Below are 56,174 nucleotides of genomic sequence, written 5' to 3'. Positions count from 1 at the left end.
CGAGGGCGACAGGCGGCTGTTCAACCAGTACGGCGTCATGCTCGTCAATCCGCAGAAGCATCCGAGCGTGAAGGCCGAGCCCGGCCAGCGCTTCATCGATTGGCTGATCTCGCGGGAAGGGCAGGAGGCTATCGGCCAGTACAAGATCGACGGAGAGCAGCTTTTCTTCCCCAACGCCACGCAAGAACGCTCCTGACCGCCCGCGCAACGCGGCTGTTGCAAACGGAAGCGCATCTGGCCCATCATGCGGGCATGAACGGAACATCGCCCGCGAAAGGCGCGCTGACCAGCCTCGAATCGGCTCTCACCGCACTGCTGGACGGGCTGGCGCCCGTCGCTCCGATCCATTTGCCGCTCTCAGAGGCTGTTCGCTGCATCGCAGCGGAGATGGAGCCGCTGCGCGAGGCGCTGCCGCCGCGCAGCCTCGCCGTCATGGACGGCTGGGCCTTTCGCGCGCTCGATCTCGCCGGAGCGTCCGCCTATTCGCCGGTCCCCCTCAGGGCGTCGCCTGTCTGGGTCGAAGCGGGCGATGCGATGCCCGAAGGGTGCGACTGCGTTCTGGAGGCCGATCTGGTGGATTGCAGCGGCCCTGTGCCGCAAGCTTTCGCCGAGGCCATTCCCGGAAAGGGCATCCGCCGCGCCGGTGAAGACATGGCTGCCGGATCTCCCGCCACGCAGCCGGGCCGCCGGATATCGGCGCTGGATCTCCTGGTCTTGCGCAGCGCCGGGCTCGACAAGGTCGCGGTGCGGGTCCCCCGTCTACGCGTGATAGACGTCGCCGCCACAAACGGCGACAGGCTGACGGCCCGATTTGTCGATGAAAGCGCGAGGGCTGCGGGTGCAGGGCTCACAGAGGTCGAGACCGTCAGCCGGGACGCCAAATCGATTGCCGCCACGTTGGATGGAGGACCGTGCGACCTCGTCCTCCTCGTTGGCGGCACCGGCGCGGGCCGCACAGATGCGACCGCTGAAGCGCTTGCCGCGCGTGGCGCGTTGATCGCCCATGACATCGCGCTTCAGCCCGGTCAAACGGCGGCGGTCGGCCGGGTCGGTGACGTGCCGATCGTCGCCCTGCCCGGCGCCCCCGATCAGGCCTTCGCGGCTTTTCTCGCTCTGGTTCAGCCGGCGCTCGACCGCCTCGCCGGCCGGGCGGCGCGGCGCGGCATGGTTCTGCCGCTGGCGCGCAAGATTTCGTCGGCGGTTGGCATTGCCGAAGTGGCTCTGGTGAAGCAGGAAAAGGGCGAGTGGATGCCGATTGCCACCGGCGGCTTTTCACTGGATCACATGCGGTTGGCCGACGCATGGCTCCTCGTCCCCGGCGACAGCGAAGGGCATGCCGCCGGAACGCAAGTCGAGGCGTTTCCGCTTCGCGATTTGACATGAGCCTGCCGTAATGACCGATACGCCCAATTTCTCCAATGCCTCTGGCCAGGACCAGTTCCTCACGATCCTGTCGCGGGAGGAGGCGCTTGCCCGCTTCGAGGCAGCGCTGTTTCCGCGCGCGGTCGGTGTGGAGAAGCGGCCATTGGCCGAAGCGCTTGGCCTGGCACTTGCCGAAAACGTTGTCGCGCCAATCGACGTGCCGCCGTTCGACCGTGCGAATGTCGACGGTTTCGCCGTGCGCTCGGCGGACATTGCCGCGGCATCGGAGAGACACCCTGTCCAACTCACGCTCAACGGAGAATCCATTGCTTGCGGCGTCACGCCGAAACTGACTGTGAGCACCGGAACCGCGACCTCCATCTCGACGGGCGGCCCGGTGCCGCGCGGCGCGGACGCCATCGTCATGGTCGAGCACACCCATCCTACCGAGGGCGACGCCATCGAGATCTGGCGCAGCGCCTCGCCCGGCCAGTTCGTCTCTTACGCAGGTTCCGACATCGCGCGGGGCGAGGTCGTTCTGCGCGCGGGGACGGTGATCGGCTCCCGAGAGGTCGGCATGTTCGCGGCCTGCGGCATCGCCTCGGTCCCCGTGGCGCGGAAACCGCGCGTTGCCGTCCTGTCGACCGGCGATGAACTCGTTCAACCGGGGGAGGCGCTGCCTTCCGCCGGCATCTACGATACCAACGGCGCCATCGTCACGGCCGCCATTGCCGAAAATGGCGGCCAGGCTGAGTTCCTCGGCAGTCTGCCCGATGACGAGGCACGGCTGGAAGCGGCGATGCGGCAGGCGCTGGCGGAGCATGACATGCTGATCCTGTCCGGCGGCACGTCAAAGGGCGCGGGCGATGTCAGCCACCGCATCGTCGCCCGGCTCGGTGAACCGGGGATCGTTGCGCACGGGGTCGCGCTGAAACCGGGCAAGCCGCTGTGCCTCGCGGTCTGCGGCGGCAAGCCGGTCGTCATCCTTCCGGGATTCCCGACCTCGGCCATGTTCACCTTTCACGACATGGTCGTGCCAGTCCTGCGCCGCATGGCCGGCCTTCCGCCGCGAACCGACACGCAGGTGACCGCGCGTATCCCGCTCCGCATCGCCTCCGAGCTTGGCCGCACCGAGTTCGTCATGGTGTCGCTGGTCAAGGGGCAGGAGGGTCTCGTGGCCTATCCGACCGGCAAGGGCTCGGGCGCCATAACCTCCTTCGCCCAGGCCGACGGCTTCATCCGCATCGAGGCCTTGGCCGATCACATGCCACCCGGCAGCGAGGCCGAGGTGACGCTGTTCACGCCACAGGTGCGGGTGCCGGACCTGGTCATCATCGGCAGCCACTGCACCGGCCTCGACCGCGTGGTGGCGCCTCTTGCGCGAGGCGGATCTTCCGTGCGTGTGCTTTCCGTCGGCAGCCTCGGCGGGCTGGCCGCCGCGCGCCGCGGCGAATGCGATCTGGCTCCCATCCATCTCCTGGACGAGAAGACTGGGCGCTACAACGAGCCCTTCCTGGAGCCTGGTCTGGAACTCGTGCCGGGCTGGCGGCGCATGCAGGGCATCGTCTATCGCCCCGGCGACGCGCGGTTCGAGGCGCTGGAAGCGCAGGATGCCCTGCGCGCAGCCCTTGCCGACCCGACCTGCCTCATGGTCAATCGCAACCAGGGCGCGGGAACGCGCATCCTGATCGATTCTCTCCTCGGTTCGGCCCGGCCGGACGGCTACTGGAACCAGCCGCGCTCGCACAATGCGGTCTCCGCGGCGGTGGCGCAGAAGCGTGCGGACTGGGGCGTCACCATCGCTCCAGTTGCCCATGCAGCGGGGCTCGGGTTCATTCCACTGGCGGAAGAGCACTATGATTTCGCGCTGGTGGCGGCAAGAAGGGACCGGCCCGCCGTGAAGGCCTTTCTCACCGCGCTGCAGTCGGACGAATGCCGGGAGGCATTGGAACAGGCGGGGTTCCGCCGGGCCTGACCATCACGCCTCCATAAGCTGGGCGAGGCGTTCGGCCTCGGCAAGATCGTCCAGCGTATTGGCGTTGAAGAACGGGTCCACCGGGTCCACCGGCCAGGAGACGGTCGCGAGCCGGTGGTTGGCGGTCCAGCGGTCGATCTTGCGCATTCCATTCATGAGCGCCTGGCGCAAATCCTCCCGCAGACCGACGCTCCAAAGGCCGATCACCGGGTGCGTGCGGCCCGCCGATGCCGCGACGCAAAGCTGCGCGTCCTCCGCCCTCCGCGCCGTGTGGAAGCGCTCGACAAGGTCGCTCGGCAGGAATGGACAGTCGCCGGCAACGCTGACGACCCATTGCGCTTCCGGCCGGTTCCCGGCTGCCCAGTCGAGCGCGGCAAGCACGCCGGCGAGCGGGCCCGGATAGTCCTCCACCGTATCGGCGATCACCGGCAGGCCGAAGCGCGCGAAGCGGGCGGGGTCGCCATTGGCGTTCAGCAGAAGCCCGTCGCATTGCGGCGCCAGCCGGCTGATGACGTGATCGAGGATGGCGCGCCCGCCGATCGTACGCATCGGCTTGTCGCCGCCGCCCATGCGCCGCGCCAGGCCGCCCGCAAGGATAACGCCTATCGTGGCCGGGCGCTCAATCGTCATTTCTGCTGCCCTTGCGTTGAATACGCGCCGGTTCCTCCTCGACGGCGGCCAGATCCTCGTCGAAGACGATCCGCTCCTCGCCCGACAGGACCACGAACCTCTTGCCGCGCGCCCGGCCGACCAGCGTCAAACCGGCCTGCCTTGCCAGGTCCACACCCCAGGCGGTGAAACCGGAGCGCGAGGCGAGGATCGGGATACCCATCCGCACCGTCTTGATCGTCATTTCGGATGTCAGCCGGCCGGTCGTATAGAGGATCTTATCGCCCGCCTCGACGCCGTTCTGGTACATCCAGCCGGCGATCTTGTCGACGGCGTTATGGCGCCCGACATCCTCCATGTAGCAGATCGGCGTCCCTTCCTTGCAAAGCACGCAGCCATGGATGGCCCCCGCCGCCAGATAGAGCGAGGGCGTGGTGTTGATGGCGCGGGTCAACTGGTAAAGCCAGGAGGTGCGCAATTCCGCCGCAGGCAGAGTGATGGTTTCGAGCGCCTCCATGAGATCGCCGAAAGCGGTGCCTTGCGCGCAGCCCGAGGTTAGCGTCTTCTTCTTCAGTTTCTGCTCGAAGTTCGTCCCGTTCTCGGTGCGCACGACCACAACTTGAAGGTCGTCGTCATAGTCGATCCCGGTCACGGCATCGTCGGGCTTGAGCATGTTCTGGTTGAGCAGATAGCCGACCGCCAGATACTCGGGATAGTCGTTGATCGTCATCATGGTGACGATTTCCTGCGAATTCAGATAGAGGGTCAACGCGCGCTCGACCGGAACGCTCACGTCCACCGGGTTTCCCGTGTGGTCGATGCCGCTGACACGTTCCGTCAGCCGCGGGTTCTCCGGGTCAGGCATGATTACGCTGACGCGGCTCTTGATGTCATGCATGATGCTCTCGCAAAATTGCCATTCGTCGCCGCAGCAACCGGGACATGATCCCAAATTCGCATGAAAACGCTCGCGCGTCTGCATTTCGTTCTATTATAGTAGGGCGCGAACACGCGTCGATCGGGTGAAACGGTAGATCAGGATGGCGCAACTTTCTGACGACTGTTTTGCGTTCGGCGGCCCGTTGAGGTCCATCGACGAAACCGTCGCCCTCATCACCTCGCGTCTGACCGCCGTGGAGGGGACCGAGACCGTCTCGCTCGGCTCTGCCGATGGGCGCATCCTCGCCGCAGATGTCATAGCCCCGCTCCCATTGCCCCCCTTCACCAATTCCGCGGTGGACGGCTATGCGCTGTCCGGTGCGGACCTGCCGGAAACCGGCGAACAGGCTTATCCCATCGTGGGCCGGATAGAAGCCGGTATGTCGCCGGGCCTGCCCATCCCGGAGGGCCGCGCCGTGCGCATCTTCACCGGTGCGCCAATGGCCGAAGGGACCGATACCGTCTTCATGCAGGAAGATGTCCGCCTGGACGACGCCGACAGGGTGATCCTTCCGCCCGGCCTCAAGCGGGGGGCGAATGTGCGCCCGGCAGGCGAGGATATCGCTGCCGGAAAGACTGTCTTGAAAGCCGGCCATCGCATGCGCCCGCAGGATGTCGCCCTCGCCGCCGCATTGGGCCTGACCGAAGTCACCGTCCGCCGGCGGATCCGTGTTGCGGTCTTTTCGACGGGAAACGAGATCGTTGCGCCGGGCCGGCCGCGCAGCCCGGCGCAGCTTTTCGATTCCAATCGCTTCATGCTGATTGCCATGCTTGGGCGCCTCGGCTGCCAAATCACCGATCTCGGCATCCTCCGCGATGACCCCGATGCGATCTCCGACAGCCTGCGGACGGCGGCCATGGCGCATGACCTGATCCTGACCTCCGGCGGGGTCTCCACCGGCGAGGCCGACTACGTCAGGAAAAGCGTGGAGAGCGTCGGCTCGCTGGTTTTCTGGCGCGTCGCCATCAAGCCCGGCCGCCCGGTTGCGATGGGCGTGATCCGTGGAGCGGCGTTTATCGGGCTGCCGGGAAACCCGGTGGCAAGCTTCGTCACCTTCGCCCACATCGCGCGTCCCGCCATTCTCGCGCTTGCCGGAGCGGATCTGCCGCCGCAGCTTTCAGCACCCGTGCGCGCCGCCTTCTCCTACCGGAAGAAGAAAGGCCGACGCGAGTATGTCCGGGCCAGCCTGCGCAAGGCCGAAGACGGTTCATACGAAGTGGTGAAGTTCCCGCGTGAAGGTGCGGGTCTTCTGTCGTCGCTGGTGGAAACGGATGGGCTTGTCGAACTTGGCGAGGAAAGCATCGGGGTCGAGCCGGGCCAAACCGTCAATTTCCTTGGCTATTCAAGCCTTATCTAGTCGATTTCTGGGCCGGCAGCCTCGATTGACGAAGCGCGCGCGCCTCGTCATCCTGACGCGCATGACCACGATCCAGCTGGACTTGACGGGATTGAAGTGTCCCTTACCTGCGTTAAAAACGCGCAGGGCGCTGGGCAGGATCGAGCCGGGAGATCGGCTCGAGGTCCACTGCACGGATCCGCTCGCCGCCATCGATATCCCTAATCTCATTAGCGAAACGGGTGATCGCATTGAGAACATCGCGCGCGACGGAGACAAGATAACCTTCCTGATCGAAAGGCGAGCGGACCCATAGGACTGTTCCGCAACGACTTCCGGTTCTGCTAATTATTTCAGGCAGTATACGGTTCGTACGCGCGAGGAAGACCGAACCGGTTCGCAGTGGTGAGGGAGGAAGGTGTTTGCACGATAGTGGGAGTTCTGATGTGCCTGCCGATTTGACGGGAAGCAATGCGTCCCGCAACGGACGGGCAATGGGCGCTAAAGATCGGCGTGGCCGCGACCGTGGACCCAAGGGACGCGCGCTCGACGATGCGGCGTTGCACGACATCCAGGTACTTCTTGGAAGCCGCCCCCGCCGCCGCGACCTGCTGATCGAGTTCCTGCACCTGATCCAGGATCGATACGGATGCCTGTCCGCCCCGCATCTGCGGGCGCTGGCCGAGGAAATGCGTCTGTCGCAGGCCGAGGTGTACGAGGTCGCCTCGTTCTACGATCACTTCGATATCGTCAAGGAAGGCGAGGCGCAGCCCGCGCCTCTGACGATCCGCGTCTGCGATTCCATAAGTTGCATGCTGGCGGGAGCCGAGGGGCTGCTGGACGAACTCTCCGCAACCGTCGACCCCCAGGCCATCCGCGTGGTGCGTGCGCCCTGCATGGGCCGTTGCGCTGCCGCGCCCGCCGCTCGCATCGGCGACCGTGAAGTCGATCACGCCGATAGCCGTGCCCTTATCGATCTGGCGCGTTCGGGGAACGTCGACGTCGCGGTTCCCGACTATATCGGGCTCAAGGCCTACACCGCTTCCGGCGGCTACCAGCTTCTGGGCAAGGTGAGGGCAGGGAAGACCCGCACCGACGACATCATCGAGACGATGCAGAATGCCGGCCTTCGCGGCCTCGGCGGCGCCGGGTTCCCGGCCGGCAGGAAATGGAGCATCGTGCGCTCTTTTCCCGGCCCGCGGCTGATGTCGATCAACGGCGACGAGGGCGAGCCCGGCACTTTCAAGGATCGCATCTATCTGGAACGAGACCCGCACCGCACTTTGGAGGGCGCCTTGATCGCCGCCCACGCGGTCGAGGCCGAACGCATCTATTTCTACATGCGGGACGAATATCCCGCGGTCCTCCAGATCCTGCGCACCGAAATCGCCGCCCTTGAGGAAGCCGGCCTCATCACGCCCGGTTTCGTCGAGCTGCGCCGCGGCGCCGGCGCCTATATCTGCGGCGAGGAAAGCGCGATGCTGGAGAGCATCGAGGGCAAGCGCGGCCTGCCGCGCCATCGCCCGCCCTATATCGCCGAGGTCGGCCTGTTCGGCCGCCCGACGCTCAACCACAATGTCGAGACGCTGTGGTGGATCCGCGACATCGTCGAGAAGGGAGCGGAGTGGTTTGCTGAACAGGGCAGGCCGGGCCATCCGGGTGTCCGTTCCTGGTCGGTTTCGGGCCGGGTACGGGAGCCGGGCATGAAGCTGGCGCCGGCCGGCATCACCGTCCGCGAGCTGATCGATGAGTATTGCGGCGGAATGGCCGAGGGCCACGCGTTCAAGGCCTATCTGCCGGGCGGCGCATCCGGCGGCGTCCTGCCCGCGTCGATGGGCGACATTCCGCTCGATTTCGGCGGCGAGCTCGCCGAGCAAGGCGCCTTCGTCGGCTCGCACGCGGTCGTCGTCTTCTCGCAGGCGGACAACATCAAGGACGTGACGCTCAACCTCTTGAAGTTCTTCAAGCACGAAAGCTGCGGCCAGTGCACGCCCTGCCGCGAGGGCACCGAGAAGATGGTCACCCTGCTCAAGAAGCACGACACGCCCGACGAGGCTGCCATCCGCGACCTCGAAATGGTGATGCGCGATGCCTCCATCTGCGGCTTGGGCCAGGCTGCGCCCAATCCCGTCAACCACCTTCTGACTCATTTCCGGGACGATCTTTGAGATGACCAGCAAGATCACCTTCACGCTCGACGGAAAGCCGGTCACCGCCGCCGAAGGCGAGACCATCTGGGACGTGGCCAAGCGCGCCGGCACGCGCATTCCGCATCTGTGTCATGTCGACCTTCCGGGCTACCGGCCGGACGGCAACTGCCGCGCCTGCATGGTCGATATCGAGGGCGAGCGCGTGCTCGCCGCCTCCTGTATCCGCAAGCCGACCGAAGGCATGGTCGTGCACACCGACACCGAGCGTGCTGAGAAATCGCGCGCCATGGTGTTCGAGCTTCTGGCCAGCAACATGCGCCCCGCCGAGGAAGGTCCGGACAACCAGTCCGCCTTCTGGCAATGGGCCTCATCTATGGGCATTTCCGGAAGCGATCGCTTCGATTCCAAATTCGGAGCCGACGATGTCGCCCCGGAGTTCGACATCACCAACCCGGCGATCGCCGTCAATCTCGATGCCTGCATCGCCTGCGGCGCCTGCGTGCGCGCCTGCCGCGAAGTGCAGGTCAACGATGTGATCGGCATGGCCGGCCGCGGCGATCATTCCGTGCCGGTCTTCGACATCCATGACCCGATGGGCCTTTCCACCTGCGTTACCTGCGGCGAATGCGTTCAGGCCTGCCCCACCGGCGCGCTCTACGAAAAGTCGCTGATGGACAAGGCGGGCAAGACCCGCGCCGTTCAGTCCTTCGACAAGGTGGTGGACACGCTCTGCCCGTTCTGCGGCGTCGGTTGCCAGACAAAGGTGGCGGTGAAGGACAACAGAATTGTCCAGGTGGACGGTCGCAACGGCTACGCCAACGAAAATCGCCTTTGCGTCAAGGGCCGCTTCGGCTTCGACTACGTCATGTCGCCCGAGCGCCTCACAAAGCCGCTCATCCGCCGCGACGATGCGCCGAAATCCGCCGACATCGACGTGCGCGGTGCCGATCCGCTCACCGTTTTCCGCGAGGCCACCTGGGAAGAAGCGCTCGCCCGCGCCGCCGGCGGTTTGACCTCGCTCTTGAAGACCCATGGCGGCAAGGCGCTGGCCGGTTTTGGCTCGGCCAAGGGCTCAAACGAGGAGGCCTACCTGTTCCAGAAGTTGGTGCGGCAGGGTTTCGGCACCAACAATGTCGACCACTGCACCCGGCTTTGCCACGCATCCTCGGTGGCCGCTCTCATGGAGGGCGTCGGATCCGGTGCCGTTTCGGCGCCTTTCAACGATGCGCTCAAGGCGGACTGCATCATCGTCATCGGCGCGCGCCCGACCGTCAACCATCCGGTGGCGGCAACCTATTTCAAGCAGGCGGCCAAGCAGGGCAAGAAGCTGATCGTCATCGATCCGCGCCGCCAGGACCTGATGCGCCATGCCAGCCACGCAATTCAGTTCAAGCCCGGAACGGATGTCGCTCTTCTGAATGCTCTGATCCATACGATCATCGAGGAGAAGCTCTACGACGAGCAGTATATCCAGGCCAATGTCTCGGGCTTCGAGGCACTGAAGGACAAGGTGAAGGATTTCTCGCCCGAGGCGATGGCGGAGGTCTGCGGCATCGACGCCGCCACGCTCCGCGATGTCGCGCGAACCTATGCCAAGTCCGAACGCTCGATCATCTTCTGGGGTATGGGCATCTCCCAGCATACGCACGGGACCGACAATTCCCGCTGCCTGATCGCGCTTGCGCTGATCACCGGCCATGTCGGTAGGCCCGGCACCGGGCTCCACCCCCTGCGTGGCCAGAACAACGTCCAGGGCGCCTCCGACGCCGGCCTTATCCCGATGTATTTCCCCGACTACAAGTCGGTCGAGAATATCGACATCCGCGGCCAGTACGAGAATTTCTGGGGCCAGACGCTGGATCCCAAACGCGGTCTCACCGTGGTGGAGATCGTCGACGCCATCCACGAAGGCGAGATCAAGGGCATGTATATCATGGGCGAGAACCCGGCCATGTCGGACCCCGACCAGACCCATGCCCGCCAGGCACTGGCCATGCTCGAGCATCTGGTGGTGCAGGATATCTTCCTGACCGAGACCGCTTGGTATGCCGATGTGGTGCTGCCCGCTTCCGCCCACGCCGAGAAGATCGGCACCTATACCAATACAAACCGTCAGGTGCAGATCGGCCGACCCGTGCTCGATCCGCCCGGCGAGGCCAGGCAGGACTGGGAATTGATCGTCGAACTGGCCAGGCGCATCGGGCTCGACTGGAAGTACGAGCACGTGTCGGACGTCTACACCGAGATGGCGAGCGTCATGCCCTCCCTCCGCAACATCTCCTGGGAGCGCGTGGAGCGGGAGGGGTCGGTCATCTATCCGGCCGACGCCGAGGACAAACCCGGCAACGAGATCATCTTCACCGATGGCTTTCCGACGTCTGACGGCCGCGGCCGCATCACGCCGGCCGACCTGCTGCCGCCGGCCGAGGTGCCCGACGAGCAGTATCCGCTCATCCTCACCACGGGCCGTCTTCTTGAGCATTGGCACACCGGTGCGATGACGCGTCGCGCCGGCGTCCTGGACGCGCTGGAGCCTTACGGTATAGCCGCGATGAACCCGCGCGAAATTGCCAGGCAAGGCCTGACGCAGGGCGAGGTTATCGAGGTGCAAACCCGGCGGGGAACGGTCGAGGCGATCCTGCGCGCCGACCGGGAAGTAGCCGATGGCATGGTATTCATGCCTTTCTGCTTCAACGAAAGCCCGGCCAACGAGCTGACCAACCCCATGCTAGACCCCTACGGCAAGATTCCGGAGTTCAAATACTGTGCCGCTCGCGTGGCGTCGCTGTAATATCGCGGCGCGCTCGCATTAATCAACCACGCTTCCCGATGTCCCAGAACAGCCCCGTCATGAGCTCCAGCGCCTCCTTCGTCATCGTAAGAAGGGCATGCTCGTTCGGCGCGTGCTGGGAACAGCCGGGATAGGAGTGGGGAACCCAGACCGTGGGAAGGCCCAGAATCTCGGCGAAGGTGTCGTTGGGCAGCGAGCCGGCGAGGTTGGGCAGCACCGCCGGCTTCTTACCGGTGGTTGCCGCTATGGACTCCTTCACCCGCGCCACCCACGGGTGGTCCGGATCGAGGCGCGTGGCGCGGAAGAAGCCGCGGTCGGCGGGGATGATCTCGACCTCTGAAAAGCCGTGCCTGTCGAGATGGCGGCGCAGTGCCGGCAGGATGTCGTCCGGGTTCGTGCCCACGACATAGCGAAGCTGGCAATGGGCGTTGGCTTTCGCCGATATGGCGTTGACCGGCGCTTCCGGCACGCCGCTCGTCTGGGCAAGGACGGCAAAGCTGTTCCAGCCGAACACCCGCTCGGAGGGCGTGAGGGCCTCTTCGCCCCAGTCCAGGTCGATCGTCGGGCCTTCATAGCCGCCGACGGGGCAGTCCGCGAGCGCCTCGCGGACCGCCGGCGTCAGGCTGTCCGGCCGCCATTCCGGCACCTTGATCTGCCCGAGCCGGTCGACGATCGTCGCAATCGCATGCGCGAGCACGATCGCCGGATCCTTGAGGAGACCGCCCCAATTGCCCGAGTGATGCGCCCCCTCGCGCAAGTTCACGCGCAGGTCGAAATTGACGCCGCCGCGTGAGCCCATGAAGAGCGTCGGCCGCTCGGGGTGGAGGCGTGGGCCGTCCGAGGCGATGAGCACGTCGGCGGCGAAAAGGGCCTTGTTCCGCCGGAACAGTTCGGCAAGGCCGGGCGAGCCGCATTCCTCGCCCATCTCGATGACGATCTTGCAGTTGAAGCCGAGCTGGCCGCGCTCCGCGAGAACGGCGCGAAGCGCGGCGATGTTGATGCAGTGCTGGCCCTTGTTGTCGGCGGTGCCACGCCCATAGACGCGATCGCCCTCGAGAACGAGCTTGAACGGATGAAGCCCTTCCCGCCACTGCGCCGTCTGGGCGCGGATGACGTCGCCATGGCCGTAGACGAGCACCGTCTCGTAGGAGGGGTCCTCGATGCGTTCGGCGAAGAGGAACGGCACACCCGCCGCGACCGGATTGTCCATGATGCGATGGGTGAAGCCCAGCGCTTCGATTTTGGGAGCCATTTCCTCCGTGAGGTAGCGCAGCAGCTCCGGCCGCTGCTCCGGCGCCTGGCTTTCGGTCTCGTAGGCGACCATGCGCCCCAGCTCCTCGACAAAGCCGCCCGAAGCCAGATAGTCGTCGATGCGCGCGATCGCGCTTTCCCGTGTGGTCATGTCAGGCGTCCTCTTTCTCGGCCACGGCGTCGCCCCATGGCGACATGATCTCGGTGCAGCCCATGTTCGTTCCGTTCTCCCGCACCACGCCCGCCGGACAGGCGAAGGCGTAGGGGAAGACCGTGCGCTTGGCGGTGACGGTCGGGTGAACTTCTTCGAGCGCCCGGACGATCTCCTGCGAAAGCGCTTCGTCGGCGACGATCGTGCTGCCGCCGCTGTTGTCGATGCGCGGATGATGGAAGGCGTCTTCCAGCGACATACCGAAGTCCATCATGAAGGACGTGAGGTTGAGCACGGCCGGCAGGATCTTGCGCCCGCCGGAGGCGCCGATGGCGAAGCGGCGGCCGTCCTTCTCGCCAATCGTCGGGCAGACATTCATCAGGCAGCCCTTGTCGGGCGCCAGCGAGTTCGGCTTGCCGGGCTCCGGGTCGAACCACATGATGCCGTTGTTCATCAGAAGCCCGGTCGAGGGCGAGACGACACGCGAGCCGAAGATGGAAAGCAGCGTCTGCGTCACCGCGCACATATTGCCGTTGCGGTCGACAACGCTGAAATGCGTGGTGCAGGACGGCGCGTGCGGGGCGTCGAGGTCGCCCATCTCGGCGAGCCTGCGGCGGTAGGTCATGCCGAGCGCGCGGCCTATCGCGGCGAAGCTTTCCCCGTCGGGGGAGGCGCCTGGCGTGAACGCCTCCTCCATCATGGCGAGGCACTCGGCAAGGTTCGCCCCCGCCGTCAGGCCTTCGGAAGCATGGACGATGCCGCCGCGATAGGGCACGTCGATGGCCGGCGTCAGGCGGGCGCGATAAGCGGCAAGGTCTTCGTGGGCAAGACACCCGCCCTTTGCCCGAATGTCGGCGGCAAGGCTCGCTGCGATGTCGCCTTCATAAAAGTCGCGGGCGCCGGCTTCGGCGAGGCGTGCCAGGGTATCGGCCATGCGGGACTGGTCCAGCCGCCGCTCGGAAAGGGCCGTCCAGCCGGCGATGATCGGCCATTGCCCCTCGTCGAGGAAGATGGCCGCCGCGTCCGCGTCCTTCGCCAGCTCCCGCGCCGTGGAGGCGATCAGGAGGGAGGCATACCAGTCGACCAGCATCCCCTCTTTCGCAAGACCGACAGCCGGCCCGAGAAGCTCCCGCCATTCCAACGTGCCGTATTGCCGGTGCGCAAGCTCCATGCCGGCCACGGTGCCGGGCACGGCGATCGCTGTTGCGCCCTGGACGTTGCGGTCGTCCTTGACCGCCGGCCAGGGAAAGAGATCGGACGACTTTCCGTAGCCCGCCAGGGGATAGTCCGCCGGGTCGAGACCCTTCGGCGAGCGCATGCCGAACTGGATGGTGTAAGCCTTCTGCTCGTCTTCACGCCAGATGACCATGGCTCCGCCGCCGACGGGGCCGCTCATCCACGGCTCGACCACGCCGATGGCGAAGGAGGTGGCGACCGCCGCGTCGACCGCATCGCCGCCCGCTTCGAGTACGGCAGCGCCCGTCTCGGCGGCGCGCCGGTGCTGGGCTGCCACGACACCGGCCCTGGTCGCGGCAACGTGTTTGCGTACGGATTGCGAACGCGAGAAATTGCTCATCTTCCTGCCTTGGGTGTTTCCTGCCGGTTAGAGCAATTCCAGGAAAAGTGGAAACCGGTTTTCCGTCCGGAATTGCGCCAAAACAATGAGTTAGACCAGTTCATCGATTCCGGGAAACGATGAAATGGTCTAGGCGGCCTGTGTCCGTTCCGCATAAAGATGGCAGTCGACATGGCCCTTCGTATCCGAAACATGCGGCGGCGGCACCGTCTTGCAGATGTCGCGGACCGCCGCACAGCGCGGGTGGAAGTGACAGCCGCTCGGCGGCGCTATGGGGTTCGGATAGGAGGCGCCGAGATGCGTGTCGGGGACGGACATCGACGGGTCGGGCGTCAGTACCGACGCCAACAGCGCCTTGGTATAGGGATGTCGCGGCTCGGCGAAAAGATCAGCCGCCGGTGCCTCCTCGACGATCCTGCCCAGATACATCACCGCCACTCGCGTCGCCAGATGCTCGACCACCGCCAGGTTGTGGCTGATGAAGAGATAGGTAAGTGACAGCTCCTCACGCAGATCGCCAAGAAGATTGAGGATCTGCGACTGCACCGAGACGTCGAGCGCGGAGGTCGGCTCGTCGCAGATGACGATCTCCGGCTTCATCACCAGCGCGCGGGCGATGGCGACACGCTGGCGCTGGCCGCCGGAAAGCTGGTTCGGATAGCCCCGGCGCACGCGTTGCGGCAGGCCGACCAGATCGAGCATCTTGGAGACCGCCTGCGCGCGGCCGGCGCTGTCGCCCACCTTGTGGACCACGAGCGGCAGGGCGATGATGTCCTCGATGCTCTTGCGCGGGTTGAGCGAGGAATAGGGGTCCTGGAAGATGGGCTGGATGCGCCGGGCGAGAAGCGTGCGATCCTGACCGGCGGCCTCGATGCCGTCCACCATCACCCGGCCGGATGTCGGCGCTTCCAGGCCGAGGAGAATTTTCGCCAGCGTGGACTTGCCGCATCCCGATTCGCCGACAAGGCCGAGCACGTCCTTTTTGCGGATGCGCAGGTCGACGCCGCCCACGGCCTGAAGCGGCTTCGGCCTGGAGAACAGACCCTGCTTGACGCGGTAGGTCTTGGTGACGCCGGCAAGCTCCAGCACCGGCGGGGAAGAGCCAGCGGCGCTCATGCGGGCACCCTTTCCGTATCAGAATGAATGCAGCGCCACGCATGGCCGCCTTGCGTCCGGTGGATCGGGACCGGCTTCGCGCAGGCACTTTCGGCAAGATCGCAGCGCGTGCGGAAGGCGCAGCCCTCCACCTTGCCGATGAGCGAGGGGACGATGCCGGGGATGGAGCCCAGATGCTCGCCTGGCTTCGTTCGGCCAGGCACGGGGATGCAGCGCAGGAGGCCTTGCGTATAGGGGTGGCTGGGATGTTCGAAAATCTCCTTGGCCGTCCCCTGCTCGACCACCTCGCCCGCATACATCACCGCCACCTTGTCGGCCACGCGGGCGACGACGCCGAGGTCGTGCGTGACGAGGATCATCGCCATGTTCATCTCCCGCTGCAGATCGACAAGCAGGCGCAGGATCTGCGCCTGGATGGTGACGTCGAGCGCCGTGGTCGGCTCGTCCGCGATGACCAGCTCCGGCTCGCACATGAGCGCCATGGCGATCATCACGCGCTGGCGCAAGCCGCCCGAAAGCTGGTGCGGATATTGGGAGAGGCGGCTTTCCGCGGCGGTAATGCCCACCTTGCCCAGAAGCTCCACCGCCCGAGCGCGGGCCTCGGCCTTGCTGACCCGCCGGTGCAGAAGCAAAGCCTCCGCCAGCTGGTCGCCGATCGTATAGGCCGGGTTCAGCGAGGTCATCGGCTCCTGGAAGATCATCGCCATGCGGTTGCCGCGCAGCTGGCGCATCGCGCTCGCCGGCTGGCCCTGCAGTTCCGTGCCGCGGAAGGCGAGCTTGCGGGCCGCGCATTCGAGCCGCTTGGGAAGCAGGCCCATGACCGCAAGTGAGGTAAGCGACTTGCCGCTGCCCGACTCGCCGACAATGCACAGCGTTTCGCCGCGATTGAGCTCGAAATCGATCCCGCGCACGGCGTGGAGCGTGCCCTGCGCCAAGGGGATGTCGATCGTCAGGCCCTCGACGGCGAGAATCGGTTCTTCGCTCACCCCGCCCTCCTAACTTCTGTTTTCCGGCGCGGTGATGTCGCGCAGCCCGTCGCCCAGGAGATTGATGGCAAGGACGAGGATGAAGAGGGCAACGCCCGGAATGGCGATCACCCACGGTTCGAAGAGCATCATCTGCTTGCCTTCCGAGATCATCAGCCCCCAGGAGGGCGTCGGCGGCTGGACGCCGAGGCCCAGGAAGGAGAGGGCGGCCTCGAGCAGGATCGCATGCGCCATCTCCAGCGTCATGACCACGATCAGGTTGTTGAGGATGTTGGGCATGATCTCGGAAAGGATGATGCGCCGCGTCGAGCAGCCGATGGCCTTCGCCGCATTCACGTATTCAAGGCCGCGGACCTGCAGCGTCGAGGAGCGCATGACGACGGCGAAGCGATCCCACAGGAGAAAGCCCAAGACGACGATCACCACCTGCAGCGAGCCGCCCAGCACGGCAACGACGGCGAGCGCCACGAGCACGACAGGCATCGCAAGCCGGACATTGACGAGGAAGGTGACGACGAGATCGACCCGGCCGCCGAAATAACCCGCCGCCACGCCCATCGTGGTGCCGATGAGGCCGGAAATGAAAGCCGCGATCAGGCCGATGGCGAGCGAGATGCGCGCGCCGTAGAGCAGGCGGGCGAGGTAGTCGCGCCCCAGGTGATCGGTTCCCAGGAGATGGTTGGGATCGCTGCCTTCCATCCAGAATGGAGGCTTCATCCGCGCCACCAGGCTCTGGGCATAGGGATCGTGACCGGCGAGCAGCGGCGCCAGGATGGCGAGCGCGACGATGATGAGAAGGGCCGTCACGCCGAAGAGCAGGCCGTAATGGCCGAAGACGCGCCGGCGCAGGATGGCGGCGGGGCTCGGCCCCTGGATCTCCTCTGCCAATGTATCGATGTCGCGGGCCATCTCAGCCAACCCTTATGCGCGGGTCGAGCCAGGCGTTGGCAAGGTCCGACAGGAAGGTGAAGACGATGTAGAAACCGGCGAAGACGAGGATCAGGGCCTGCACGGTGGGCAGGTCGTTCCTGCCGATGGATTCCCATGCCAGGTAGCCGGCGCCGTGCAGCGCGAAGATCGATTCCACCACGATGGACCCGCCCAGCATGAAGCCCATCTGGACGGCGGCAAGGCTCACCACCGGAACCACCGCGTTGCGCAGCGCATGCTTGAACATCACGCGCCATTCTCCGGCGCCCTTGGCGCGCGCCGTGCGGATATAGTCGGCGTTGAGCACCTCCAGCATGCCGGCGCGCGTAAGCCGCATGATCGCCGGCATCGCATAATAGCCGAGCACGACCGTGGGCATGATGAAGTTCCTCCAGCTGCCGGAGCCGGAAGGCGGCAGCCAGTTGAGCTGGATCGAAAAGATGACGATCAGCACCAGGCCGAACCAGAAGCTCGGCAGCGCCTGCCCCATGACCGAGATGAAGAGCGCCGTCCGGTCGATGAAGGAGTTGGGGCGCACGGCCGCGGCGACACCGAGCGGAATCGCCGTCACAAGCGCGAAGGATATGCCGCAGACGCCGAGCAGCATGGTGATGGAGAGCCTGTCGGCGATGAGCTGCGAGACCGGCAGCTTGAAGTAGTAGCTCTGGCCGAAGTCGCCTTGAAGGGCATTGAACAGCCAATCCCCATATTGCACCAGGAAAGGCCGATCGAAGCCGTAGAGCCTGCGGAGCGCCTCGATATCGGCCGATGTCGCCGATTCGCCCGCCATCGCGGAGGCCGGATCGCCGGACAGATAAAGAAGGCTGAAGCTGACGGCCGAGACGGTCAGCGCCACGAGCACGGCAAGCCCCAGCCTTTTCAACGCGAAAGTCAGCATCATCGCTCCCCGGAAAGGAACGGCGGGCCGGACGTTGCTGTCCGGCCCGCCCTCGATCCTATCGCCAGCTTACCTGGAAGAAGCGGACAACCTCATCGGCGGAGGGGGTGAAGTCCACCTCTTCCGTGGAGACGTAGTTCACGTTGTAGGAGAAGAGCGGAGCCCAGTAGGCCTCGTCGGCGATTTTCTTCAGCGCCTTCGCGTAGAATTCCTTGCGCACCTCGAGATCGACCGAGGTGTCGGCCGTCTCGAGCCAGTCCCGCAACTCCTCGTCGCGGGCGAAATCCTCGCCGCCGAACTTGAAGAACTGGCTGGTGATGGCCGAGACGTCGTTGATCGAATAGGAGCCCCAGGTCTGGAAGGAGAGGCTGGTCTGGCCGTTGGTGCGCAGGTCGCGCAGCGCGGAGTATTGGAGGAACTTGAGATTTGCCTTAATGCCCACTTCCGCAAGATAAGCGAGCATCGCCTCGGCATATTCGCGCTCGCGGTAGGCGTAGAAGTCGACCGAGAAGCCGTCGGGGTAACCCGCTTCCGCCAGCAGCGCCCTCGCTTTTTCGGGGTCGTAATCGTAGGTCGCAACGTCCTGCGCGCAGCCGAACTGGCTTGGGAAGCAGGCGGAGTTCACGATCTTGGATTTGCCCTTCAGAAGGTTGTCGACGATGGCCTGGCGGTCGATCGCATGGTTGATCGCCTGCCGCACGGCGCGCTTCGTCATCGGGTTGTCGGCGCCGCTGCGGCCGGCCGCGTCCATCTCCAGATAGCCGATGCGCATGGTGCTTTCGTTGACGACGTTGAAGCGCCCCATGGCCTCCAGCTTCTCCGCCTGGTCCGACGGGACGCCCCAGACGAAATCGAGGCCGCCGCTGAACAGCTCCGCGAGCTGCGTGTTCACATCCGGTATGGTGCGGATGTCGACGGTGCCGATCGTGGCCTCGCCCTTGGGACTGTCGTGATAGTCCTCGTATTTCTTGAGCACGAAATGCTTGCCGGGCTCGACGCTTTCCACCCTGTAGGGGCCCGTGCCGACGGGCTTGAGGCCCATGCCGGCGGGGCCGACCTCGGCATAATACTCGTTCGGGTAGATGGAAACGGGACCGGCCAGATATTCGAGCGCGGCCGGGAAGGGGCCGTTGGTGACGATCTGCACCGTGTACTTGTCGACCTTCAGCGCTTCCTTCATCCAGTTGACGTTGCGCTGGGTAACAACGCCGTTCGCCGGATCGGCAACGAAATTGACCGTGTAGACGACGTCATCCGCGTCGAACTCTTCGCCATTGTGGAACTTGACGCCTTCGCGCAGCTTCAGTTCCAGCGTGGTGTCGTCCACCCACTCCCAGGACGTGGCGAGGTTCCCCTTGTACTCCCCGGTCTCCGGGTCGCTGAAGAGAAGCCCGTCCCAAATGGAGCGCTGCAGGATGACGCCCTCGCGGGCGGAATTGAAATAGCTGTCGACCGATTCCAGCTCCTTCGTAAAGGGAACACTCAAGGTGTCGCTGGCCTTGTCGGCTATCGCGCTGCCGCTCGCCATCGATGCGGCCAGGGCGACTGAGCTCAGAAGAAGAAATGGTTTCATTTGTTCCAAACCGGCGCGCATGCAGCCGGCCCCTCTGTTTGATCCCCAACTCTTATTATATATTAATACGGAAAACCGTATTATGGTTGATCGTATTGGGGTGATTTATGCTTGTCAAGAAACGTGCCGCCTGCGACTGGCTGAAGCGGCAGGCTCTGGGGGAGAGGAGCGGGGATGTCTAAAGGAAAACAGGATACGCTGTTCGTCGGCTCGCTCGAGAAGGGGATGCGCATCCTGGGCGTTTTCGACGAGCGGCGCACCGAGTTGGGCCTGACCGAGATCGCCGAGGCGGCCGGCCTCGACAAGAGCGCCGCGCAAAGGCTGACCAACACGCTGCACAAGGTCGGCTACCTGAACAAGGACCCGGAAACCAGGCGCTACAGCCCGTCCCTGAAATATCTGGAGCTGGCCAACGCCTATCTGTGGTCGGACCCGCTGGTGCAGCTCGCCATGCCGAAGATGATCGAACTCGGCCGCAAGCTCGGCGAGCGGGTGAACGCGGCGCGGCTCGACGGCAGCGAGATCGTCTATGTGATCCGCATCCCCACGCAGCTTACCAGCTTCGGCGCAATGGTCGTCGGGCGCCGGCTGCCGGCGCTGACCACCTCCAGCGGCCGCGCGATGATCGCCTGCTTCAGCGCCGATGCCCGCAAGCGGGCGGTCGAGACATGGCCGATCGTCCAGGCGACGCCGCGCACGACGCTCGACCGGTCGAAGGTCGCCGCGGCCATCGAGCAGGCCGCCAGAGACGGGTACGGACTGACGGAAAGCGAGAACATCATGAACGAGATCGGCATTGCCGCGCCGATCCTTTCCGGCGATGGCCGACCGGTGGCCGCCGTGCAATGCTCCATTTCCGCGCTTCGGTGGGACATCGCGAGGGTGCGGGGCGAGATCGCGCCGCATCTGATCGAGGTGGCGAATTCCATCCACCTGCCGAAGCAGCGATGACCTCCAAGAGCAATTCCTGAAAACTGAACCCCATTTTCCGTCAGGAATTGCGACAAATCAAAGGATAGGATCGGCAAGTGGGACAGAGATTAGGTCGAGGCAATATCGTCTCGATCTGGTACTCTCTATGGCAGAGGTGCCATTCTGGAACAGGCATCGGCCAGTATGGGTGGCATTACACTTGCACAGGTCTTTCGGTGACTGGTTCACATCGAAAGGCGGAACGATGAAGATGACCGTGCAACCAGGAAAGCGTCCCGGCCTGCCGAAGGCTCTGTTCAACCGCGATCTCCGTACGAGCGATATCGAGGTCGATGAGACCGGCGTCGTGACCCTGACATTCGTCGGCGACGACATCTATACGCCGAGGGCGACACAGCGGTTTTCGATCACACTCGGTCAAAACGAGATCGAAATGATGGTAGAGGCGATGGGGCTGGACTTCGGGCGCTGATCGGATGTCGAGTGACACGCTATTTCCCCTGGCTCGATCGACCCATTCACGCCGAAGGTTGGAACGTCTGGGTCGCAGGACAAAGCAGCCGTTAGTGGACGGGTAGGTTGAAACCGCGCCGGGCGGTCGGGATGTCCGGCGCGGGTTGGGCGCTGGTATACGCCCAGCGGCATTCAGCCGGGCACCATCCGTTCGAATTTCTGCACGGCGGGATCAATCGCATCCCACGCGTGGCCGCGGATGCTGTATGTGAGCGCTTGCGGGTTGAATTGGCCAGGGTCGTCAAGGCTGGTTGCGTGGATCGCTATCAATTCCGGCATTGCCGCAAATGTCAGGTAGACCGGTGTTCCGCATGTAGGGCAGAAGGCATGGATCTTGTCATTCCCGCTATCCGCGACGACGCTCCATTGTGACGCCGTGCCGGTAATTCTCACGTCGGCTCGCTGCGGGAAGGTCAGATAAGACCCGTGCCCGGTACCGCTTCGCTTCTGGCAATCCCTGCATTGGCAGTGGTTCTCGAAGATGGGTTCGCTGCTCGTTTCATAACGGATGGCGCCGCAGGCGCAGCCGCCTTTATAGGTCTTCCCGCTCATTGGGCTCTCCTCATTTCCTGATGTGTTGGTGTGCGGTTCAAAGGCCCAGTCCCTGACCTGTTTCAAGGAAGGACTTCATGCTGGACAAGACGTGCGGCCAACCCTTGCTGATGCCGTTCAGCATGCCGCTGCCGGGCTGCAGGTCGTCATGGGCGACGGTCAGCTTGACCAAGTCGCCCTGCGGTTCGATGTCGAAGGTGACACGGCTGTATTGGTCGGGATCGTCCTTTTGGCTCTCGTTCGCCCAGCTGATGACGAGCCGCTTCGGCGGATCGCTTTCGATGACTTCGCCCACCAGATCGACCGTGCGCGCCTCATCGGTGCGGATATGCTGCCATCCGGAGCCGGGCCGCCAATCCTTCGAGACGTTCTCGTGGCCCCAGTAGCGACGGGCCATTTCCGGCCGCGTGATCGCTTCGAACACCTTTTCGGGCGTCGTGCGGATATAGGTGACGTAGACGAAACTGGCTGATTTGTCGGTCATGTCTTGTTCCTTTCAAGTTCCTGCTTGAGGTCGTGGAGAAGGCTCAGGCGCCCTTCCTCGAACTTGCGGATCCAGCGCTCGTAGACCTCGTAGAGCGGGACCGGATTGATGAAGTGCAGCTTCTGGCGCCCGCGGCGCACCGTGCTGATGAGATTGGCTTGTTCCAGGAGGCCAAGATGCTGGGTCACGGATTGGCGTTTCATGTCCATGGTCTCGCAGAGCTGCCCGAGCGTCTGACCGTTCCTCTCGCAAAGACGGTCGAGCAGCATCCTGCGGCCGGGATCGGCCAGGGCCTTGAACACCTTGTCGTCATCCATCGGTGCCTCCCTACGCGACAAGAGGCATATACGCAGGTATTTGCCTGCATGTCAACATGTGCAGGTAAATACCTGCATAACTGCGGATGCCGTGAGAACGATTGAAGGGAACTTTATCCTGGCGATCGCCGAGGGTTGGAACATCTGGGTCGCGGACGAAGCCGCTGTTCGCCGAATGCCGCTTCCGGGATTGGACCGAAACGGTCGGTTGTTAGACGAGACGGCGCCTTGTAGATTGGACGCATGGCGCTCAAACGGATGGACCTACGGCTGCACGACAAGTGAAACCACCAGCGCGATCAGCCCCACGCTGGTGACGACAGCCCGTGCAACGTGCGAATATTCCCATCGATCTCGCAGTTCCGTCCACTCCGGTTTCCTGGCCTCGCGCTTCGAGCCTACCCCAAAGAAGGTGGCGCCGGATGCGCTGACCGACTGCCCCTCCATCCAGTGCTTGTTAACAGGGTGAACCGCCAGCCAGTAAGTCGCTACGGTGAAGAGCATGGCCAGAAGCGCGATCAGCACAAGCCAGAAGGCGACCGTTCCCGCCGGTGTCAGGAAGAGCAAAAGAGCGGTCGCGATTATGCCCAAGGGTTCGGCCGCACCGCCGATGGTAAAGCCGGGATAATAGATACGCTGCACAGCGCGATAGGTATCCTTATCGAGCCGCATTTTGCCTGGAAGCTCAAGAGCGTGAGCGACAGATAGCGCTGCGGGCAATGCAACGATAACGACGGTCAACACTTGTAGCAGATCAAGCATCTGAGCCCTGGTTTCTGTTTAACGTGCAGGCCGAGGCCTACTTTCAGCCGGAACGCTGCCGAAGTGGCAATGTTCCGTCGTGAGCGGCCTGACCTTCCCCCACACAATGCCCGTTGGCACCCTGAAGCGCACGCGCCGATAGCCGCAGCCTGTTGCCATTCGGCGCGGATATCGATAATTTTTGCCAAATGGCATTAATTCGCCTATATATGCCCTTGAAGGAGAGCGTGATGGCCGTTTTGCAACCGATCGATACCGCCGCACCGGAGTTCGTCCCCGCGCCGATCACCGATGCGGAAGCGGCGGCGATGTTCCGGGCCGCGGTCAACCTCTTCGCCCGGTGGGGGCTGAGCGATGAGCAGGCGAGCCTGCTGCTCGATCTGTCGGTGCGCACCTACCGGCGCTGGAAGGCCGGCGAGATCGGCCGCATCGATCGTGACGGCAAGGCGCGGCTGTCGAACCTGATGGGCATCCACAAGGCGCTGCGCATCATCTTCCGCGAACCGCAGCGCGCCTATCAATGGGTGGCCAAGCCGAACGCCGCCTTCGGCGGCCGCTCCGCGCTCGACATCATGCTGGGCGGCGAACTCACCGATCTGATGCGCGTGCGCCGCTATCTCGACGCCGAGCGGGGCAGCTGGTGAGCGCGGCTGCGCTTCCACCCGTCTCCCGCGTTTTCTGGAAAGGGGCGGTGCGGATCGTCCGCAGCGTCTTTCCACCCATAGACCTGTTCGAGGATATCGCCGACCCGGCTGATTGGCCGCTCATCCTCTCGGCCGAGCAGAAGACCAATCCGCGCCTGATGGAATCGATCGGCAATCTCGACCTCGTGCCGCCGGCCCGCCGCGTCGCCGGCCCCGGCGCGTCCTACCTGATGGCGCCCTTCGTCCATGTCAGCCCCGACCGGCCGAGCCGCTTCAGCGCCGGCCGTTTCGGCGTGCTCTACGCGGGCCGCCGCTTCGAGACCGCCCTGTTCGAGACCATCCACCACCACGGCCGCTTCATGGCGGCGACGGGCGAGCCGCCCGGCTGGACCTCGCAGTTCCGCGAAATCGTGCTCGACGTGGACGCGAACCTCAACGACCTGCGCGGCGAGGCCGGGCAATGGGCGCCGGCGCTCGATCCCGAAGACTATGGCGCCGCCCAGGCACTGGCCGCCACGCTCCACGCGGAAGGTTCAGACGGCATCGCCTATCCGAGCGTCCGTCACGCCGGCGGCGAATGCGCCGGCCTTTTCTATCCCGACTGTGCATCAATCCCCGTGCAGGGCCGGCACCTCGACTACCATTGGAACGGCAACCGCGTCGACCTCTACCGCGACGCCGGCAGCGGGCAGGTTTTCCGGATTCTGTGAAAATTCACTCCTCCAGCCAGGCAAGATATCCGGCCGCCGAGCGGTTGCGCAGTTGATCGGGGTCAGGTTCCTCGACAGCGCCTTGCGCGGCGCTCTCGAAGACCGCCCGCAGGCGGTCGGCGACGATCTCGGCATGGCCGGCGGCGAGGTTGCAGGGGTCGAGCTGGATGTAGCCGAGCTCCGCCTCGTGGTCGCGGACGATGACGGCCGGTCTTTCCCCTGCCAGCGCCACGCCGATGGCCATGGCGCTCGCGCCCGCCATCTCGCGGTCGACGGAGATTTTGAGCCGGTCGAGGGGGTTGCCCGTCGGGTCGGGCACGATTTCTGCCCTGACGCCGGCAAGTCCGGCGAGTGCCTTCTGCCACAGGGCAAGCGCCTCCGCTTCCCGGCGGCGGATCCCGTCATGGTCGCGCGCCGCCCACGCTTTCAGTGCGGCAATCGTGCCGAAGATGCTTTCCTTGCCGACCTTCATGCCGCGGCCGATGCCGAGGTTCTGCAGATACGCGGCGCGGACGAGGTCGCGCCGGCCGGCGACGATGCCCGCCGTCGGCCCGCCGAGGAACTTGTGGGCGGAATAGATGACGAGATCGGCTCCCTCGCGCAGGAACCGGCGGAGATCGTATTCGGACGCCGCGTCGACGATCACGGGGACACCGGTGGCATGGCAAAGCTCGGCGAAGCGGGGAAGGGGCATCTGCCCGTATTCGACGACGTGATGCGAGACCACGTAGAGGCCGCAGGCCGTATTATCGCTCAAGGCGGCCTCAAGCTGATGGTCGAGCACATGGGTCGACTGGCCGAAGGCCACCAGCCGTGCGCCGGCAAGCTCGGCCGCCTGGCCGACGGGGGCGCCGTAGTTGCACAGATGGCCGAGCTGGACGACCGCCTCGCACTTCTCGCCCGGCCGCCGTGGCAGAAGCTCCGCCCGCCCGGCATCCATGCCGGTGATCGTCGCAGCGATCGAGAGCGAGATGCCGGCCGAGGCCGAGGCCGTTATGAAGCCGGCCTCCGCACCGGTGGCCTCGGTGATGGTGTCGCTCGCCATGCGCTGCAACTCGTGCATTGAAACGAAGCGCGGCAGAATTCCGGCGACCGCTTCCACCGCCTGCGGCACGGCGATGGAGGCGCCGAGCGAGGTCATGGTGCCGGAGACGTTGATGACCGGCGTCAGCCCGGATTTCTCGTAGAAAGACCAGTCGGCGTGGCTATCGGAAGACATGGACATGGTTTCCATCTTGTGATTTGTGGCCTATCTCCATAATCATGGAATAGGCTCCATTAATTCAGGACATGCTAGAGTGGACAAGGCGGTAGAGGACAGAAACATTCGGGAAAAAGCCGCGAAGGCGCCGCGTTCGCGCGTCAGCGGCATCGAGCGTTCCATCCAGATTCTCGACGCGCTGACCGAGAAGGGTGTGCCGGCGAGCGCCTACGACATCGCCAAGTCTGTCAAGGCGCCGATGTCGACCGTCTATTCCATCGTCGATGAGCTCACCGCGCGCCGCATGCTGACCAAAGTGGAAGGCGGGCTGATCTGGCTCGGGCCGCGGCTTCTTCGCTACGGCCTTGCCTATCAGGCCAAGGTCGATCTTCTGGTCGAGGCCAAACGCGAGATGGTGCGGCTGTGCGCCGCCATCGGCGAGACGGTGCAGATCTGCAGCCGCGACGAGGGCATGATGGTGGTCACCGCCATGGCCGACGGCGACAGTCATTTCCGCATCTCTTCCGATGTCGGCACCAGGGTCCCGGTCAACTGGACGGCCTCCGGCCGGCTGCTTCTCGGGCATTTGCCGCTGAAGGAACGTCGTGCGGCCTTCGAGCGCTATTCGCAGCCCTCGCCGACCGGCCGGGCGGAGCTTGATGCGGTGCGGCTGGCCGAGCAGGCGGGTGAGGATTTCCAGAACCGGCTGGCCGTGCAGCTTGGCGCTTCGGAGTTCTCCGTCGCCTGCATCGCCTCGCCGATCCGCGATGCGGCCGGCACCTGTGCCGCGACCATCTCCATCGTGCTGGCGGAGGAAAAGGCGCGGCGGAAGCTCGATTTCTACGCCGATCAGGTCAAGGCCTCCGCCGCTGCGGTCGAAAACGCCCTCGGGCATACGGCCGGCTGAAGCGCTTCTTTTCATGTGCCGGCCTCCACGATGGCCTCGATCTCGACCGTGATGTTGTTGGGCAGCGAGCCGACGCCGATCGCCGACCGCGCGTGAATGCCGCGCTCGCCGAGGATCGAGCACAGAAGGTCCGAGCAGCCGTTGACGACGTGGGGGTGGTCGGTAAAGTCCGGCACGGCATTGACCATGCCGAAGATCTTGATGACCTGCCGCACCTCGGCGAGGTCGCCGAGATAATCCTTCAGGACGGCGAGAAGGTTGAGCCCGACGAGCTCGGCGTGGAGGCGCGCTTCCTCGGCCGTCACATCGCCGCCGACCTTGCCGGTTTTCAAGCCGCCGCCGGCTTCCACCGGCCCCTGGCCCGAGACGTAGAGCAGCGAGCCGATCCGCATGACGTTGCGGAAATTGCCGATCGGCCGGGGCGCCCGGTCGGGCAGCGTCAGCCCGCGCAAAGCGAGCCGGCTCTCGGGCGTGTCGAGCGCGCGGTTTACCTGTCTCATCAAATGCTACCTGCTTTCAAACAATGGGAGGTCTGGTGTTCGGAAAGGACGACAGCGCCAGGCACCTGCATGGCACAGGCCTCGTCGGCGAAACTGCAGCGGGTACGGAAGACGCAGCCTGACGGCGGTGACAGCGGGCTCGGGATCTCGCCCTTGAGCACCTGCCTGTTGCGCACGGCATCCGGGTCGGCCACGGGGGCGGCCGAAAGCAGCGCCCGCGTATAGGGATGCGCGGGCTCGGCATAGAGCTTCCTTGCCGTGCCGCTCTCCACCACGCGCCCCAGATAGAGCACGACGATCTCCTCGCACAGATATTCGACGACGGACAGATCATGGGCGATGAAGAGGATGGTGAGGCTGCGCCGGTCCTTGAGGTCCTGCATCAGGTTGAGGATCTGCGCCTGTACCGAGACGTCGAGCGCGGAGACCGCCTCGTCGGCGACGATGAATTCCGGCTCGACCGCGAGCGCCCTTGCGATGCCGATGCGCTGACGCTGGCCGCCGGAGAACTCATGCGGGAAGCGGCTCAGATGGTCCGCCTTCAGCCCCACCTCCTCGAGCAGTCCCGCGGTAAGGTCGCGGCGCTCAGTGCGGCTTTTGCCGATGCCGTGGGTAACCAGCGCCTCGCCGATGATGTCACGCACGCGCATCCGGGGGTTGAGCGAGGAGAAGGGGTCCTGGAAGATGATCTGCATGCGCTTTCGCATGCGCTTCATCTCAGCGCTCCCAAGCGCCAAAAGGTCCGTACCGTCGAAGCGGATGGCACCACCGGAGGGCTCCACCAGGCGCAGGAGGCAGCGGCCGAGCGTCGTCTTGCCCGATCCGGACTCCCCCACGAGCCCCACAACGCTGCCGCGCGGGATGGAAAAGCTCACATCTTTCAGCGCATGCACGTCGCCGGCGCCTGTTTGAAACGTTTTAGACAGACCTTCGACGGCGAGGAGAGTGTCCTGTCTTTCCATCGCGCCCATCACAGTTCTCCCGCCCTGATGCAGCGCGACAGATGCTTCGGCGCGATGCGTTCAAGATGCACGGGTGACCCGCAGGGTTGTACCGCATATGGGCAGCGCGGCGCGAAGGCACAGCCGGGCGGCATGGCGTAGAGCGAAGGGACGGTGCCGGGGATCGGCACCAGCCGCCTGCGGGCGCCGGCGGCGTCGAAGTCGCGCCGGGCGTTGGGGATCGAGGCCAGAAGGCCGAGCGTGTAAGGATGGCGCGGGTGGGCGAAGATATCCTTCACCGGCGCCTGCTCGACCACCTCCCCGGCATACATCACCGCCACCTCGTCGGCTACTTCCGCCACAACGCCCATATCGTGCGTGATGAACAGCACCGACATTGCGAGCTCGCGCTGCAGGCGCCGGATCAGGTCGAGGATCTGCGCCTGGATGGTGACGTCAAGCGCGGTGGTGGGTTCGTCGGCGATCAGGAGTGCCGGATGGCAGACCAGCGCCATGGCGATCATCACCCGCTGGCGCATGCCGCCCGACATCTGGTGCGGATAGTCGTCGAGGCGTTGTTCGGCGCCGGGAATCTCGACGAGGTTGAGCATCTCGATCACGCGGCGGCGGATGTCGGGTGCGGCGAGGCGCTCGTGCAGAAGCAGCATCTCCCCGATCTGGTCGCCGACGGTGAAGAGCGGGTTGAGCGAGGTCATCGGCTCCTGGAAGATCATGGAGATCTCGCGGCCGCGGATCTTGCGCATCGCGGCCTGGCTCTGGCGGGCGAGATCCACCACCGTGCCGTCGCGTTTGCGATAGAGGATGCTGCCGCCGGCGATCTCGCCCGTGGGCCCGAGCAGGCGCATGGCGGACAGCGAGGTGACGGACTTGCCCGATCCGGATTCGCCGACGATCGCCAGCGTGCGGCCCTTCTGGAGGGTGAAGCTGACATCGCGCACGGCCTTGGCGGTGCGCGTCTTGTAGACGAAATGTGTGCTGAGGTTCTGAGCCTCCAGCACGATGTCCTTGGCAAGCGCCGGGGGTGCCTCAGTGCGGGGGATGGCGGGCGCATCAACCATCGCTGCCCTCCCGCTCGGCCCGCGCCGCGGGTGTTGCGACGGCGCCGAGGATGGTGAACCTCGGCTCGAACGTCTTCTCAAGCTGCAACACGTTGCCTTGGCTGTCGCGCGCTTCTTCGTCGCTGTCGGCAAGGTCGAAGACCGTGAAGTCGGCACGGCTGCCCGGCGCCAGGGGTGCGGCACTAAGGCCGAGGAAGGCGCGCGGGTTGGCGGCGATACCGTCGACGCACTCCTCGAAGCTCAAGCCCGCGGCGAGAAGCTTGGAGGCGGTGGTCGCCAGGTCGAAGACCGGGCCGTCGATATCGTGACCGTGCAGGTCGGTGGAGATGGAGAACGGCTTGAGGCCCTGGCGGATGCTCTCCTTTGCAACAGTGAAGCTGTAGGAAGCCGCGCCATGGCCGATGTCCATGCGAACGCCGGCCTCCGCCAGCCTCTTCGCCTGGTCGAACAGGGCCTTCGTGTCGGCGATCGAGCCGCCGCGCTTGCCGTTGAAGCAGTGGGTGACCACGTCGCCCGGCGACAGCAGGTCGAGGACCTGGTCGAGCACCGGCGGCGGCTCGCCGATATGCACCATCAGCGGCAGCCCGGCGATCTCGGCCACGCGCTTGCCGATCTGCAACGGCGTGATGCCCCAGGCGCCGACGATGACCCCGCTGGAGCGCACCTTGACCCCGCATACCACGTCGCGGTTCTTTTCAATGACGTCGAGCGTGCGGTCGACGTCGATGAAGCGCTCGTCGATCAGTTCCGGCACGCGGTTGCAGGCGACGAGGCCGATGGAGCCGATGTTGACGAAGGCCTTGATCGTCTCTTGCTGCCGCTCGATGACATATTCGCGCAGGCCATGGAACGTCGCCTCGCCGGCAGAGCCCGCGTCGGCCATGGCGGTGACGCCGCGTTTCAGGCCGGCCTCGTCGGCGCGGATGGAGATGTCCGTGCCGCCGTGCCAGACATGCACGTGAAGGTCCGCCCAGCCGGGCGAGAGCCAGGCGCCGCCGCAGTCGACGAGCCTGGCATCCGCATCGGCCTTGGCGGCAATAGAGCCGTCGGCGCCGACGGCGATCTCGCTGACGCCGCCTGTTTCCCCGAAGCCGACGAGGCGAAAATTCCTGAGGAGAAGCGCCATTCTCAAAGCTCCTTGGAGATGCGCGGGTCCAGCGCGTCGCGCAGACCGTCGCCGACGAGTTGCAGCGCCAGCACGCACAGCGTGATCGAGATGCCGGGGAAGAGGATCATCCAGCCGGCCGTGTCGATATACTGGCGACCGGTGTTGATCATGGTGCCCCAGGTGGGGGTCTCCGGGTCGATGCCGACGCCAAGGAAGGAAAGCCCCGCCTCGGCGAGCATCGCATAGGCGAAGATGAAGGTTGCCTGGACGATGATGGGCGATACCATGTTGCGCAAAAGGTGATGGACAAGGATGCGCCAGGTGGCCACACCCAGCGCGCGGGCCGCCTCCACATAGGCGAGCTCGCGGATGACGAGGGTGGAGGCGCGCACGACGCGGGCAATGCGCGGCGCGTAGACGATCGACAACGCCAGGACCACGTTGATAAGCGAGCCGCCGAGGGCGGCGACCAGCGAGATCGCCAAAAGGATGTCGGGGAAGGCCATCATGGCGTCGATCACCCGCGACACCGGGCCGTCGAGGCGGCGGAAGAAGCCGCCCGCCAGACCCAATGCGATGCCGATAAGAGAGGATATAATGGCGACGCCGCCGCCGACCAGCAGCGAGACCCTGCCCGCGTAGATCAGGCGGGTGAAGATATCGCGGCCGAACTCGTCCGTTCCGAGCCACCAGGTGGCATTCGGCGCCGTCAGGCGGTTGCGCACCGACATGGCGGCCGGCTCGAAAGGCGTGATCACGGGGGCGAGGATGGCTGCCGCCCCGAAGACGACCAGGATGACGAGGCCGAGCATGACGGCACGGCGCTGCACCAGCACCTTCGCGAGGCTCGCTTCCATGGGCATGGACGTGGTGTCTGCCATGGCCGGCCCCTCAGTATTTCACGCGAGGGTCGATGGCGAGGTAGAGCATATCGACCAGGAAGTTGATGAGGACGTAGAGCCCGGCGACGACGATCAGCGTTCCCTGGATGACGGGATAGTCGCGGCGCAGCACCGCGCCGACGACCAGCGAGCCGATGCCGGGAAGGTTGAAGACCCTCTCCGTCACCACAGCACCCGAGATCAGCAGCGCGAAGGTAAGGCCGACGACGGTGACGATCGGGATCAGCGCGTTCTTCAGCGCATGGCGCAGCACCACCCGCCACTCGCTCATCCCCTTGGCACGGGCGGTGCGCACGAAGTCGTCCGAGAGCACGTCGAGCATGGCGGCGCGCGAGAAGCGCAGGATGAGTGCCGAGTTGACGATGCCGAGCACGACCGACGGCAGGATGAGGTGGCGCATCCGGTCGAAGAAGTCGGCGTCCGGCCCGCCATAGCCGGCGACCGGAAACCAGCCCGTCTTGGTGGCGAGATATTGCTGGAAGAGGAGTCCTGTCCAGAAACTGGGCACGGAGGCCGCCAGCATCGCCGTCGACACGGACGCCTGGTCGAAAAGAGAGCCGCGGGTGTAGGCGGAGACAAGGCCGATCGGCAGGGCGATCACGATGGCGATGATCAGCGAGAAAAGGCTCAGGAAAACGGTCGGCTCGGCGCGCCCCGCCAGGACGTCGAGAACGGGACGGTTGAAGAAGAGGGACGAGCCGAGGTCGCCCGAGGCGATCTGCCCCAGGAAGCCGACATACTGGACGAAGATCGGCCGGTTGAGGCCGAGCCTCTCGCGCAGCGCCATTGCGTCCTCGGGCGTTGCCTCCGGCCCCAGCATAAGGGCCGCCGGATCGCCCGGCGCCAACCGGACGATAACGAAGACCACCGTCAGCACGATGAACATGACGACGGCCATTCCGACGAAGCGTTTAACGATATAAGTCAGCATGATAGGCCTGAAAGCATAAAGCCGGGCGTTAAGTGGCGGGCGCGGACGGCGCCCGCCGGTTCGGTCTACTCGGCCAGCGAGGCGTTCCAGAAGAACGGCCAGGGCGTTTCGTCCATGCCTTCAAGCTTCCGGCTCTTGCCCATCAGGGCGTTGAAGCCGCCGACCTTGTAGAAGGCTGCCTGCTCGTAGACGAGGCGCTGCAGCTCCGTGAACAGTTCGGCGCGCTTCTCCGGGTCGGTCTCGGAGGTGAAGGCGTTGAGCACCTTCTCCTTCTCCTCGTCCGCCCAGCCGGTGTTGGCGGTGGCATTGTAGAGGCTGGTCAACGCCGGCTCCGGCAGGAAGGGCGAGTGGGTGATGTAGATGTCCCACAGGTCCGGCACGTTGCGGCGCTCGCCGAGCGTTGCCCAGTCGACCACCTGCATATCGACGGTGAAGCCGGCGGCCTCCAGGTTGACCTTCGCCACCTCGGCCATCTTGAAGTGGAACTCGTACTGGTGCGAGGTCAGAATCCTGAGCGGCGTTCCGTCGTAGCCGGCCTTTTCCAGATATTCCGCCGCGCGCTCGGCATCCGCCTGGGCGTAGTTCTCGATGCCCGCCTTGTTGCGCCAGACATAGCCTTCCGGATAAAGCGGCCCGTCGACGACGAAGAAGTTCTCGTCACCGAAGGCGGCATAAAGCATATCGTCCGGCGAGAGCGCCGCCTGCACGGCGCGGCGGACGTTGAGGTCGGTCATCAGCCCGGCATGGTGGTTGAAGGCGAAGACCGGCCAGCCGAAGGGGCGCAGGAGCACCGGCTCGGCCGTCTCGCTTCCCTCGAGCCGCGAAAAGGCTTCCGTCTCCAGACCCTCGGCAAAGTGGTACTGGCCGGACATCAGCCCCTCGAGCCGCGTGTTGGGGTCGGGGACGGGCACGAAGCGGATCTCGTCGAGGACCTGCTTGCGCGCGCCGGCGGCCGCGTCCGAGGGTTCGTCACGCGAGGCATAGTCCTCGAACCTCTCCACCTGGATGAACTGGTCGGGGCGGTGCTCGACGAGCTTGTAGGGACCGGTGCCGATCACCTCCCCGATGGTCTCGGAGATGTTCTCCTGCGGATAGATGGCCGCGGCCGAGTTGGAAAAGGCGAGCAGCGACAGAAGCGGCGAATAGGCCTCGTTCATCCGGATCTCGACCGTGTAGTCGTCGGTGGCCTCGATCGAGGCGATCTTGTCGGCGACGCCCTTGCCGCGGGTGGCCACCTCGGTCCAGCGCTTCAGCGAATCGACGACGTCATTTGCGTCCATCGCCGAGCCATCGTGGAAGGTCACGCCCTGGCGGATGGGGATGGTGTAGAGCTTGCCCTCCTCGGCGATGGCCGGCATCGCATCTGCCAGGAGCGGCACGACCTCCCAGTTGCCGTTGAAGGTGAACAGCGTCTCGTAGAAGTGCTGCGTCACCGTGCTGACCACATCCTTGGTCGACATCATCGGGTCGAGCGTGTCCGGCTCGCCGATGATGGCGACGTCGATCACCCCTTCCGCCTGGGCAGGCAGGGACAGGGCACCGAAGGACGCGGCGAGCGCCGTTGCGGTGAAGAACGACCGTAGCTTCGTCATGATCCGTTTCTCCTCTTATTCCATTATTATGATGTTTATTCCCTCTAAGGGGATGATAGTGCGATGATGAAAGCCACGTCAAGCGCCGGGCTTTCGACCACGCTGGCGATAGGGAAAGGCGCGCACCGGCCCTGCGAGCGCCACCTTCGCCCGTACGAAATTATTTTCAGCATGAATCGCGCAAGCCGCGGTCGCGGCACATGGCCGGGAGCGAAGGCAGCGGCGGTGGAGGGGCGGGAATGAAGGCTTGTGAAGAGGGCGGCGGCGCGATAGTTTTTCGGTTCAGATGTGGCAAATCATGAAAAACTTTCACTTCCTCTTGGCCCGTTTCCCTCTACCCAGTGACAGCCGATGCACCGTATTGCCAAGATAGATCATCTCCTTGGAGCGCTCCGCGCGCGGATTTTCCAACCGCTCGATGCCGACGTGCCGTTGTCGTTCCGACAAGTGTCCGATGGCGGGAACGCCGCCGCGCCGGGAGGCGGCTGGCAGGAAATGCGGGACGATCTCGTCTGGGGCGGCCCGGAGCGGCGCTTCCAGTTTGCCGGAACGGCGGAGATTCCCGCGATTGCTGCCGGGCGCAGGGTCTTCCTGGGTGTCGAGGCGGAGTTCGGGCGCCCGATGGGGCGCTCCGACCCGCAATGCCTCGTCTGGATCGGCGACCGCATCGCCCAAGGTGTGGACGGCAACCACCGCGAGGTGCTTCTGACCGAAAACGCCGCCGCTGGCGAGCGCTTCGAGATCGTCATCGAGGCGGAGACGATCGAGGACCGGTGGCTGCTCGGCCTTTCCGCCGCGCTCCTCGTGCACGATGCCGTTGCGCAGAAGGTCTATTACGATCTGCGCGTGCCGGTGGATGTGGCGCGGCATCTGCCGGAGGACGACGCCCGACAGCATCTCATCCTCAACAGCGTCGATGCCGCCCTCGCGGCGATAGACTTCAGGCCGGGCGATGCCGCGCGCTTCACGGCGAGCCTTGCGGCGGCCGAGGCCATCGCCGCGCGCATCTACGAGGCGGCGGATTTCGAGAAGAAGCCCACCGTCGTCGCCACCGGCCACACGCATATCGACGTCGCCTGGCTCTGGCGGCTGGCCGCCACGCGGCGCAAGATGGCGCGCTCCATGGCGACGGCGCTCCGCCTGATGGAAGAGTATCCCGACTACCGCTTCATGTATAATCAGGGCGTCCTCCTCGACTGGCTGGAGGAGGATTATCCCGAGCTCTTCGCACGCCTTGCCGAGCGCGTTTGTGAAGGCCGGTTCGAGATCGAAGGCGCCTTGTGGCTGGAGCCGGACGCCAACATCACCGGCGGCGAATCCTTCGTTCGGCACATCCTGCACGGGGTGCGTTATCACGAAGAAAAGTTCGGCGTGCGTCCGCGCATCGTCTGGCTGCCCGATACCTTCGGCTATACGGCGGCCCTGCCGCAGCTCATGCGGCTTTCAGGTCTCGACGTGTTCGTCACGCACAAGCTGTCGTGGAACGACACCAACCGCATGCCTTACGACACCTTCCACTGGCAGGGCATCGACGGCACGAGCGTCGCCGCCTATTTCCTCACCACCCAGCCCTACGATGCCAAGAGCATCGGCACGACCTACAATCCCGACCTGAAGCCAAGCCACGTGATGGGGGCGTGGCGGCGCTACGGGCAGCAGGCGGCGAACGAGGAAATCTTACTCGTCTACGGCCACGGCGACGGCGGCGGCGGGCCGACGCGCGAGATGCTGGAGAATGTCAGGCGCATGGAGCGCGGCATTCCCGGCTGCCCGAAGGTGCGGCACGAGGCGATGCGCCCCTTCTTCGAGCGGCTTCTGGAGAGGATGGCAGCCGCGCCCGAGCGTTTCCCCACCTGGGTCGGCGAACTCTACCTCGAATATCACCGCGGCACGCTGACCTCGGTCGCCAAGAACAAGCGCAACAACCGCCTGGCGGAGATTGCGCTGAGGGAGATCGAGGCGCTGGCGGTGCTTGCCAATCTCTCTCGCGCCCATCCCTATCCGTCCGAACGCCTGCACCGGCTCTGGCGCATCGTGCTTCTCAACCAGTTCCACGACATCCTGCCCGGCTCCTCCATCGGCGGCGTCTACGAGGATAGCGACCGCGACTATGCGGCCTTCTTCGAAGAGGCGGCGGCGCTGACGGCGGAACTCACAGGTGCGCTGGCGGGGAAGGGGGAACATCTCCTCTTCAACGCTCTCGGCCGGCCACGCGGCGGGCTCGCCGCGCTGCCGGGCGCCGAGGCGAGGACGATCCTCGACGGCGACAAAAGCCTGCCGACGCAAACCGTGCACCGGGCGGACGGCGCGGTGGAGCAGGTCGCGCCCATCGCCGCCGTGCCGGCGCTGGGAACGCGCATCGTGCGGGTGGAGGACGGCACGCCGGCCGAAGGGTCGGGCGACCTATCGGTCTCGGAGCGCCATATCGAGAACGCGGTTCTCACGGTGGCCTTCGACGAGAAGGGGCGCATCGTCTCGATCCGCGACAAGCGCAACGGGCGCGAGGTCCTGAAGCCTGGCGAGAGTGCAAACCGGCTGCAGGCCTTCCGCGACATGCCGGTTGCCTTCGACGCCTGGGAGATCGATCCCGATTTCGAGGACCAGGCGTGGGAGATCGACGATCTCGTCTCGGCCAAGGTGGTCGAGACTGGCCCCTATCGCGCCGCTATCCGCTTCGAATGGCGCTACGAGCGCTCGCGCATCGTCCAGGTGGTGGCGCTGGAAGCCGGGACGGCCCGGCTCGATTTCGACACCTTCGTCGACTGGCAAGAGCAGCACACGCTGGTGAAAGCGGCATTTCCTCTCGACATCCGCGCGGACGCGGTCAATGCCGAGATCCAGTTCGGCCATGTGCGGCGGCCGACCCATCGCAATACGTCGTGGGATACGGCGCGGTTCGAATGCGCCATGCACCGCTGGCTGGATGTCTCGGAGCCCGATTTCGGCGCCGCCCTCCTGAACGACTGCAAATACGGCTACGACGCGAAAGGCACGACGCTCAGGCTCACCCTCCTGCGCTCGCCGACATGGCCCTGGGCGGAAGCGGACCAGGGCGAGCACCGTTTCCGCTACGGCATTCTCGTCCATCACGGCACCTTTGCGGGCGAGGGCGCGCCGGCCGCGGCGGAAGCCTTCAACATGCCGCTCCGGCTGCTGGAAGGCGGTGAAGGCGCGGCGGGCGCTTCCCTCTCGCTTCTCGAGGTGGAAGGGGAGGGCGTCACCGTCGAGAGCGTGAAAAAGGCGGAGGAAAGCGAGGCGATCGTCCTCCGCCTGTGGGAGACGCATGGGCGCAGAGCGGAAGCCGCGCTCATCCTTCCGAACGGTTTTGCCGAGGCGGCCGAGGTCGACCTTCTGGAGCGCTCCCCCGAAGCGCTTCCCTTGACGGATGGCAAGGTAAGGCTGGACTTCGCCCCGTTTCAGATCCGCACCATCCGGCTGGGGAGGGCAATCGCATATGGATTGTGATTTCTTGCTCGGACCCCCACCCCTTACCCCTCCCCTCAAGGGGGAGGGGGATTCTGAGGCGTCGGCGCCCCCCTCCCCCTTGAGGGGAGGGGTGAGGGGTGGGGGTCCCGGCGAAGCCGGCAAAAATAACTCATATGCGTTGACCTTGGCTCGACTGGGGAGAGGGTAGTCGTGGGAAACCAGCAGCACCATTTCATTCACACCGTCACCGACTTTCCCGGCGGCGAAAAATCCTTCGTCGAGATTCCCTTCCACGTCGGGCCGGAGGTCGAGCGGATCGAGGTTTCCTACCTTTTCCCGGCCGGCAGCGGCGGTAGCGTGATCGATCTCGGCATGGCGCACGAAGGGCGCATGCGCGGCTGGACCGGATCGGAGTACGGCCACATCACGATCGCCGCCGACAGGGCGACGCCCGGCTACCACCCGGGCCCGCTCGCCGGGCGCTGGGACGTGGTGTTGGGTATCGTCAAGGTCGGGCCGGATTGCCGGGTCGACGTGACGATAAGGCTGATCCCGCGCAGCGCCCGCTGGCTCACCGGCGACATCCATTCCCACACCGAGCATTCCGACGGCGGCGTGCCGGTGGGCGACGCGATCCACCGGGCACGCACCGCCCGCCTCGACTTCGTGGCCCTGACCGACCACAACACCACCGCGCAGAACCGCGTGCGGCCGGACGATCCGGGCATGCTGGTGATCCCCGGCATGGAGTTGACCAGCTACTGGGGCCACACGAATTTCCTGGGCGTCGCCGACCCCGTGGAGGATTGGCGCTGCCGCCGGCCGGAAGACGTGGCCGAACGCATGGCCGAGGCGCGAGCGAACGGAGCGACCATCGTCATCAACCATCCTTTCCAGGGCTCGGCGGGCGGCAAGTGGCAGTGCGGGCTCGACCTCGATTTCGACGCTATCGAGATCTGGAACGGCCATTGGTCGCCCCTGAATGCGGATGCCCTTCACTTCTGGCAGGAGCTTTTGGCCGCCGGAAGGATCGTCCCGGCGACCGGCGGCAGCGACTTTCACCTGAAGAACCGGCGCCGGCACGGCCGCCCGTCGAACAGGCTCCTCGCCTATGGCGAAGCGGTGGCCGACGTGCTCGACGCCGTCAGGGCCGGGCGCAACGTGGTGTGCTTCGGGCCGGAAACGACGATGGCCGAGCCGCTCGACGGCGCCGCCATGTTCGGAGAGCGCGTGCCCTCCGGTGCGCCCTACGCGGTGCGGTTTTCGGGGCTTGCGGCGGGCGATGAAGTGCGGCTCGTCACCGAACGGGGGACGGTCGAGGCCCTGCGGGTCGAGCCGGGGCAAACGAAAATGACGAAAGAAGGGCGGATGGATGGGCGGTTTGCGCGCTTCGAGGTCTGGCACGGCCAGGAGCCGCGACTTTTCACCAACCCGTTCTATGGGGAGTAGCGCGAGATGCATCCAGTGTATCCAGCCGCCACCACCGCCGTCATCCCGGAAGCCGGAGAGATAGCGGAGGCTGTCCGGGACCCATTCCGGAAGGTGAACTGGTCACGGAATGGGTCCCGGACAAGCCTGCAGCTTTCCGGGATGACGACGGTGGTTGCGGCTCTACGCAGCCCTCTCAGCCGCTCCGGATGAAACCCATGCCCCCACGCAAGAAGGTCGGCATAAAGGACATCTCGCGCGAGGCGGGGGTGGCCATCTCGACGGTCTCGCACGTGCTCAACGGCACGGCGCCCATCTCGGCCGAGGTGCGGGCGCGTGTGGTCGATGCGGCGCGCCGGCTCGGCTATCTGGCGGAGCGGCAGGCCAAGGCGACGATCACCGCGCTCGATACGGTGGTGCTCGCCGTGCCGGATGACGCGATGCCGGAGAACGAGATCAATCTCTTCTCCTGGACCGTGCTCAACGGGCTGACGCGCGAGTGCGAGCGCCGGGGCGTCCGGCTTGTGCCGCTCACCGGCAACGGCTCGCTGACGGCCCGCAAGATCGTCGAGACCGCCCAGGCGGAATCGGCCGACGGCGTTCTGCTTCTCAACGACGACCGGCGCGAGGTTTTGCATGGGATCGGCAATGCCGGCATTCCGGCGGTACTGATCAACGGCGAAGACCTGGAGATGAAGATCGACAGCGTCACGCCCGGCAACCGCTTTGCCGCGCAACTGGCGACCAACTGGCTGATCTCGCAGGGGCACCGCACCATTCTGCACCTTACCTGGGAGGGGCGCACGACCATCCGGCGCCGCCGCGACGGGTTCATCGACGCGTTCAAGGCAAATGATCTGCCCCTGGCCGACGCGCGCGTGCTTTATACCGGCGGGTACGAGCCGAAGCTCGGCGAAAAGGCGATCGCCCACTGGCTTGCCGAAAGCGGGGGGCTCGACGGCGTGACGGCGATCTTCTGTGCCGCCGACAACCTCGCCCTTGGCGCCATGCGGGCGCTCGCAGCAGTGGGTATCCGCATCCCCGAGGATGTTTCCGTCATGGGTTTCGACGGCGTGGCGCTCGGCGAACTGGTGACGCCGCCGCTGACCACCGTCTATGTGCCGCTCAACCAGATGGGCCCGGAGGCGCTGCACCTTCTCGAGCAGCGTGTGCTCGCCAATACCACCGAGCGCGCCGCGCATCGGCTCGAACTCGGCTGCAAACTTGTCATCCGCAAGAGCGTCGCCACGCTCAGTGGGTGAGGGTTGCGCTAATCAATTGAAAAATTTGCGTTCTCTTTTTCGGCCTTTTCACTGGGATGGCTACCCGCCGGCGTGGAGGCTCGTGCAAATATTTTCTGTTGATTCGTAGCGAAATTGTCGCAATTGTATATTCTAACAAGTGGCGCATGCATGAGGCGGTGATAAGAAAGCAAGGCTGCTTCGGCTGCGGGAGAAGAAAGCAGCAAAAGGGAGGACATGAAAATTTTTTCGTTATGTTTGCCGCCCGAATATCGGGCAGAGCCAGCGCCGGCGGATCGCCGCGCGCCCGCGCATACGCGCGTTCTTCTTCTCAAAACCAGTGAGGCAATGCACATGAGTGCCAAACGCACACTTGCCGCGCTCGCGATCGGCCTGATCTCCTCGGTCTCCTTCCTGGCATCCGCGCACGCGTTTCAGGAGGCCCCCATGCTCGCCGAGGAGGTGGCTGCGGGCGAGCTGCCGCCGGTCGACGAGCGGCTGCCGGAGAATCCCACCGTGCTGGAGGCGGTGGAGGTGGGCCAATACGGCGGCACCTGGCATCGCGCCTACAAGGGCCCGGGCGACCGTTGGGGCCCCACCAAGCTGATGGAAGAGCGCGTGCTCAAATGGGAGCAGGGCGATGACGGCGTGCTCCGGCTGGTGCCGGCCTATATCGAATCCTACGAGGTCAACGAGGATTCGACCGAATACACCTTCACGCTGCTTGCGGGCCTGAAGTGGTCGGACGGTGAGCCGGTAACCACCGAGGACGTACGCTTCTGGTACGAGGACATCTTCCTCAACCCCGAGATCGTGCCGGTGATCGACCCCACCTTCTCACCCGGCGGCAAGCCGATGGAGGTCGAGATCGTCGACGAGCGGACCTTCAAGGTGAAGTTCGCCGAGCCCTATGTGTATTTCCTGCAGATCCTGGCGAAGGATTCGACCGGCGAGCCGAGCCTCGACCGGCCGAGCTTCCTGTTCCCCAAGCACTACCTCGCCCAGTTCAACGACAAATACGCCTCAAAGGAGGAGCTTGAAGCGGCGGCGAAGAAGTACGGCGCCGAGAAGTGGACGGATTTGTGGGGCTCCAAGGGCTTGATAACCGCCTGGTGGTCGAACCCCGACCTGCCCGTCATCACCGCCTGGAAGATCGAAAGGCCGGCCCCCGGCGACGTCGTCACCATGGTGCGCAACCCGTACTACTATGCCGTCGACCAGGAGGGGAACCAGCTCCCCTATATCGACCGCATCGAGCACAAGCTGTTCCAGGAGCAGGAGAGCTTCAATCTCATGGTCGTTCAGGGGCAGATCGACATGCAGATGCGTTATGCCAGCACAGCCGACTTCACCTTCTACAAGGAGAACGAGGAAAAGGGGAACTTCCGGGTCGGCAACAGCATCTCCGCCACCACCTGGTCGCTTGTGCCCAACTACAACATGAAGGATGAGGTGCTGCGGAAGCTCTTCGAGGAGAAGGATTTCCGCCATGCCCTGAACCTCGCCATCGACCGCGAGCTGATCAACGAGCTGGCATTCTCGGGCCTGGCCGAGGGGCGTCAGGCCGCACCCATCTCCGGCTCGCCCTATTACCGGGAGGATCTGGAAAAGCACTGGGCTGAATACGACCCGGATGCCGCCAACGAGCTGCTTGACGGCTTGGGCCTCACCGAGCGCGACAGCGGGGGCTTCCGCCTGCGGCCGGACGGCCAGCGTCTCGCCATTGTGGTCGAGAGCGCACATCCCGACAAATCGACGGTCCTGGAACTCGCAGCCGACAATCTTCGCGATGTGGGCATCGAGCTCCTGCCGCGCATCATCGACCGCACGCAGTGGGATGCGAACCGGGATAACAACGATTTCCAGGTTCATCTTTACACCTTCGACCGCCTCTCCGTCGTGCCGGCCGACCCGCGCATCATGATGGGCAACGACAGCTACGCCCACCAGTACTATGTGTGGTACTCGACCGATGGCGCATCCGGCATCGAGCCGCCGGCCGACCATCCCATCCGGCAGGTCTGGGCGGCCTGGGACAAGGCGTCCACCGCAAGTTCGCTCGAAGAAGCCGATGCGGCCGTCAACGAGATGATCGAGACCTTCGTCACGGAAGGCTGGGTGATCGGCCTCGTCGGCGAGGAGGCCGTGCCCGCGATCGTCTCCAACAACTTCATGAACTTCGTGGACGGCAAGGTGGAAGACGACGTTACCCGCGGCGTCGGCCTCAGCCAACCGCAGCAGATGTGGATCAAGCAGTAGGACTGGCGGTGCATGCCTTCGCTCTCGTGGTTCGACAAGCTCACCATGAGGGCGAAGGCACATCGGCCTCGTGCCAGCTTCGATGCCGAAAGGTAGCGCAGCCGCCAGCCCTCGTCCTTCACCCCCCGACAAACCGGGAAGGATTGAGGGTGAAGGAACACTGGCGCCGTGTATGGCTCGACGTCGGGGGGTAGGCTCAAACACTAGCCCTCAAGGTGAGCTGCGAGCTTGTCGAGCAGTCGAACCACGAGGGCGGGACGCCATGCACATTTTCTAAATCCGAAGGGAGCGGAGGACATGGTCGGTTACATCACCAAACGCGCGCTTTGGGCGATCCCGACGCTCGTCTTCGTGTCCTTCATCTCCTTCGTGATCATCCAGTTGCCGCCCGGCGACTATATTACCGCCTACGCCGCGCAGCTCCGCCACGGCGGGGAATATCTGACCGAGGCGCAGGAAGCGGCCATGCGCCAGCAATACGGCCTCAACGACCCGATACTGGTGCAATACTGGCGCTGGATCTCGAACATCCTCTTTCGCGGCGATTTCGGCCATTCGCTCGAATGGAACGCGCCTGTCTCCTCGCTCATCTGGGAGCGGCTTGGGCTGACGCTCGCCATCTCGACGCTGTCGATGGTTTTCACCTGGATCATCGCCATCCCCGTCGGCGTTTACGCCGCGACCCGGCAATATTCCCTGTTCGACTATCTCTTCACCGTCTTCGGCTTCCTCGGCAAAGGCATTCCGGATTTCCTGCTGGCGCTCATCCTGATGTGGCTCGGCTTCACCTGGCTTAACATGGACGTCGGCGGCCTGTTGTCGCCGCGCTATGAATCGGCGCCCTGGACATTCGACAAGGTGCTCAATCTTTTGTCGCATCTGTGGATACCCGTCGTCGTTCTGGCAACGGGCGGTGCCGCCGGCCTCATCCGCGTCATGCGCGCCAACATGCTCGACGAGATGGGAAAGCCCTATGTGGAGACCGCCTATGCGCAGGGCCTCTCCGAGCGCCAGGTGGTCTGGGGCTATCCCGTGCGCGTGGCGCTCAACCCGTTCATCTCCACCGTCGGCTGGGCGCTGCCGGCGCTCTTTTCCGGCGACGTGATCACGGCCGTGGTGCTCAACCTGCCGACCACCGGCCCGCTGCTTCTCCAGGCGCTCAAGATGCAGGACATGTATCTCGCCGGCAGCTTCATCCTCATCCTCAGCGTGTTCACGGTCGTCGGCACGCTGGTCTCCGATGTTCTGCTCGCGTGGTCCGATCCGCGCATCCGTTACGCGTGAGGGGCCGACCGATGGCAATCGAGACACTGGAAGCTCCCGCCACCGAGGCGGCACCCGGCCGCGAGGAGCAGCTTTATACCGCAAAACCCTGGACGCTCATCTGGTGGCGGTTCCGGCAGCACCGGCTGGCGGTCGCTTCGCTGGTCTTCCTGGTGCTTTTGTGCGTGGCGGCGATCTTCGCCGATTTCATCTCGCCCTACACGCCCTCTTCCATCGATCGGCTCAACACGTTCTCGCCGCCGCGCGCTGTCCATCTCTTCCACGAGGGCGCGTTCAAGGGGCCGTTCGTCTACGCGCTCAAGCGCACGCGCGATCCGGAGACGGCACGCGTCACCTACGAGGCGGATCGCGAGGAGATCCTGCCAATCCGCCTTTTCGTCCACGGCGAGCCCTACAGGTTCCTTGGCCTCGTGCCGACGGACCTGCATCTTTTCGGGGTCGATCACCGGCGGCAGAGGATCAACCTTCTCGGTACGGATTCGCTCGGCCGTGACCTCTTCACCCGGCTCCTCTACGGGGCGCGGGTCACGCTTTCGGCGGGCCTTGTCGGCGTCGCTTTCTCCTTCGTCATCGGCCTCGCGCTCGGTGCCGTCTCCGGCTACTACGGCGGCTGGCTCGACGCGGGGATCCAGCGCCTGATGGAGTTCATCCGCTCGATCCCCACGATCCCGTTGTGGATGGGCCTTGCGGCGGCACTTCCCATCGCCTGGGACCCGCTCTTCGTCTACGTGCTGATCACCATCATCCTGTCGCTGATCGGCTGGACGCACCTGGCCCGCGTCGTGCGCGGCCGCTTCTTTTCGCTGAAGACGGAAGACTACGTTCTGGCGGCAAGGCTCGCCGGCGCCTCCGAGTACCGCGTCATCACCAAGCATATGCTGCCGGCCATGACGAGCTACATCATCGCCGCCATGACGCTCGCCGTGCCGGAAATGATCCTCGGCGAGACGGCGCTCTCCTTCCTCGGCCTGGGGCTGAGACCTCCGGTAGTGAGCTGGGGTGTGCTTCTGCAGGAGGCGCAGAACCTGCGCACCATCTCGCTCGCCCCCTGGCTGCTCGCGCCGGGTGCCGCGGTGGTCCTGGTGGTGCTCTCCTTCAATTTCATGGGCGACGGCCTGCGCGATGCCGCCGATCCTTATGGGCGGTGAGGGGAATCGTATGGAAAGCGCTTTTGCCTATGAACTATTTTTGCCGGCTTCGCCGGAACCCCCACCCCTCACCCCTCCCCTCAAGGGGGAAGGGGGCGCCGACCTTTCAGAATCCCCCTCCCCCTTGAGGGGAGGGGTGAGGGGTGGGGGTCCGATCAAAGACTCAGAATCCATATGCGATTGGCGCGGAGGCAAACAGTGAGCGTCAACACCACCCCCATGCCGCCCGAGCGCTTGCTGCAACTGGACGACGTGCACGTGCATTTCTCCATGCGCGAGGGGCTCGTCCGGGCCGTCAACGGCGTCTCCTACCACGTCGACCGTGGCGAGGTTCTGGGCATTGTCGGCGAGTCGGGCTCCGGCAAGTCGGTCACCGCCCGCGCTATCATGCGCCTTCTGTCCAAGAACGCGATAGAAGCGGGCGGGCGCATCCGCTTCCGTCCCGAGCCGGGCAAGGAGGTCGAGATCTCCAGCCTGCCGCGCGACGGCCGCCAGGTGCGCGAATTGCGCGGCGGGCATATCGGCATGATCTTTCAGGAGCCGATGACGGCGCTTTCGCCCGTCCACTCCATCGGCACGCAGATCATGCGCACGGTCATGCTGCACCGGCGCGTCGGCAAGGAGGCGGCGCGCGCCCGCGCCATCGAGCTTCTGGAGCGCGTGCAGTTGCCGAAGCCGACGGAGATGATCGAGCGCTATCCGCACCAGCTCTCCGGCGGCATGCGCCAGCGGGCGATGATCGCCCTGGCGCTCTCATGCGATCCGGCGCTTCTCATCGCGGACGAGCCGACGACAGCGCTGGACGTGACGACGGAAGCCCAGATTCTGGAACTTCTCAAATCGCTCCAGGCGGAGATGGGAATGGCCATCGTCTTCATCACGCACAATTTCGGCGTGGTGGCGGACATCGCCGACCGGGTCGCGGTGATGTATCTGGGCCGCATCGCCGAGACCGGCAGCGTCGACGACATCTTCTACCAGCCGAAACACCCCTACACGCGGGCATTGCTGCAATCGATCCCGCGGCTCGGGCAGGCGCCGGTGCGGCGCTTGAAAACCATTCCGGGCATGGTGCCCGATCCCTTCAACGCGCCGGCCGGCTGCGCCTTTCATCCGCGCTGTGCCTATGCGGTCCCCGGCCGCTGCGACACGCTCGTCCCGGAGGTGAGCCTTTTCCCGGGCGACCAATCGGCGCGCTGCCATCTTGCCGGGGAATTGCCGGAGGAAGCGCTGTGAGCGGGACAACGGACACGATGCCCGAGGACGCGCTGATCTCGGTCTCAAGCCTGAAGAAATACTTCCCCGTCACGCGCGGTTGGCTGCAAAGGAAGGTCGGCGAGGTCAAGGCCGTCGACGACATCAGCTTCGACATCAGGCGTGGCGAGACGTTCGGATTGGTGGGCGAGAGCGGCTCGGGCAAGTCGACCGTCGCCCGGCTGATCCTGCGCGCCTACATGCTCACCGGCGGCTCCATCAAGTTCCGCCGCGTCGACGGCAGCGTCACCGACCTGACGGACCTCTCCGACCGCGAACTGCGCCCCATCCGGCGCGAGATGCAGATGATCTTCCAGGATCCCTATTCCTCGCTCGATCCGCGCATGACGCTGCTCGACATCGTCGGCGAGCCGTTGGTGATCCACGGCGTCGGCTCCAGGGGCGAGATAAGCGATCGCGTGGGCGAGCTTCTGGGGCTGGTGGGCCTGAGGCCTGAATACGCGACCCGCTATCCGCACGCCTTTTCCGGGGGGCAGCGCCAGCGCATCGGCATCGCCAGGGCGCTGGCGCTCAATCCGAGCTTCATCGCCGCCGACGAAGCGGTCTCCGCCCTCGATGTCTCCGTCGCCGCGCAGAACATCAACCTCCTGCAGGACCTGCAGGAAAAGTTCGGCCTCACCTACCTCTTCATCACGCACGACCTCGGCATGGTGGAGCACATCTCCGACCGCATCGGCGTGATGTATGTGGGGCGCATGGTCGAATTGGGCGATACGGCGGAGATCTTCAAGAAGCCGCTGCATCCCTACACCGAGGCGCTCCTCTCGGCGGTGCCGCAGCCCGACCCGCGCCGCCGTGCCAGCGGCCGGCGCATCGTCCTCAAAGGCGAGATCGCTGATCCGGCCAACCCGCCCGCCGGCTGCGCCTTCCACCCGCGCTGCCCGTACGCGACCGATCTCTGCAAGAAAGAGGTGCCGGATCTGCGTCCCCTCGGCGGCCGGCAGGTGCGCTGCCACCACGCCGAGGAGCTCGATCTCGCCGGGGTGGAAGCATGAGCCAAAATGATGGGATGAGCGGTACGCTGGAAAAACTACGGCGGGGTGCGGCCGGCGCCGATTACGCTCTGGCGCGCGCCCATATGCCTCTTCTAATGCTGGATGCCCACGAGCCCTATCCGCCGCTTGCGATGGGCTATACGGTTTTCCGGGAGCCTGGTCAGTCGCCGTCCTCGAAATTCCAGGTGAGGCCGCTTGGCGGTGCCGTGATCGAATACGCGGTCTGGTACGATTGGGACATCGGGCACATGTACGATCTGGAACATGTGTGGGTCTATCTCGATGGAACCGGCAAAGTCGAAAGGGTGGAGGCCTCCCGCCACGGAAGGCGTCTTGCGATGACGGCCGACGGCAGGCTTTGCCGGATGCCTAGGGGCCGCCCCGTGCTCTATGCGGAGGCCGGCAAGCACGCCCATTGGGCCGACCCCGCCGAGATGGAGGAGAAGGCCGGCCGGCTCATCTCCGTGTTGTGCAACGAGCTTGCGGCATGGGAGGGCGTGCATCTCGGCAATGTCTTCTGCCAGAGCGGAAGGATTGCCCCCACCGCCTTCGATCACAGGCTGGCCAAGCTCAAGATGAAGGCGGATGCCTTCGATCCCTCTTTCGCCTTCACCCGGAACAGCGATGAAGGGGAGGGCGTCTCGCTCGTCCCGTGGGAGGCGCTCGAGCGCTGGATACCGGCGCGGGTGGCCCGGCTGATCGCCGAGTTGCCGCTGGAGATCCCGCACATCCGCGCCGTCCTGTTCGACTGCGGCGACACGATCGCCGATGAGGCAACGGAAGAAAAGCTGCCGGGCAGCGAAGTGGTGGTGCGCGCCGAGCTGATCCCGGGTGCGGCGGACATGGTGCGCCACATCGCTGCCGCCGGCTACCGCCTCGCGCTCGTGGCCGACGGCCCGCGCGAAACCTTCGAGAACATCCTGAAACCGGCTGGCCTCTGGGGCCTCTTCGAGGCTCACATCATTTCAGGGGAGGTCGGCGAGCTGAAGCCTTCGCCGAAGATGTTCGCGGCCGCCTTGGAGCGGCTCGGTTTGCGGGGGTCCGATGCCCGCTCGACCGTGATGATCGGCAACAATCTCTCCCGCGACATCAAGGGTGCCAACGCCTTCGGCATTCCCAGCATCTTCTTCGGCCGGTCGCGCCGGCGCACGCACGAGCCCGCCGACGAAAGCGAGCGGCCCGACTATTCGGTCTTTACACCTTCCGACGTTCTCCCGCTGCTTCACGAGATCGAGGCGGCGATGCAGCAACAGAACGTGAGGGAACACCGTGAGGCTGCCGGAGCCGAAGCATGAGCGCGCGTGCGAAGGGCAACGACGGCATGGCGTTCTTCCCGGTCGGGCCCGGCGAGACGGTGACCGCCTGGGCGCTGTCGCCGCTCGACACCGCCTATTATCCCGGCAAGCCGGCGCCCGCCGAAGACCGCGTCAATTACCGCTTCATCAACGGTTTCGTGGACGTAGGCGATCTGCCTTGCCGGGTCGCCTGGTGGGCGGAGGTCAAAACCCGCAAGGTGGAGCTTGAGACGGATTGGCCGGTCGATACCGTCAACCTGCCCGGCTTCAACCGGCGGCTGGAGTTCTCCGGTTTCTGGCACCGCCCGACGCGGCTCAGGCGCTGGTGCTGCACGGTCCTCGTGCCGCCCGAGGGTGGCGACTGCCGCTTCCGTCTCGCCACCTGCGGCGGCGTCCACATCTGGGTGGACGGCGTGCTCGCGATCAAGTTCGAACCCTTTACCCGCAACGAGGAGCAAGCGACGGAGATCGTCCTGCCGCTCAAATCCGGCGGCAGCGAGGTCGTCATGCTGTCGGAGGACCTCGCCGAGCGCGACACCAACTGGTACGTCGAGCTGACCTCGCTCTGCGATGAGGCGCTTCAGGCCGGCGTGCCCGGCGGGGCAAATGCCGCTGACCTCGCGACGCTGATGCGGCTTGCGGCCGATGTCCGCCCCGAGCGCGAGGTCTTCACCGGCGGTCCGCTCGTCCTTGCCTTCGACACGCCGGCAGCAAGCGATGTGACGGTGACGGCCAAGGTTCAGCAGAGCGTCCATATGCGCCACAAGCCGCCGCTCTTCACCGCCAGGGCGGTGCTGGACGCGGGCGGTACCCAAGTGGCGCTCGCCGGGCTGGAGGGGCTTGCGGGCGGTTACCACCCGCTCGACCTCACCTTCGAGATCGGCGAGGCGCGGGTGGAGCGGCATGTCGGCTTCGCGCTCCTGCGCGAGACGGTGCCGCCTGCTCGCGCCGCCGATCTGCAAGGCCGCAAGCGCGAGGCGCTGGCCTTCGCCGCCGCCCACGGCGATCTCAGGGTCGGCCGGGCGCTCGCCATGCTGGCCATGGGCGGAGAGGCAGGGCTATCGCATATGGATTCTGAGTCCTTGCTCGAACCCCCACCCCCCACCCCTCCCCTCAAGGGGGAGGGGGATACTGAAACGTTGGCGCCCCCCTCCCCCTTGAGGGGAGGGGTGAGGGGTGGGGGTTCCGGCGAAGCCAGCAAAAATGACTCATATGCGATAGCCCTGGGCGGAAAGGCGGATGACACCCTTGTCTCGATAGTCTCGGACACGCTGACGATGATCGACGAGCGGCGCGACTGCTCCGACTTCGTCATGGTCCCGCTCTTGTGGCTTTACGGTGCATACGGTGAGGCCCTGCCGGCGGCGACGGCCGCGCGCATCCGCCGCTCCGTGCTCGACTACCGCTACTGGGTCGACGAGCCGGGCAACGACGTCATGTGGTTCTGGAGCGAGAACCACGTCCTGTGCTTCCACGTCTCGCAATATCTCGCCGGCCGACTCTTGCCCGAAGACACCTTCACCGCCTCAGGACGCACCGGCCGCGAGCAGGCGGCGCTGGCGGCGGAGCGGCTCGGCAAATGGTTCGGCTCGGTCGAGGCGCACGGCCTCGCCGAATGGAACTCGGCGGCCTACTACCCGATCGATTTCATCGGCCTTCTGGCGCTGCAGCACTGGGCGGACGGCGCGCTCAGGGAGCGCACGGAAAAGCTGCTCGACCGCCTCTTCACCATGATCGCCCTGCACACGCTCGGCGGTGTATCCGCCGGCACCATGGGCCGCGCCTACGACAAGGAGTTGCGCGCCGGCCCGCTCACCGAGCTTTCCCCCTTTGCCACTGTCGCCTTCGGCACGGGCTGGCTCAACAACGGCGTCGCCGCCCTGCCGATGTTCGCGGCAGGCAACTACACGCCGCCGCAAGGGCTTTCCCGCTATGCCTCTCCGCCCGAGGGGAGGGCGCTCATCGCGCATTACGTCCAGGGCTACGACAACGCGGCCAAGCTCGCGCTCTACAAGCGCGCCGCCGTGCAGCTTTCCGCTTCCGTCGACGGCACGCCCGGCCAGCACGGCCACCAGCAGCACGTCATGGATATCCTGTTCGCGAGCCATCCCTTCGCGCGCGCCTGGATCAACCATCCCGGCGAGGACGACCCCTGGGGCCATCACCGCCCCTCCTATTGGGCCGGCAACGGCGTCATGCCGCGCGTCGGGAGCCATGAGGACGCACTTCTCATGCTTTACGACCTTAAGGGCGCGCGGGTGGATTTCACCCACGTCTACGCCCCGGAGGACGGCTTCGACGAACGCGTTCTGAAGGACAACTGGCTCATCCTGCGCGCCGGCCGCGGCTTCGCCGCCCTCACCGCCTCCGCACCCATCGTAAAGGTGAGCGAAGGCCCGGGGGCCGGGTGCGAGTACCGCGCCTACGGGAGGAAAGTCGCCTGGGCGGCGCTGGTGGGAGAACTGCCCCAGGGCGCCGATACCTCCACCGTGGCAAAGACCCTCACCGGCACCTCCCTCGCATTCGACGCCGGCGCCATGCGCGCCACGCTCACCCGCACCGGCAGGGCAACGCTGGTCCTCGATTACGCGCGGGGGCTATCCGTCGACGGCACCCCCTTCGTCTTCCCCAATCCCGGCCTGGAGCCGCTGGTCCGCGAGATCGCCGCGCCGGTTCTATCCTGATCCCGCCCACCCATCGCCAAGCCCTGCAAGCAGCGATGGAAGCTCGCGCATGTCTTCGAGGATGTGGTCAGGCCCGAGCGTCTCGAATGCGGCCTTGAGGCCGGCGGGGGCGGCGTGGGAGCCGCCGGCGAAAGCCACCACCTGCATGCCGGCGCGCCGCGCCGCCTCGATGCCGGCGGGGCTGTCCTCGACGACGACGCACCCGGCCGGCTCCACCCCCATCATATTTGCGGCGTGGAGGAAAAGGTCCGGCGCCGGCTTGCCGTTCGCCACCATCGTGGCGCTGTAGATGTGCGGCTCGAAATGGGGAAGCAAGCCCGTCACACCCAGGGAAAGCCGGATGCGCTCGGGCTGGCTGGAGGAGGCGACGCAGCGCGCGGCCGTAAGTCCGGCAAGCGCCTCCGCGAGGCCGGGAATGGGCTTCAACTCCCGGCGGAAGCGCTCATAGAGCCGCGCCCGCATCTCTTCCAGATGTCCGTCCGTCATGGCAAGGCCGCATTCCTCCTCCACCGCCTTGGCGATGCTCGCCATGGAGCGGCCGAGGAAGCGGCGATAGGCGACCGCCGGCTCGATCGCCACCCCGGCCTCGGCAATGATCTCCACCAGAACGGCGATGGAAATAGGCTCGCTGTCGACCAGAACACCGTCGCAGTCGAAGATGACGAGGCGGCCGTTCTTCATGCGTCGAGCCTAGAGCAATTCCAGGAAAAGTGGAAACCGGTTTTCCGTCTGGAATTGCGAAAAAACAAGGAGTTAGAGCAGTCCATTGATTCCACGAAACGATGAACTGCTCTAAAGGCGGCCTTCCAGATAGCGGGCGAGCACCCTCTCCGTACCGTCCCGCCAAAGCGCGGCAAGGGCTCCAGTGAAGGCTTCGCGGAAGACACCCGCTTGCGCCACACGTCCATAGATGTCCTCCATCTCGAGCCAGGCGAGAGGATCGTTCCTGGCCTTCTGCGCCTGTGCCCGCAGCCGCCCCCAGGCGGGATCGTTGGGCGCGATCTCCTTACCGCTCTCCGTCGTGCCGAAGCAATAGCGGCACCAAAGCGCCGATTCCAGCGCCAGGCCGGCAATCCCCGCGCCGCGCTCCAGCCGGTCGGCGATGGAGGGGACGATGAATTTCGGCTGCCGGTTGGAGCCGTCGAGGCACAGCCGGCGCACCGTGTCGCCGATCTTGGGGTTGGCGAAGCGCGCCTCGATCTGCCGGTAGTAGCCGCCAAGGTCGGTGCCGGGCACCGGCGGCACGACGGGGATGATCTCCTCTTCTTCGACCTTCTTGAGAAAAGCGCCGACCAGCGGGTGCTCCATCGCCTCGTGCACGAAGTGGATGTCCATCAGGCCCGCCGGATAGGCGATCACCGCATGGCCGCCGTTGAGGATGCGGATCTTCATGTGCTCGTAAGGCGTGACATCGGGCACGAACTCGACGCCCACCTCTTCCAGTGCCGGCCGCCCGGCCGGGAAATCGTCCTCCAGCACCCATTGCTTGAAGCCCTCGCAGAAGACGGGAGAGGTGTCCTCGATGCCGTATTCCTCGGCGCAAATCCGCCGCTCCCGATCGCCCGTCGCCGGCGTGATGCGGTCGACCATGCCGTTGGGGAAAGAGACAGCCTCCGCGATCCACCCCGCAAAGCCGGGGTCGGAGAGCCCGGCAAGGCCGGTAACGGCGTTGCGGGTGACGGTACCGTTGTGAGGAATGTTGTCGCAGGACATGACGGTGAAGGGGAGGGTGCCTTCGGCCTTTCGCCTCTTCAACCCCGCCGCGATCAGGCCGAAGACGGTGCGCGGCGCATCGGGCATCGCGCCGTCGGCGGCGATGTCCGGGTGCTCCGGGTCGAAGGTGCCGGAAGCCGGATCGATGAAATAGCCGCCTTCGGTGATGGTGAGCGAGACGATGCGCACCGCCGGGTCCGCCAGCCGGTCGACGATCGCCGCCCTGTCCTCCGTCCGCAGATAGTCGATCATGGGGCCGGTCACGCGCGCCGTGCTGCGGTCGGCCTCCTGCTCGACAACGGTCGTGAGAAAATCCTGCGCGGCAAGCCGCTCGCGCATCGCCCCGTCGGCGGCCAGGACGCCGGCACCGACGATTGCCCAATCATGGTCGCGGCCCTTGTTGAACAGATCGTCGAGATAGACGGCCTGGTGCGCGCGGTGGAAATTGCCGACACCGAAATGGACAATGCCGGGGGAGAGCCTTTTCCGGTCGTAAGCCGGCACGGCGGCACGCCATGCAATCGTGTCCAGCGCGTCGGCACGAAGCCTTATGGTCATTGTTTCGGTCCCGTTCCGGCTCTTTCGTTCAAGGCGCAAAGGCCTCAGCTCATCCAGTTGCCGCCGTCGACGTTGTAGGTCTGGGCGACGATGTATTCGGCCTCATCGGAGGCGAGGAACACGGCCATGCCCGTCAGGTCCTCCGGCCGGCCCATGCGGCCATAGGGCACCGCCTCTCCCACCAGCCGCTTCTTCTCTCCGAGCGGGCGGTTCTCGTACTTGGCAAAGAGCGCGTCGACGCCGTCCCAGTGCTCTCCGTCGACCACGCCGGGGGCGATGGCGTTCACATTGATGCGGTGCTTGATGAGGTCGAGCCCAGCCGACTGGGTGAGGCTGATGACGGCGGCCTTGGTGGCGCAGTAGATGGCGACCAGTGGCTCGCCGCGCCGGCCGGCCTGGCTCGCCATGTTGATGATCCTGCCGCCGCGCCCGCGCGCGATCATCGACCGGGCGACGGCCTGCATCGTGAAGAGTGTACCTGCGACATTGATGGAGAACAGGCGCTCGTAGCTCTCGCGGGTGATCTCGACGATAGGGGCGAGATCGAAGAGCGCCGCATTGTTGATGAGGATATCGATGCCGCCGAGCCGCTCCTCCGTCTCCCGCACCGCCTCATCGATCGAGGCCTGATCGGTAACGTCGAGATGCACCGCAATGGCGCCCCTGCCGATCTCGGCGGCCGTCTTCTCCGCGGCTTCCGTGTTGATGTCGGCGATGGCAACCCGCGCGCCTTCCTCGGCGTAGCGCGCGGCGAAGGCGCGGCCGATGCCGCGCGCCGCACCCGTGATGATGGCGGTCTTGCCTTCGAGCCTGCCCATCAGAATGCTTCTCCTTGCGCGTTGAAACGGTGGAGCTTGTCGGGGGCCGGGGTAAGCCGCACCGTGTCGCCGGAGCGCACCTGATATTCGCCGTCGGCGCGCACGGTCACCTGCCCGACACCGTCGACGGCAACGTGCAAGAGCGTGTCGGCCCCCAGATGCTCGGTGACGCCCACCGTGCCGGTCCATTCCCCGCTTTCCGGCGAAAGCCGGATGTGCTCGGGGCGGATGCCGATGGTGGCCGCACTGTGCTTCATCGCTTCCGCACCGTCGATCAGGTTCATCTTCGGCGCGCCGATGAAACCGGCGACGAACAGGTTGCGCGGGCTGCGGTAGAGCTCCAGCGGCGAGCCCACCTGTTCGACACGGCCCGCCTGCAGCACGACGATTTTGTCCGCCATGGTCATCGCCTCCACCTGGTCGTGGGTGACGTAAACCATGGTGGTCTTCAGGCTCTGGTGCAGTTCACTGATCTCCAGCCGCATGGTGCCGCGCAGCGCCGCGTCGAGGTTCGACAGCGGCTCGTCGAAGAGAAAGGCCTTGGGCTGGCGCACGATGGCCCGGCCGATGGCGACGCGCTGGCGCTGGCCGCCGGAAAGCTGGCCCGGGCGGCGCTCCAGATAGTCGGTCAGGTTGAGGATGCGCGCTGCGTCCTCCACCTTCCTGGCGATCGCCTCTTTGTCCTCGTTCGCCATCTTGAGCGGAAAGGCGATGTTCTGGCGCACGCTCATGTGCGGGTAGAGCGCGTAGGACTGGAAAACCATGGAAAGCCCGCGCTTTGCCGGCGGCGCCCCGGTCACGTCCTCGCCATCGATGCTGATCGTGCCTTTCGAGGTGTCCTCTAGCCCGGCGATGAGGCGCAGCAGCGTGGACTTGCCGCAACCGGACGGGCCGACGAAGACGACGAACTCGCCGTCCTCGATGACGAGATCGATCTCCGGGATGACGATGGTCTGGCCGAAGGATTTCGAGACTTTGTCGAGCGTTATCTTTCCCATATTCTCCCCAGCCTTTATTTAACCGCGCCGAATGTCAGGCCGCGGATGAGTTGGCGCTGCGAGAACCAGCCCATGATGAGGATCGGCGCGATGGCGAGCGTCGAGGCGGCCGACAGCTTGGCCCAGAACAGACCCTCCGGGCTCGAATAGGCGGCGATGAAGGCGGTCAGAGGCGCAGCGCTCGAAGCGGTGAGGTTCAGCGTCCAGAAGGCCTCGTTCCACGCCAGGATGATGTTTAGAAGCATGGTCGAGGCGATGCCCGGCAGCGCCATCGGCGTCAGCACGTAGACGATCTCCTTGGCGAGCGAGGCGCCGTCCATGCGCGCGGCCTCCAGGATCTCGCCGGGGATCTCGCGGAAATAGGTGTAGAGCATCCATACGATGATCGGCAGGTTGATCATGGTGAGCACGCCGATAAGCCCGATGCGGCTGTCAAGCAGACCGGTGTCGCGGAAGATGAGGTAGATCGGCACCAGGACGCCGACGGGCGGCAGCATCTTCGTGGACAGCATCCACATGAGCACGTCCTTGGTGCGTTTGGTCGGCGAGAAGGCCATGGCCCAGGCCGCCGGGATGGCGATCAAAAGGCCGAGGAGCGTCGAGCCCACGGCGATGACGATCGAATTGCCGACATACTTGAAATAGTTCGAGCGCGCCTGCACCTCGAAATAGTTGGCGAGCGTCCAGTCGAAGGCGACGAGGGAGGGCGGCGAGGCGATGGCTTCGCCCTCGGTCTTGAAGCTGGTCAGCACCGTCCACAGGATCGGGAAGAAGATGGCGAGGCCCAACAGCCACGCGATGACGGTGATGGTCCATTTCCTGCGCGGGGAGATCGCTCGTGCCATGGGTGCCTCCTCACGCGTCCAGGTTCTTGCCGATGATGCGCATCAGGAAGATGGCGACGATGTTGGCGAGGATCACCGCCACGATGCCGCCCGCCGAAGCCGCGCCGACGTCGAACTGAAGCAGCGCCTGCGCATAGACGAGGTAGGTGAGATTGGTGCTTTCCAGCCCCGGTCCGCCATTGGTCGTCACGAGGATTTCCGCGAAGACGGACAGCAGGAAGATGGTCTCGATGAGAATGACGACGGTGATGGCGCGCGAAAGATGCGGAAGCACGATGTAGATGAAACGCGAGACCGGGCCGGCGCCATCCATCTCCGCCGCTTCCTTCTGCTCCTCGTCCAGCGATTGCAGCGCCGTCAGGAGGATCAGCGTCGCAAAGGGCAGCCACTGCCAGGCGACGATGAGGACGATGGAGAAGAGCGGCACCTCGGCCAGCCAGTCGATGGGCTGAAGCCCGAAGAATTTCGCCACCCACGCGAACAGCCC

Annotated in this window: 50 protein-coding genes (2 of these 50 only partly in view); 22 read left to right on the top strand and 28 right to left on the bottom strand. The window is 65.2% G+C overall.

Going from position 1 to position 56,174, the window contains the following annotated elements:
* The 3 genes in view from GPJ75_RS01775 to GPJ75_RS01765 are tightly spaced (at most 56 nt apart) and all read left to right on the top strand, a layout consistent with a single transcriptional unit that may run on beyond the window.
* Positions 1-196 carry the 3' end of an ABC transporter substrate-binding protein gene (locus GPJ75_RS01775; RefSeq protein WP_163264884.1) on the top strand. Its footprint begins 638 nt before the window's first position, so 196 of the gene's 834 nt are visible here — the last part of the coding sequence; its start codon lies off the left edge, out of view; it ends in the stop codon at positions 194-196.
* Between the two features lie 56 nt (positions 197-252).
* Entirely contained in the window at positions 253-1,383 is a 1,131-nt protein-coding gene (locus GPJ75_RS01770; RefSeq protein WP_163264471.1) for a molybdopterin-binding protein, read from the top strand.
* Positions 1,384-1,393: 10 nt separating this feature from the next.
* A complete protein-coding gene (locus GPJ75_RS01765; protein ID WP_163264469.1) occupies positions 1,394-3,337 on the top strand; it encodes a molybdopterin biosynthesis protein in 1,944 nt (647 codons plus the stop codon).
* Between the two features lie 3 nt (positions 3,338-3,340).
* On the opposite strand, the gene mobA is transcribed toward GPJ75_RS01765, so the two are convergent.
* Both mobA and fdhD read right to left on the bottom strand, forming a co-directional pair.
* Positions 3,341-3,967 (bottom strand): molybdenum cofactor guanylyltransferase MobA, encoded by a 627-nt coding sequence (mobA, locus tag GPJ75_RS01760; RefSeq protein ID WP_163264467.1) that lies wholly within the window; start codon positions 3,965-3,967, stop codon positions 3,341-3,343.
* Positions 3,957-4,844, bottom strand: a complete 888-nt coding sequence (gene fdhD / locus GPJ75_RS01755) for a formate dehydrogenase accessory sulfurtransferase FdhD (RefSeq protein WP_163264465.1) — start codon at positions 4,842-4,844, stop codon at positions 3,957-3,959. The genes mobA and fdhD overlap by 11 nt, the downstream gene beginning before the upstream one ends.
* Positions 4,845-4,986: 142 nt before the next feature.
* On the opposite strand from fdhD, the gene GPJ75_RS01750 reads away from it, so the two are divergent.
* The 4 genes from GPJ75_RS01750 (at position 4,987) to fdhF (ending at position 11,163) form a co-directional block, all read left to right on the top strand.
* Entirely contained in the window at positions 4,987-6,243 is a 1,257-nt protein-coding gene (locus tag GPJ75_RS01750; RefSeq protein ID WP_163264463.1) for a molybdopterin molybdotransferase MoeA, read from the top strand.
* Positions 6,244-6,304: 61 nt separating this feature from the next.
* Positions 6,305-6,538, top strand: a complete 234-nt coding sequence (locus GPJ75_RS01745; protein WP_163264882.1) for a sulfurtransferase TusA family protein — start codon at positions 6,305-6,307, stop codon at positions 6,536-6,538.
* 178 nt (positions 6,539-6,716) lie between these two features.
* Positions 6,717-8,390 carry an NADH-ubiquinone oxidoreductase-F iron-sulfur binding region domain-containing protein gene (locus GPJ75_RS01740; protein WP_163264461.1) on the top strand — a complete coding sequence of 558 codons (1,674 nt, stop codon included), beginning with the start codon at positions 6,717-6,719 and terminating at the stop codon, positions 8,388-8,390.
* A gap of 1 nt (position 8,391) precedes the next feature.
* Complete coding sequence (gene fdhF / locus GPJ75_RS01735) at positions 8,392-11,163, top strand: formate dehydrogenase subunit alpha (protein ID WP_163264459.1); 2,772 nt, start codon at positions 8,392-8,394, stop codon at positions 11,161-11,163.
* Between the two features lie 22 nt (positions 11,164-11,185).
* Here fdhF and GPJ75_RS01730 read toward each other — a convergent pair whose 3' ends face one another.
* From GPJ75_RS01730 to GPJ75_RS01700, 7 genes are all read right to left on the bottom strand, one after another.
* A complete protein-coding gene (locus GPJ75_RS01730) occupies positions 11,186-12,565 on the bottom strand; it encodes a M20 family metallopeptidase (RefSeq protein ID WP_163264457.1) in 1,380 nt (459 codons plus the stop codon).
* 1 nt (position 12,566) lies between these two features.
* A complete protein-coding gene (locus tag GPJ75_RS01725) occupies positions 12,567-14,141 on the bottom strand; it encodes a gamma-glutamyltransferase family protein (protein ID WP_163264455.1) in 1,575 nt (524 codons plus the stop codon).
* Positions 14,142-14,270: 129 nt separating this feature from the next.
* Positions 14,271-15,257: an ABC transporter ATP-binding protein gene (locus GPJ75_RS01720; protein ID WP_163264453.1), complete on the bottom strand. Its 987-nt coding sequence runs from the start codon at positions 15,255-15,257 to the stop codon at positions 14,271-14,273.
* Positions 15,254-16,243, bottom strand: coding sequence for an ABC transporter ATP-binding protein (locus tag GPJ75_RS01715; protein WP_163264451.1), 990 nt, complete (start codon positions 16,241-16,243; stop codon positions 15,254-15,256). The genes GPJ75_RS01720 and GPJ75_RS01715 overlap by 4 nt, the downstream gene beginning before the upstream one ends.
* A 9-nt stretch (positions 16,244-16,252) precedes the next feature.
* Positions 16,253-17,152 (bottom strand): ABC transporter permease, encoded by a 900-nt coding sequence (locus tag GPJ75_RS01710; RefSeq protein ID WP_163264449.1) that lies wholly within the window; start codon positions 17,150-17,152, stop codon positions 16,253-16,255.
* A gap of 1 nt (position 17,153) precedes the next feature.
* Complete coding sequence (locus tag GPJ75_RS01705; protein ID WP_163264447.1) at positions 17,154-18,071, bottom strand: ABC transporter permease; 918 nt, start codon at positions 18,069-18,071, stop codon at positions 17,154-17,156.
* A 58-nt stretch (positions 18,072-18,129) separates the two neighbouring features.
* Positions 18,130-19,644 (bottom strand): ABC transporter substrate-binding protein, encoded by a 1,515-nt coding sequence (locus GPJ75_RS01700; RefSeq protein WP_163264445.1) that lies wholly within the window; start codon positions 19,642-19,644, stop codon positions 18,130-18,132.
* A 174-nt stretch (positions 19,645-19,818) separates the two neighbouring features.
* Here GPJ75_RS01700 and GPJ75_RS01695 point away from each other — a divergent pair, with 174 nt between their 5' ends.
* Together GPJ75_RS01695 and GPJ75_RS01690 are read left to right on the top strand one after the other, a co-directional pair.
* A complete protein-coding gene (locus GPJ75_RS01695; RefSeq protein ID WP_163264443.1) occupies positions 19,819-20,595 on the top strand; it encodes an IclR family transcriptional regulator in 777 nt (258 codons plus the stop codon).
* 226 nt (positions 20,596-20,821) lie between these two features.
* Positions 20,822-21,049, top strand: a complete 228-nt coding sequence (locus GPJ75_RS01690) for a hypothetical protein (protein WP_163264441.1) — start codon at positions 20,822-20,824, stop codon at positions 21,047-21,049.
* A gap of 173 nt (positions 21,050-21,222) precedes the next feature.
* Here GPJ75_RS01690 and GPJ75_RS01685 read toward each other — a convergent pair whose 3' ends face one another.
* From GPJ75_RS01685 to GPJ75_RS01670, 4 genes are all read right to left on the bottom strand, one after another.
* A complete protein-coding gene (locus GPJ75_RS01685) occupies positions 21,223-21,642 on the bottom strand; it encodes a GFA family protein (RefSeq protein ID WP_163264439.1) in 420 nt (139 codons plus the stop codon).
* A gap of 37 nt (positions 21,643-21,679) precedes the next feature.
* Positions 21,680-22,126, bottom strand: coding sequence for an SRPBCC family protein (locus GPJ75_RS01680; protein ID WP_163264437.1), 447 nt, complete (start codon positions 22,124-22,126; stop codon positions 21,680-21,682).
* On the bottom strand, positions 22,123-22,443 hold the full coding sequence (locus tag GPJ75_RS01675; RefSeq protein ID WP_163264435.1) for an ArsR/SmtB family transcription factor: 321 nt from the start codon (positions 22,441-22,443) through the stop codon (positions 22,123-22,125). The genes GPJ75_RS01680 and GPJ75_RS01675 overlap by 4 nt, the downstream gene beginning before the upstream one ends.
* 264 nt (positions 22,444-22,707) lie before the next feature.
* A complete protein-coding gene (locus tag GPJ75_RS01670; RefSeq protein ID WP_246248868.1) occupies positions 22,708-23,115 on the bottom strand; it encodes an anthrone oxygenase family protein in 408 nt (135 codons plus the stop codon).
* 320 nt (positions 23,116-23,435) lie between these two features.
* On the opposite strand from GPJ75_RS01670, the gene GPJ75_RS01665 reads away from it, so the two are divergent.
* Both GPJ75_RS01665 and GPJ75_RS01660 read left to right on the top strand, forming a co-directional pair.
* The gene (locus tag GPJ75_RS01665) at positions 23,436-23,849 is read left to right on the top strand and encodes an MbcA/ParS/Xre antitoxin family protein (RefSeq protein WP_163264431.1); all 414 of its coding nucleotides are present in this window, start codon (positions 23,436-23,438) and stop codon (positions 23,847-23,849) included.
* Complete coding sequence (locus GPJ75_RS01660; RefSeq protein WP_205602456.1) at positions 23,846-24,559, top strand: RES family NAD+ phosphorylase; 714 nt, start codon at positions 23,846-23,848, stop codon at positions 24,557-24,559. Before GPJ75_RS01665 ends, GPJ75_RS01660 begins: the two co-directional genes overlap by 4 nt.
* Before the next feature lie 4 nt (positions 24,560-24,563).
* Here the strand turns inward: GPJ75_RS01660 and GPJ75_RS01655 are convergent, their stop codons facing one another.
* Complete coding sequence (locus tag GPJ75_RS01655; RefSeq protein ID WP_425483101.1) at positions 24,564-25,784, bottom strand: aminotransferase class V-fold PLP-dependent enzyme; 1,221 nt, start codon at positions 25,782-25,784, stop codon at positions 24,564-24,566.
* 73 nt (positions 25,785-25,857) lie between these two features.
* On the opposite strand from GPJ75_RS01655, the gene GPJ75_RS01650 reads away from it, so the two are divergent.
* Entirely contained in the window at positions 25,858-26,667 is an 810-nt protein-coding gene (locus GPJ75_RS01650; RefSeq protein WP_246248867.1) for an IclR family transcriptional regulator, read from the top strand.
* An 11-nt stretch (positions 26,668-26,678) separates the two neighbouring features.
* Here the strand turns inward: GPJ75_RS01650 and GPJ75_RS01645 are convergent, their stop codons facing one another.
* The 7 genes from GPJ75_RS01645 to GPJ75_RS01615 form a co-directional block, all read right to left on the bottom strand.
* Positions 26,679-27,167 (bottom strand): RidA family protein, encoded by a 489-nt coding sequence (locus GPJ75_RS01645; protein ID WP_163264425.1) that lies wholly within the window; start codon positions 27,165-27,167, stop codon positions 26,679-26,681.
* Positions 27,167-28,138: an ABC transporter ATP-binding protein gene (locus tag GPJ75_RS01640; RefSeq protein WP_163264423.1), complete on the bottom strand. Its 972-nt coding sequence runs from the start codon at positions 28,136-28,138 to the stop codon at positions 27,167-27,169. The genes GPJ75_RS01645 and GPJ75_RS01640 overlap by 1 nt, the downstream gene beginning before the upstream one ends.
* Complete coding sequence (locus tag GPJ75_RS01635) at positions 28,138-29,187, bottom strand: ABC transporter ATP-binding protein (protein WP_163264421.1); 1,050 nt, start codon at positions 29,185-29,187, stop codon at positions 28,138-28,140. Before GPJ75_RS01635 ends, GPJ75_RS01640 begins: the two co-directional genes overlap by 1 nt.
* Positions 29,180-30,313: an amidohydrolase family protein gene (locus tag GPJ75_RS01630; protein WP_163264419.1), complete on the bottom strand. Its 1,134-nt coding sequence runs from the start codon at positions 30,311-30,313 to the stop codon at positions 29,180-29,182. The genes GPJ75_RS01635 and GPJ75_RS01630 overlap by 8 nt, the downstream gene beginning before the upstream one ends.
* 2 nt (positions 30,314-30,315) lie before the next feature.
* Positions 30,316-31,176: an ABC transporter permease gene (locus GPJ75_RS01625; protein ID WP_163264417.1), complete on the bottom strand. Its 861-nt coding sequence runs from the start codon at positions 31,174-31,176 to the stop codon at positions 30,316-30,318.
* 10 nt (positions 31,177-31,186) lie between these two features.
* Positions 31,187-32,128, bottom strand: a complete 942-nt coding sequence (locus GPJ75_RS01620) for an ABC transporter permease (protein ID WP_163264415.1) — start codon at positions 32,126-32,128, stop codon at positions 31,187-31,189.
* Between the two features lie 65 nt (positions 32,129-32,193).
* Positions 32,194-33,720 (bottom strand): ABC transporter substrate-binding protein, encoded by a 1,527-nt coding sequence (locus GPJ75_RS01615; RefSeq protein ID WP_163264413.1) that lies wholly within the window; start codon positions 33,718-33,720, stop codon positions 32,194-32,196.
* A gap of 495 nt (positions 33,721-34,215) precedes the next feature.
* On the opposite strand from GPJ75_RS01615, the gene GPJ75_RS01610 reads away from it, so the two are divergent.
* The 3 genes from GPJ75_RS01610 to GPJ75_RS01600 all read left to right on the top strand — a co-directional run bounded on the left by GPJ75_RS01610 (position 34,216) and on the right by GPJ75_RS01600 (position 39,836).
* Positions 34,216-37,185, top strand: a complete 2,970-nt coding sequence (locus tag GPJ75_RS01610; protein WP_246248866.1) for an alpha-mannosidase — start codon at positions 34,216-34,218, stop codon at positions 37,183-37,185.
* Positions 37,186-37,356: 171 nt separating this feature from the next.
* The gene (locus GPJ75_RS01605) at positions 37,357-38,595 is read left to right on the top strand and encodes a CehA/McbA family metallohydrolase (RefSeq protein WP_163264409.1); all 1,239 of its coding nucleotides are present in this window, start codon (positions 37,357-37,359) and stop codon (positions 38,593-38,595) included.
* Positions 38,596-38,792: 197 nt separating this feature from the next.
* Complete coding sequence (locus GPJ75_RS01600) at positions 38,793-39,836, top strand: LacI family DNA-binding transcriptional regulator (protein WP_246248865.1); 1,044 nt, start codon at positions 38,793-38,795, stop codon at positions 39,834-39,836.
* Between the two features lie 8 nt (positions 39,837-39,844).
* On the opposite strand, the gene GPJ75_RS01595 is transcribed toward GPJ75_RS01600, so the two are convergent.
* A complete protein-coding gene (locus GPJ75_RS01595; protein WP_163264405.1) occupies positions 39,845-40,054 on the bottom strand; it encodes a hypothetical protein in 210 nt (69 codons plus the stop codon).
* 115 nt (positions 40,055-40,169) lie between these two features.
* Between GPJ75_RS01595 and GPJ75_RS01590 the strand changes: the two genes are divergently transcribed.
* The 7 genes from GPJ75_RS01590 (at position 40,170) to GPJ75_RS01560 (ending at position 50,755) form a co-directional block, all read left to right on the top strand.
* Positions 40,170-42,074 (top strand): ABC transporter substrate-binding protein, encoded by a 1,905-nt coding sequence (locus tag GPJ75_RS01590; protein WP_163264403.1) that lies wholly within the window; start codon positions 40,170-40,172, stop codon positions 42,072-42,074.
* A 297-nt stretch (positions 42,075-42,371) separates the two neighbouring features.
* Entirely contained in the window at positions 42,372-43,358 is a 987-nt protein-coding gene (locus tag GPJ75_RS01585; RefSeq protein ID WP_163264401.1) for an ABC transporter permease, read from the top strand.
* An 11-nt stretch (positions 43,359-43,369) separates the two neighbouring features.
* Positions 43,370-44,506, top strand: coding sequence for an ABC transporter permease (locus tag GPJ75_RS01580; RefSeq protein WP_163264399.1), 1,137 nt, complete (start codon positions 43,370-43,372; stop codon positions 44,504-44,506).
* A 198-nt stretch (positions 44,507-44,704) separates the two neighbouring features.
* The gene (locus GPJ75_RS01575; protein WP_246248864.1) at positions 44,705-45,742 is read left to right on the top strand and encodes an ABC transporter ATP-binding protein; all 1,038 of its coding nucleotides are present in this window, start codon (positions 44,705-44,707) and stop codon (positions 45,740-45,742) included.
* A 17-nt stretch (positions 45,743-45,759) separates the two neighbouring features.
* Positions 45,760-46,776, top strand: coding sequence for an ABC transporter ATP-binding protein (locus GPJ75_RS01570; RefSeq protein WP_163264875.1), 1,017 nt, complete (start codon positions 45,760-45,762; stop codon positions 46,774-46,776).
* The gene (locus GPJ75_RS01565; RefSeq protein ID WP_246248863.1) at positions 46,773-48,071 is read left to right on the top strand and encodes an HAD family hydrolase; all 1,299 of its coding nucleotides are present in this window, start codon (positions 46,773-46,775) and stop codon (positions 48,069-48,071) included. The genes GPJ75_RS01570 and GPJ75_RS01565 overlap by 4 nt, the downstream gene beginning before the upstream one ends.
* Positions 48,068-50,755: a hypothetical protein gene (locus GPJ75_RS01560; protein ID WP_163264397.1), complete on the top strand. Its 2,688-nt coding sequence runs from the start codon at positions 48,068-48,070 to the stop codon at positions 50,753-50,755. The genes GPJ75_RS01565 and GPJ75_RS01560 overlap by 4 nt, the downstream gene beginning before the upstream one ends.
* On the opposite strand, the gene GPJ75_RS01555 is transcribed toward GPJ75_RS01560, so the two are convergent.
* The 6 genes from GPJ75_RS01555 to GPJ75_RS01530 form a co-directional block, all read right to left on the bottom strand.
* Complete coding sequence (locus GPJ75_RS01555) at positions 50,747-51,436, bottom strand: HAD family hydrolase (RefSeq protein ID WP_163264395.1); 690 nt, start codon at positions 51,434-51,436, stop codon at positions 50,747-50,749. The genes GPJ75_RS01560 and GPJ75_RS01555 overlap by 9 nt on opposite strands.
* A gap of 111 nt (positions 51,437-51,547) precedes the next feature.
* Complete coding sequence (locus GPJ75_RS01550) at positions 51,548-53,026, bottom strand: mannitol dehydrogenase family protein (protein WP_163264393.1); 1,479 nt, start codon at positions 53,024-53,026, stop codon at positions 51,548-51,550.
* A gap of 44 nt (positions 53,027-53,070) precedes the next feature.
* Positions 53,071-53,844: an L-iditol 2-dehydrogenase gene (locus tag GPJ75_RS01545; protein WP_163264391.1), complete on the bottom strand. Its 774-nt coding sequence runs from the start codon at positions 53,842-53,844 to the stop codon at positions 53,071-53,073.
* The gene (locus GPJ75_RS01540; RefSeq protein ID WP_163264389.1) at positions 53,844-54,842 is read right to left on the bottom strand and encodes an ABC transporter ATP-binding protein; all 999 of its coding nucleotides are present in this window, start codon (positions 54,840-54,842) and stop codon (positions 53,844-53,846) included. Before GPJ75_RS01540 ends, GPJ75_RS01545 begins: the two co-directional genes overlap by 1 nt.
* 14 nt (positions 54,843-54,856) lie before the next feature.
* Positions 54,857-55,687: a carbohydrate ABC transporter permease gene (locus tag GPJ75_RS01535; protein WP_163264387.1), complete on the bottom strand. Its 831-nt coding sequence runs from the start codon at positions 55,685-55,687 to the stop codon at positions 54,857-54,859.
* A 10-nt stretch (positions 55,688-55,697) separates the two neighbouring features.
* Positions 55,698-56,174 carry the 3' portion of a carbohydrate ABC transporter permease gene (locus GPJ75_RS01530; RefSeq protein ID WP_159585476.1) on the bottom strand. The gene runs 396 nt beyond the window's last position, so the window shows 477 of its 873 coding nt (coding positions 397-873); the start codon falls outside the window, past its right edge; the stop codon is at positions 55,698-55,700.

Origin of the sequence: Chelativorans alearensis (assembly GCF_010993735.1) — a bacterium.
Taxonomy (GTDB): Bacteria; Pseudomonadota; Alphaproteobacteria; order Rhizobiales; family Rhizobiaceae; genus Chelativorans; species Chelativorans alearense.
The sequence above is the reverse complement of the archived record's forward strand: the minus strand, read 5'-3'. Positions and strand labels throughout refer to the sequence as shown.

What these genes read in the sequence shown, in the direction of transcription:
- GPJ75_RS01770 (WP_163264471.1), top strand. Translation starts at nt 253, where the DNA reads ATGAACGGAACATCGCCCGCGAAAGGCGCGCTGACCAGCCTCGAATCG.
- GPJ75_RS01765 (WP_163264469.1), top strand. Translation starts at nt 1,394, where the DNA reads ATGACCGATACGCCCAATTTCTCCAATGCCTCTGGCCAGGACCAGTTC.
- mobA (WP_163264467.1), bottom strand. Translation starts at nt 3,967, where the DNA reads ATGACGATTGAGCGCCCGGCCACGATAGGCGTTATCCTTGCGGGCGGC.
- fdhD (WP_163264465.1), bottom strand. Translation starts at nt 4,844, where the DNA reads ATGCATGACATCAAGAGCCGCGTCAGCGTAATCATGCCTGACCCGGAG.
- GPJ75_RS01750 (WP_163264463.1), top strand. Translation starts at nt 4,987, where the DNA reads ATGGCGCAACTTTCTGACGACTGTTTTGCGTTCGGCGGCCCGTTGAGG.
- GPJ75_RS01745 (WP_163264882.1), top strand. Translation starts at nt 6,305, where the DNA reads ATGACCACGATCCAGCTGGACTTGACGGGATTGAAGTGTCCCTTACCT.
- GPJ75_RS01740 (WP_163264461.1), top strand. Translation starts at nt 6,717, where the DNA reads ATGGGCGCTAAAGATCGGCGTGGCCGCGACCGTGGACCCAAGGGACGC.
- fdhF (WP_163264459.1), top strand. Translation starts at nt 8,392, where the DNA reads ATGACCAGCAAGATCACCTTCACGCTCGACGGAAAGCCGGTCACCGCC.
- GPJ75_RS01730 (WP_163264457.1), bottom strand. Translation starts at nt 12,565, where the DNA reads ATGACCACACGGGAAAGCGCGATCGCGCGCATCGACGACTATCTGGCT.
- GPJ75_RS01725 (WP_163264455.1), bottom strand. Translation starts at nt 14,141, where the DNA reads ATGAGCAATTTCTCGCGTTCGCAATCCGTACGCAAACACGTTGCCGCG.
- GPJ75_RS01720 (WP_163264453.1), bottom strand. Translation starts at nt 15,257, where the DNA reads ATGAGCGCCGCTGGCTCTTCCCCGCCGGTGCTGGAGCTTGCCGGCGTC.
- GPJ75_RS01710 (WP_163264449.1), bottom strand. Translation starts at nt 17,152, where the DNA reads ATGGCCCGCGACATCGATACATTGGCAGAGGAGATCCAGGGGCCGAGC.
- GPJ75_RS01705 (WP_163264447.1), bottom strand. Translation starts at nt 18,071, where the DNA reads ATGCTGACTTTCGCGTTGAAAAGGCTGGGGCTTGCCGTGCTCGTGGCG.
- GPJ75_RS01700 (WP_163264445.1), bottom strand. Translation starts at nt 19,644, where the DNA reads ATGAAACCATTTCTTCTTCTGAGCTCAGTCGCCCTGGCCGCATCGATG.
- GPJ75_RS01695 (WP_163264443.1), top strand. Translation starts at nt 19,819, where the DNA reads ATGTCTAAAGGAAAACAGGATACGCTGTTCGTCGGCTCGCTCGAGAAG.
- GPJ75_RS01690 (WP_163264441.1), top strand. Translation starts at nt 20,822, where the DNA reads ATGAAGATGACCGTGCAACCAGGAAAGCGTCCCGGCCTGCCGAAGGCT.
- GPJ75_RS01685 (WP_163264439.1), bottom strand. Translation starts at nt 21,642, where the DNA reads ATGAGCGGGAAGACCTATAAAGGCGGCTGCGCCTGCGGCGCCATCCGT.
- GPJ75_RS01680 (WP_163264437.1), bottom strand. Translation starts at nt 22,126, where the DNA reads ATGACCGACAAATCAGCCAGTTTCGTCTACGTCACCTATATCCGCACG.
- GPJ75_RS01675 (WP_163264435.1), bottom strand. Translation starts at nt 22,443, where the DNA reads ATGGATGACGACAAGGTGTTCAAGGCCCTGGCCGATCCCGGCCGCAGG.
- GPJ75_RS01670 (WP_246248868.1), bottom strand. Translation starts at nt 23,115, where the DNA reads ATGCGGCTCGATAAGGATACCTATCGCGCTGTGCAGCGTATCTATTAT.
- GPJ75_RS01665 (WP_163264431.1), top strand. Translation starts at nt 23,436, where the DNA reads ATGGCCGTTTTGCAACCGATCGATACCGCCGCACCGGAGTTCGTCCCC.
- GPJ75_RS01655 (WP_425483101.1), bottom strand. Translation starts at nt 25,784, where the DNA reads ATGTCCATGTCTTCCGATAGCCACGCCGACTGGTCTTTCTACGAGAAA.
- GPJ75_RS01645 (WP_163264425.1), bottom strand. Translation starts at nt 27,167, where the DNA reads ATGAGACAGGTAAACCGCGCGCTCGACACGCCCGAGAGCCGGCTCGCT.
- GPJ75_RS01640 (WP_163264423.1), bottom strand. Translation starts at nt 28,138, where the DNA reads ATGGGCGCGATGGAAAGACAGGACACTCTCCTCGCCGTCGAAGGTCTG.
- GPJ75_RS01635 (WP_163264421.1), bottom strand. Translation starts at nt 29,187, where the DNA reads ATGGTTGATGCGCCCGCCATCCCCCGCACTGAGGCACCCCCGGCGCTT.
- GPJ75_RS01630 (WP_163264419.1), bottom strand. Translation starts at nt 30,313, where the DNA reads ATGGCGCTTCTCCTCAGGAATTTTCGCCTCGTCGGCTTCGGGGAAACA.
- GPJ75_RS01625 (WP_163264417.1), bottom strand. Translation starts at nt 31,176, where the DNA reads ATGGCAGACACCACGTCCATGCCCATGGAAGCGAGCCTCGCGAAGGTG.
- GPJ75_RS01620 (WP_163264415.1), bottom strand. Translation starts at nt 32,128, where the DNA reads ATGCTGACTTATATCGTTAAACGCTTCGTCGGAATGGCCGTCGTCATG.
- GPJ75_RS01615 (WP_163264413.1), bottom strand. Translation starts at nt 33,720, where the DNA reads ATGACGAAGCTACGGTCGTTCTTCACCGCAACGGCGCTCGCCGCGTCC.
- GPJ75_RS01610 (WP_246248866.1), top strand. Translation starts at nt 34,216, where the DNA reads ATGCGGGACGATCTCGTCTGGGGCGGCCCGGAGCGGCGCTTCCAGTTT.
- GPJ75_RS01600 (WP_246248865.1), top strand. Translation starts at nt 38,793, where the DNA reads ATGCCCCCACGCAAGAAGGTCGGCATAAAGGACATCTCGCGCGAGGCG.
- GPJ75_RS01595 (WP_163264405.1), bottom strand. Translation starts at nt 40,054, where the DNA reads ATGTCCTCCCTTTTGCTGCTTTCTTCTCCCGCAGCCGAAGCAGCCTTG.
- GPJ75_RS01590 (WP_163264403.1), top strand. Translation starts at nt 40,170, where the DNA reads ATGAGTGCCAAACGCACACTTGCCGCGCTCGCGATCGGCCTGATCTCC.
- GPJ75_RS01585 (WP_163264401.1), top strand. Translation starts at nt 42,372, where the DNA reads ATGGTCGGTTACATCACCAAACGCGCGCTTTGGGCGATCCCGACGCTC.
- GPJ75_RS01580 (WP_163264399.1), top strand. Translation starts at nt 43,370, where the DNA reads ATGGCAATCGAGACACTGGAAGCTCCCGCCACCGAGGCGGCACCCGGC.
- GPJ75_RS01570 (WP_163264875.1), top strand. Translation starts at nt 45,760, where the DNA reads ATGCCCGAGGACGCGCTGATCTCGGTCTCAAGCCTGAAGAAATACTTC.
- GPJ75_RS01565 (WP_246248863.1), top strand. Translation starts at nt 46,773, where the DNA reads ATGAGCCAAAATGATGGGATGAGCGGTACGCTGGAAAAACTACGGCGG.
- GPJ75_RS01560 (WP_163264397.1), top strand. Translation starts at nt 48,068, where the DNA reads ATGAGCGCGCGTGCGAAGGGCAACGACGGCATGGCGTTCTTCCCGGTC.
- GPJ75_RS01555 (WP_163264395.1), bottom strand. Translation starts at nt 51,436, where the DNA reads ATGAAGAACGGCCGCCTCGTCATCTTCGACTGCGACGGTGTTCTGGTC.
- GPJ75_RS01550 (WP_163264393.1), bottom strand. Translation starts at nt 53,026, where the DNA reads ATGACCATAAGGCTTCGTGCCGACGCGCTGGACACGATTGCATGGCGT.
- GPJ75_RS01545 (WP_163264391.1), bottom strand. Translation starts at nt 53,844, where the DNA reads ATGGGCAGGCTCGAAGGCAAGACCGCCATCATCACGGGTGCGGCGCGC.
- GPJ75_RS01540 (WP_163264389.1), bottom strand. Translation starts at nt 54,842, where the DNA reads ATGGGAAAGATAACGCTCGACAAAGTCTCGAAATCCTTCGGCCAGACC.
- GPJ75_RS01535 (WP_163264387.1), bottom strand. Translation starts at nt 55,687, where the DNA reads ATGGCACGAGCGATCTCCCCGCGCAGGAAATGGACCATCACCGTCATC.